The organism is Nonomuraea candida, assembly GCF_000725485.1.
GTDB lineage: Bacteria > Actinomycetota > Actinomycetes > Streptosporangiales > Streptosporangiaceae > Nonomuraea > Nonomuraea candida.
The window spans coordinates 221,569-267,569 of record NZ_JOAG01000019.1 but is presented as its reverse complement, the minus strand read 5'-3'; the positions used below and the strand labels follow the sequence as shown (position 1 = coordinate 267,569).

The window sequence follows — 46,001 nt, the reverse complement described above, 5'->3', positions numbered from 1 at the left end:
ACTCGGCTACCTCAGCCCCATCGACTACGAGCAGCAGACCACCGATAAGGTACTGCTCGCCGCATAACGCCCGGTGTCCACACTCCGGGGTGAGCCCCCATACGCGGGATGGAGCCGGCAGTGTTATACCAGGTCGCAGCTCATGATCTGGAGCATGCGCGGGGTGACGTCGCCCTGTACCGCCGAAAAGCCCCGGGGCAGCCGGTGCCGAATAGCGCTTGTGAGGGTCAAGGCGGCGGGACACCGGGCCGCACGCCCGCACCACCGCACGGACCGGGGGCCCGACCAGAGTTGCCACGCCGCCGTACAGACGCAGCCCTTACGATCAGCCACGGCATGGTCGGCCAGCGAACGTGGCAGGGGCGATCGAAGGTCCAGGGCTTCGTACCTCGGCTCCGGCCCACCGCGCCACGTGGTGATCGCCGCACTTGCCGTCCGAACCGGCGGGTGGCACGGTGGCGAACCATGAGCAGGAGACGCTACGTCGCCAGAGGCGTCCCCGGCCGCTACCGGATCTGGGACGACAAGGCGCGCCGCTGGTCGGGTGACCTCTACGAGTTGTGTCCTGATGGCCTGCTCGGCGAACTGAACGGCGCACGTGACCACCACAGAATCACAGCGCTCCTCAAGCGCTACAGGGCCGAGAAGCGGTAGCTGCAAGATGATGAGCAGTATGGAAGGTGTCGAGTTCGGCACCGATTACATCAATTCGTGGCTGGCGGCATGGCAGCGCAATCTGCTCTACGCGCAGGATCCTGGCAAGGGGGAGGCGCGGCGGATCTGGGCCAGGGTCGCCTTCGCGGCCCTCGACGGCGCGGAGCGGGCCGGCTACCTCACGCGGAAGGCGAACGTGAGCCGTTTCAACCTTCGAGCGCTGTTGATCGCCGATCTCGGCCCCGGCGATGACCCGCTGTGGGATCCGGATCGACTGGCCTCGGACGTCCTCGCGGTTCTGCCGTTGGACCTGGAGCAGGCGGTCGACTGGGCGGTGGGCTGGCGAACGCGTCCTCGCGATGAGATCTTGGCATTGCGTATCTGCAAGAACCTCCTCGCGCCCATGAAATTGACCGCGGATCAGCTGGCGGAGGGACCGGTGAGAGCGCGGATCGATCGGTGGCTGAACCTCTGGCCGCAGCTCCCGTGACGTGCTACGCACGGGGATGATCGTCCTTCGAGCTGCAGATGCGGTTCGATTCCCTTGTGGGGCCTGCTACGGCGGTGTCAGGCATCTTTCGCACGTACGTACGATCGCCTAATGTGTCGCGGGCACAGAAGTCCAGCGATCAAGGCCGGAGGGTCCGATGGGGGTTTCCTACGACTACTACCGGGCGGCGAACAGGCAGGCCGCCGCCGATGAGCCTGATAGTCCCCGTGCTGTCGAGAAGCCCATGCCGGGTGTACCGGCGTTCGATGCGGTGGATGCCAAGGGGATCGATCCCGGCGTGATACTCGGGCAGCTCGTAGCCCTCGTCAGGGACGTTCCGTACAGCTTGGACCTGGTACGGACGGTCACCGTCTACCCGCCGCCCGAGGATGCTCCGGCGACGACGGAGGAGTGGGAGGCCCTGCCGGAGGACTCCCCTTACAAGGAGGGGCCGGGGATCGAAGAGCTTCCCGCGGACGTGCGCGACACGCTCGCCGGAATCCCGGACGGCAGGTTGGACGAACTCGCTGAGCGCTGGGAGCGGATCGAGGAGTTCGCCGACGTGCCACCGGCGGGTGGATACCTCCGGGAGGTCATCACAGGGCTGCGAGGTCTCGCTCAACGGGCACAGCAGGAAGATCAGATGCCTCTATTGCTGGATCTGCGTCTAGGGTCCCTTCCCGTGCCAGGTGCGAGCTCTCGATGCCTGTCTCAGCGGTTGCGGTGCGATATGGGCAAGGAACGTGAGCCCGGTGGTTGTGGTGCAGGTAGAAGACCGTCTGGCCTCGTAGTCGGTTACGCGCTCGTCAACGGTCAGGGGAGATGGCAGGGGCCGATTCCCTCGCCCGTTCACTTGGGTGCTCTGGGGTTACTCGGGGGATGCAGGGGTCAGTAGCCACCGGGCGAAGCAGTTCTCTTCGTCCAGTTGGGTGAACCAGCGCACCTTGAACGCGAACATCGTGTGCGCCGTCGTCATCAGCAGGCCCGGATCGCCGCCGTGCGGCGGTCGGCCGTGCACCGGTGGCAGCGGTCCTGGGCGGGCCGGTACCAAGGGTTGTGAGTGTGGTCCGGTCCCGTCGCAGGCGGCGCTGAACAGGGCGAGTTCGCCGCTGTGCACCACGAGAGGGTCACCGTCGTCATCGTCTGTCGTCGGGTGGCGGAGGGCCTCGGTCAGGACCCGCGGGTAGTCCGGGCCGGACGCCTGTACGACGGCGATGCCGCCGTCCTCTCCCTCGAAGACCTCCAGCCAGCTGTCATCGCGGACGACTCCGTCGGTGCCGACGAGGGCTGCCCGGCCGGCGCCGACCGGGATGCCGGTGGTCTCCGGGCCGAGATCCACGATGTCGTCGTACCGGCTGTCGCTGAATCCACGCCACGCGCCGCGCAGTGCGGCGTCGACGACGAGGAACGGATCGCCGTTCGTCCAGAGCCGGCCTGCATGCACCCATGGTCCTCGCACTGCTCCATTCTGGATGAAACCTCGGCGGAAGCCGCACGGAGCTGACGCCGCGGGGCCGGGGCATGGCCTCACGGGTGGCTGTCGGTGTCCTGGAATGGCTGCGTCCCCGCCTGGGGCGGGGAGGTGCCGGTCATTCGGGGATGCTGTCCTCGGTGTACGAGGTGCCGACCCCGGTGTAGGCCAAGTGCATGATCATGCCCTGCGAGCCGTGTTCGAAGTTGTGGCAGTGGTCCATCCAGACGCCCGGGTTGTCGGCGGTGAAGTCGATCTCGAAGATCTCGCCGGGGGCGACGTTGAGCGTGTCGGTCCACCAGGTGCTGCCGGTGGCCGGCACGCCGTTGCGGGACAGGACGCGGACGCGGTGGCCGTGCAGGTGCATCGGGTGGTCGATGATGCTCCGGTTGACGATGCGCATCTTGACCCGGTCCCCCTCGGTGACCATGAGCGTGGGCACCGCGGGGTAGAGGCGGCCGTTGATGGAGCTGCTCACGTAGGTGAACGAGCCGAGCGCGAACCCGAAGCCGTCGTCCAGCGTGAGGTCGAAGGTGCGGTCGTAGGTCTCGTCGGCGATGGGCGTCGTCGTTCCGTACGTCAGGGGGTCGAAGAGCGGGCCGGTCGCCGAGGGCTCGGGTGGCGCCGTGCCGTCGGGGCTGAGGGCCAGGGCGGCGGTGTTCGGGATCTCGTTGACGTCGATGGACAGGCTGACGGTGCCGGGCGGCATGGTGAAGGCGACGTCGAAGCGCCCGCCCGCGGCCAGCAGCAGGTCGGTGCCCCGGGGCAGCGGCGTCGCCCCCTGGACCTGGTTCCCGTCGATGGCGGTCACGGTGTACGGGGTGCCGTCGATGTGCAGGCGGTGCGGCTCCTCCGAGCTGTTGATCAGGCGGAGCAGCACCGGCTCGCCCGCCGCGACGGCCTGCCTGACCGGCTGGTCGGCGGTGTCGAAGGCGGCGATCGGGTCGTCGGCGCCCGGCCACAGGTGGGTGAAGACGGTCTTCTCCACGCCCCGCTGGCCGTCCTCGACGATCAGCGAGCCGAACAGGCCGCGCTCGACCGTCAGGGAGGAGACGCGATGGGTGTGGTACCAGAACGTGCCGGCCCGGTCGGGCACGAATCGGTAGACATGTCTCCCGCCGGGCATGACGGCATCCTGGGTGACGCCGGGGACGCCGTCTTCGGCGTTGGGCACGTCCACGCCGTGCCAGTGCAGCGTCACGCCCTCTTCGACGTCGGTGTTGAGGAGCGTGACCTCGAGCAGCTGGCCCTTCTTCACCCGGATCTGCGGACCGGGGGCCTGGCCGTTGAAGGTCAGCGCGTCGATCTCGCGGCCCGAGGCCAGCTTGACCTTGCCGTGCGCGGCGGTCAGGGTGACCCGCACATCGGGCGTCCTGTCCCTGGGGCCGGTCAGGTCGGCGACGCTCGTGCCCGTGCCGGGCTGGTGTCCGGTTGTCGTGCTCGTGTGGTGTTGGTGTCCGGCTGCCGTGCCCGTGCCGGGCTGGTGTCCGGCCGTTGTGCCCGTGTGGTGCTGGTGTCCGGCTGCCGTGCCTGTGTGGTGCTGGTGTCCGGTGGTCGTGTCCATGTGGTGGTCGTGGCCGGCCATCGCGCCCGACGCGGCCACGTTGCCCTGGTAGGCAAGGGCGAGGACGACGGTGGGCGCGATCAGGAAGCCGAGCGTCGCCCAGGGGCCGCGCCGGCGGCTCAGCAGGTACGTCAGCCCCATCGCCGCCAGGGAGACGGCCAGCGCGACGTGCGTCTCCTGCTGGGCGTACGGGAGGAACAGCCATAGAGCGGACAGTCCCACGCCCACCGCGGCGGGGCGCTGGGCCTCAGGCCGGAAGAAGGCCAGGGCCAGGGGGACCACCGCGAGGGGCACCTGGAGGAGAAGCCGGGTGTCGGCCAGCGGCAGCCCGCCGGTGAGCAGCAGGCCCGCCACGACGAGCCGGGCCAGGACGAGGGCCGCCGTGCCGTACAGGATCCAGCGGGGCCGCCGGTCCCTGCGGCCCAGGGCCGCGGCGGCGGTCATGACCGCGAAGGCCAGCAGCATGTCCGTGAGGAAGAGAGGCTCGAACATCGCGCGTCAGTCCCACAGAGCGATCGCAGCGAGCATGGCGGCCGTGGGGAGCAGCAGCCACGGCTCGGCCAGCACAAGCGCGGCCGTGAAGAGCAGCGCCGACCACGCCAGCCCCTTCGCCAGGCGCCGCTTGGCCCTCCTCTTCTTCTTCTGCGGTGCGCCGACTTCGGGCGTGGGGTTCTCGGGCATGGAGTTCTCGGGCTCCCCGGCGGGGGCCGTGTACGGGGTTTCGTCGATCGTTGTCACGACGCTCACTCTGAGGGCCGGGCCTGTCTCCTCGCGTCGGTGATGACTGCCTACGCCCGGGACATAGGCAGTCATCGCCGACGCCGTCGCGATCCCCCCGGCGGCACGGTGAGCTCATGGAGAATCTCGAGCAGGCAGAGGAGATCGTGATGCGCGTGCGGCACGCGGACGGAAGGTGGTCGGCCAGGCCGATCTGGGTGGTGGTGATCGACGGCGCCGCGTATGTCCGCTCCGCCTTCGGTCACCGGAGCGGGTGGTACCGCAGGGTGCTGGCGAAGGCGGCGACGGAGATCGAGCTGGGCGGGGCGGTCGTGCCCGTACGGCTCGTGCCGGTGGACGAGCCCGCGCTGGTCGACCGGGTCTCCGAGGGTTACCGGGCGAAGTACGTGCTGAGCTGGCCCGGCCCCGTGCAGACGATCACGGGGCCGGAGGCGGCAGCGACCACCATGCGGCTAGCGAATGTCGGGGAGGTCTCTTAGCTGTTTGCGTGAGGTGAGGCCGAGCTTGCGGAAGATGTTGCGCAGATGCGCGTCGACCGTGCGCGGGCTGAGGAACAGCTTGGCCGCCACCTCCTTGGAGGTGGTGCCGTCGGCGACCAGCCGGGCGATGTGCAGCTCCTGCAGCGTGAGCTGGTCCGACGCCTGCGACGAACGGCTCCTGGCGTGCTCGCCGGTGGCCCGGAGCTCGCCGGCCGCGCGGTCGGCGAATGCCTGCGCGCCGAGGTCGGACAGCAGTTCGTGCGCCGTGCGCAGCCGCTCGCGGGCCTCGCGCCGCCGTCCCCGGCGCCGTAGCGACTCCCCGTACAGCAGGTGGGCGCGGGCGCGGTGGATCGCCATCCGGCTGCCGTCGAGGCGTTCGACGGCTTCGCGGTAGGCGTCCTCGTCCTCGGTCACCAGGGCACGGGAGTAGGCCTCGACCCCCAGTCCCCACGCGTGCTGACCGGCCTGGGTGCGCTCGGACAGCGTACGCAGCGCCGAGGCGGCCAGCTCGGTCTCGCCGCAGCGGACGGCCGCCTCGACCAGCTCGGGCAGCGCCAGCCCGGACAGGCCGAGATCGCCGTGTGCGACGGCCTGCCGGGCGGCCTCCAGCGCGGCCCGGTAGTCGGCCAGGCCGTTGTTGAGCACGGCCGTCGCCCACTGGACGCTGAGGCTCATCCGCTGGCTCGCCGCGAGCACGTTGTCGAACAGCTCGGTGGCCTCCTCCCGGCGCCCGCGCATGGCGGCCAGGTGGATCCGCGGGTAGACCAGCGGCGCGGCGCCGGTGGCCGCGGCGATGGCCTCCTCCTCGGAGATCATTTCCGTCGCGGCGCCGAAGTCGCCCGCGTGGACGGCGGCCGTGGCCAGCATGGCCAGGCCCACCGGCAGCAGGTGGAACGAGCCTGACTCGCGGCCCGCCGCGACGACGCGGGTGGCGATGCCGTGGAGGGCGTCGTGGTCCCACAGCTCCACGGCCAGCATGAAGCCCATGGACGGCCAGCGGGCCCACACCTCGTCGCCGACGTTCCCGACGATCGGCCGCAGGACGGGGGACGCGGCCAGGTGCCCGTCGGTGACCAGCGTGAGCAGGCCGTCCAGCAGGGTGTCGGCGCTGGAGGGCGGCTGCGGAGCGGGCGGCGCCTGGCGTGCCGCCTCCGCCACCGGTCCCAGGCCGCCGATCAGCATGCCCGTCTCCATCGCGTCCAGGTAGCAGGCCCGCGACCAGGCGGGGTCGAGATCGGCCAGGCGGGCGGCCGCTCTCAGCAGATGGGTCGTCGGCCCCTCACCGCCCCGGCGGCGGACGAACGAGAGCTTCCCGCGCAGCAGATCGACCCTGGCCCGTTGCCGCTGGTCGAGCGCGGCGGTCTCGGCGCTGGTGAGGAGCTCGGCCGCCACGTCGTACGCGCCGACCGAGAGCTTGGCCTGAACCGCGGCGAGCACGCGTTCGGTCCGGAGGCCGGGGGAGAGGGTGAGCGCCGCGGACCGTTCGAGGAAGGCCGCGGCCGCGGCCACGCCTCCCCTGGCCTGGGCGCGGGCGGCGGACCGCTCCAGCTCGGCCGCGACCATCTCGTCGGGCCCCGTGCTGGCCTCCGCGAGATGCCAGGCCCGCCGGTCGGGGTCCGCGACGGGGTCGGTCACCGCGGCCAGCGCCTCGTGCGCCCGCTGCCGATCGGCCGAGGAGGCGGCGCGGTAGGCCGCCGACCGGGCGAGGGGGTGGCTGAAGCGGATCCTGGTGCCGAACTCGACCAGCGCGGCGGCCTCGGTGGCCGCCGACGGCTCGATGCCCAGCAGTTCGGCCGCCCGCCACAACAGCCCGGGGTCGCCGACCGGGTCGGCCGCCGCGACGGTGAGCAGCAGCCGGGCCTGCGGCGACAACAGCTCCAGCCGGGTGCGGAAGCTCTGCTCGATCACGCTCGCCGCCGAGGAGGGCAGGGCGAAGCCGCCGGCCATGCCGGCCAGACCCGCGCTCCTGGGCAACTCCAGCAGCGCCAGCGGGTTGCCGCGGGCCTCGGCCAGGATGCGGTCGCGTACGCGCTCGTCCAGCGGGGCGCGGATCGCGGCGGTCAGCAGCGCGCGGGCGTCGGTCTCCCCGAGGCCCTTGAGCGCCAGGCTCGGCAGCTCCTCGAACTCGGGAACCCGGTGCGGCTCGCGGACGGCGAGCACCAGGGCGACCCGCTCCGCGGCGACCCTGCGGGCCAGGAAGGCCAGCGCCCTCGCCGAGGCGTGGTCGAGCCACTGCGCGTCGTCGACCAGGCACAACAGCGGGCGCTCCGCCTCGACCAGCAGGCCCAGGGTCGCGACGCCGACCAGGAAAGGATCGGGCGTGCCGGTGTCCAGGCCGAAGGCGATCTCCAGCGCCTTGCGGTGCGGGGCGGGCAGCGCCGTCACGTCACCCAGGACCGGCGCGCAGAGCTGGTGCAGGACCGCGAACGGCAGCTCCGTCTCGAACTCCGCACCGGAGGCCCGCAGGACCAGGAAGTCGCCCGCCGTCTCCGCCGCATGACTCAGCAGCGAGGTCTTCCCGATGCCCGGCTCACCGCGCAGGACCAGGGCACCGCCCTGCCCCTGCCGGGCCGCGTCGATCAGCCCGCCCAGGCGTCCGATCTCTACGTCTCGTCCCACCAGCGATATGTCCATAGCTGCGACAACCATGTCACTATGCAGCAGATCACACGTAGTCAGGGTGACGCCGGCGGATAGGTAGCGACTACCGACGCGAGCGTTCGTGAGCCGCTGCGACTGTGATGGCCATGAGCAGTTCCTCCGTCCCCCCGGCCACCACGACCTCCCCGGCCACCACGACCTCCCCGGCCACCACGACATGGATGCCGCTGGCGGTTCTGGGCACGGCCCAGTTCCTCGTGGTGCTGAGCACCTCGATCGTGAACGTCGCACTGCCGGAGATCCGCGCCGGACTCGGGCTCGGTCCCGCCGGGCTGTCGTGGGTGGTCAACGCCTACGTGCTGGCCTTCGGCGCGCTGCTGCTGCTGGGCGGCCGCTCCGGGGACGTGTACGGCCTGCGCCGCGTCTTCCTGATCGGCACCGCCCTGTTCGCCGCCTCCTCGCTCGGCGCGGCACTGGCGTACGACGTCGTCACGCTCATCGTGGCCAGAGCCGTGCAGGGCGTCGGCGCGGCGCTGCTGGCGCCCACCGCGCTGGCCCTGGTGCTGAACCTCTTCCCCGACGGGCCGCGACGCGGCACCGCGCTCGGCGTGTGGGGCGCGGTCTCCGGCGTGGGCGGAGCGGCGGGGGTGCTGCTCGGCGGCCTGCTCAGCGAGGTCTACGGCTGGCGGTCGGTGTTCCTGCTCATGGTTCCCTTCGCCGTGGCGGTCCTGGTGGCCACCTGGCGGTTGCTGCCCGCCGACCGGCCGCGCGGCGGCCGGCTCGACCTGCCCGGCGCGCTCGCCGTCACGCTGGGCCTGACCGCCCTCACGTACGGGGTGTCCAGCAGCTTCTGGCCCGCCATGGCCGCGGGGGCGCTGCTCCTCAACCTCTTCCTCTATCTGCAACGCCGATCGGCCGACCCCCTGGTCCCCGCGCGGATCTTCAAGGTCGGCTCGGTCACCGCGGCCAACGTGCTGATGGCGCTGCTCGGCGCGGTCTGGCTCGGCCTGTTCTTCTTCCTGCCGCTCCACCAGCAGCGTGTCCTCGGCTACACGCCGATGGAGGCGGGGCTGACCCAGCTCCCGCTCGCGCTCACGATCACCCTGGCCTCCTGGGCGACTCCCCGGCTGACCCGGCGGCTGTCCGGCCGGGCCGTGCTGACCGGCGGGCTGCTGCTGCTCACCGCCGGGCTCGTCTGGCTGGCGCGGGCTCCTTCCGGCGGAACCTTCCTGAACGACCTGCTCGGCCCCTCGGTGCTGATCGGCGCCGGGCTGGGGGCGGCGTTCGTCCAGCTCACCGCCCTGTCGGCGGCGGGTGTGCCGGCCGCCGACAGCGGTCTCGCCGGTGGGCTGATCAACGCCACCCGGCAGATCGGCGGCGCGATCGGCCTGGCCACCCTGACCATCCTCTCGCTCACCGGCGGCTACCGCGGCACGTTCGTGGCCGCCGCCCTCATCACCCTGTTGACCGCCTTGATCGCCCTGATCACCATCCGAAAGGACGCACTCCGATGACCGAACTGCCCAAGCCGTACGTCACCGGCCACTTCACCCCGGTCGCCGATGAGATCACCGCTCACGAGCTGACCGTCCACGGCACGCTCCCGCCGGAGCTGAACGGCCGCTACTTCCGCAACGGCCACAACCCCAAGCCGGGCATCACGCCCAGCCACTGGTTCAAGGGCGAGGGCATGATCCACGGTGTGCGGCTGTCCGGCGGCCGCGCCGAGTGGTACCGCAACCGCTGGGTACGCACCCCGTTCCTGGACGGCGTGCCGTTCACGGGCACCGAGCTGGAGGTCAGCGCCGCCGCCACCAACATCATCTTCCACGGCGGCCGCTATCTCGCCCTCCAGGAGGCGAACCTGCCCTGGGAGGTCACCGCCGAGCTCGACACCGTCGGCGTGTACGACTTCGGCGGCAAGCTCACCAGCGCGATGACCGCCCACCCGAAGGAGGACCCGGTCACCGGCGAGCTGCACTTCTACAGCTACAGCCCGTTCCCGCCCTACCTGACCTACTACGTCGCCTCCGCCTCAGGGGAGATCATCCGCTCGGAGGTCATCGACGGGTCGGGCCCGTCGCTCATGCACGACTTCGCCATCACCCGCGAGCATGTCGTGTTCCTCAACTCCCCCGTGGTCTTCGACCACTCCGAGCACTCCGGCATCCCGTACCGGTGGCACGATGACGTGCCCTTCCGGATCGGCGTCATGCCGCGCACCGGGCCGTCCCGGGTGACCTGGTTCGAGGTCGAGCAGGGCGCACTGCTGCACGTCACCAACGCGTACGTGGACCAGCACGGGCGCGTCGTCGTCGAAGGTCCCCGCTACGACCGGGCGGCCTGGGAGAACTCCTGGAAGTGGTGGGTCGGCGCCCCCGGGTACGGCACCAGCCCCGACGCGGGATCGATCCTCCACCGCTGGATCCTGGACCCCGCCACGGGCAAGGCCACCGACGAGCCCCTGGACAACCTGGCCACCGAGTTCCCCTCCATCAACGACGCGCTCACCGGCACGGCGAACCGCTACAGCTACGCCATCGCCTTCCCCGGCGCGGGCCTGTCCGGCTACCACACCATCAAGTTCGACACCGTCACCGGCCGCCGGCAGCTGCTGTCCCACGGCGAGCACCGCATGCCGGGCGAGGCCGTGTTCGTCCCCGCCGAAGGCGGGACCAACGAGGACGACGGCTACCTGCTCACCATCGTCAGCGACCTCAAGGCGAACGCCTCCCAGCTGCTCGTGCTCGACGCCACCGACATCGGCAACGACCCCATCGCCACCGTAGAACTGCCCCGCAGGGTGCCCGCCGGCATCCACGGCCACTGGATCGAGGACAACAAGTGATCACCGGGATCGACACCTCCGCCGCCGTCATCGCCCGCCACTCCATCAGCATCGACGCGCCCCTGCAGCGGGTCTGGGACCTGCACCTCGACGTGTCCGGCTGGCCCTCCTGGCAGACCGACATCACCGCCGCCTCGGCCGAGGGTCCGCTGGTCCCCGGCTCGGTCTTCCGCTGGACCACGTTCGGGATGGAGATCGCCTCCACCGTGTACGCGGTCCAGGCGCCGTACCGCATCCTCTGGGGCGGCCCGGCGCACGGCATCGACGGCATCCACCAGTGGACGTTCACCGAGAAGGACGGCACGGTGCACGTGCACACCGAAGAGTCCTGGGACGGCGAGCCCGTCCGCGCGGACGTCCAGGGCATGGGCGCCGCACTCGACGCCTCACTGACGGCCTGGCTCGAGCGCCTGAAGCAGACGGCCGAGAACGCCTGAAGGCGACAACCCCCGCCCCTGCTTCGAGGACCCGGAGGCTCGCGAATCGGCGGGCCTCCGGCCCTGTGTCGGGACGGCGCGGCGGTCGGGGAGCGGGGGTCAGGGGGTGGCGTGGCGGCGCTCGGGCTTGTGGGTGGTACGGCGGTTCGGCGGGGTGGCCGGGGCGGGGCGAGTGTGGTAGTGCAGCCTGAGGAGCGATCCCAGGCCGGTCTGCTCCAGGGTGACCTGATCGCAGAGATGCTGGATGATCCACAGGCCGAATCCGCTCGCACCGGCCGGATCGACGCGGGCGGCCCTCAGGTGTTCGGAGGTCAGCCGGCCACCGATGTCGAGGACCTCCACGCTCACGCCCTGCTCGTGGGCGCGGGCGGTGACCAGGCCTGCCCGGCCGCCGTGGTCGAGCACATTGGTGACCGCCTCGTTGACCGCGGTCACCAGGTCGTCAAGCCGCTCGCCGGACAGTCCGTGGTGCCGCCCGTGGAGGCGTACCAGGCCGCGGATGTAGCCGAGGTCGGGGCTGATGGGGCAGCGTAGTTCGAACTCCGCACTCATGGTGGTCGGGCCCGCGCGGGTCGGGGATGGAAAGGGAGGAACCGCGGGCTTCCCCTGAGCCACTTTCCGGACGGCCGATCGTTAAACGGGACGGGTGCCGGCCCGGCCGGCGTGGCCGTCGCCGCCTGTGAGAAGGCGCAGGTAGGGGGCGGGGAAGCCGGGGGTTGCGGTCGGTTGTCCGCATAATTCCGGCCATGCTGGGCAGCATGGATGACTGACCCTCGTCAGCGAGCTGCGCCGGGCGCAACGGACCGACCTTCGGAGCGGGCCGTCGGCGCCTGACAGGAAGGCGGAACGGCGACCGTACTGCTTCGTCAGTGCTTGTCCCCGCACCGTAGTGCCGCGCGGCGTCGTAGCGGCCCCTGCCGGAGCGTTCCAGCGCAACCCCGGCCATCGCAGCGCTGACGGATCGTTCCCGAGCACGTGGGAGGACCGATGACGTCCGAAACCGGCGCCAGCCATGCCTCCATCAGCCCCGTCGTGGATCCGCACGGCCTGCGCATCAGTGGCGAGCTCGATCGCGACACCGCGCCCGTGCTGGCCCGCGCGCTGGCCTGGGCGGTCCGGTCCGGCACCGCGGACATCCATCTCGACCTCGGCGAGGTGACCTTCATCGACGTGGGCGCCGTCCGGCTGATCACCCGCACCGCCACCGAGCTTCCCGCGCCCCGCAGGCTGATCCTCGATCCGATCCCGCCCATGATGGGCAGGCTGCTGCACCTGCTGGGCTGGCGGCTCGGCCCGGGCAAGAACTTATACGTTCCCGTCAACGGCGAGGGCCCACCCAGCCTCGATCTGTACGGCGGGCAGCCGATCGTCCCCAGCGACCCGGCCCCGTGAGCCGTAAAGTGTCCCGCGTTCCATGAGAGTCCAACCGATGGGCGGCGCACCATGCCGGACATACCCGCACTGATCGCCGGGCGCTATCAGCTGATCGAACTGATCGGCCGGGGCGGCATGGCCGAAGTCTGGCGCGGCTTCGACCAGCGGCTGGACACGCCGGTCGCGGTCAAGCTGCTCAACCCGCTCACCGGCGACGTGGCCGCGGGCGAGCGCTTCGCCCGCGAGGCCCGCGCCGCCGCCCAGATCATCCATCGCAACGTGGTCACCGTGCTGGACGTCGGCAACGACGCCCGGCATCGGTATCTGGTGATGGAGCTGCTGACCGGGCGCAGCCTGGCCGGCGAACTGGCCGCCCGCGGCCCGCTGCCCGTCGGCGAGGCGTGCGCCCTGCTGGCCCAGGCCGCCGCCGGGCTGGCCGCCGCCCACCGGGCGGGCGTGGTGCACCGCGACATCAAACCCGCCAACCTGCACCTGACCGCCGGCGGCGCGCTCAAGGTGGTCGACTTCGGCCTGGCCCACCTGGCGAGCGAGGCCGGCCGGTTGACCACCGTCGGCACCATCGTCGGCACCGCCGCCTACCTGGCTCCCGAGCAGATCGACGGCTCCGGCGGTGAAGCGGCCGGCGACCTGTACGCCCTCGGCTGCGTCGCCTACGAGACGATGTGCGGCCGGCCCCCGTTCACCGGCACCCCACCCGAACTGATCTACCAGCACCTCCACCACGCCCCGGAGCCGCCCCGCCGCCATCGCCCCGACTTGCCGCCGGCCCTCGAACAGCTCATCATGAGCCTGCTCGCCAAGGACCCCGCTCAGCGGCCCGGCGGCGCCGAGCACGTGCAGCGCGTCCTCCTCGGCCTGGCCGGCCCGCCACACCTCCGCGGCCGGCACCCCGCCCCCACTCCGCCACCCGCACCGCACCCTCCGGTAGCCGCACCAGGCCGTCCGGTAGCCGCATCGCACGATCGGGTGGCCGCACCGCATCCTGCGGTAGCCGCACCGCATCCTGCGGTAGCCGCACCGCATCCTGCGGTAGCCGCACCGCATCCTGCGGTAGCCGCAGCGCACTCTCCGGTAGCCGCAGCGCGGGCCGGCGACACCGCCCTGCTGGACGCTCCGCCCCCGGCTCCCGCGGCCTTACCGCTGTGGCGGCGCCTTTCCTTCCAGGTGGCCGCCGGGGTCGCGGCCATCGTCGTCGTCACGGCGATCGCGATCGCGGTGTCCCCGAGTTCCGGGCAGGTCGCGGCTCCACCGCAGAACGGCGCCACCACGGCACCGCCGACCTCACCTCGGCCCAGCGCCTCGACCCCCGCATCCCGTGCCTCCGCCCCGGCCACTCCCAGCCCCAGCCCCAGCTCCAGCGCCAAGCCCACCCGGCGTGCCGTCACCACGCCTTCCCCGACCCGGGCGGCCCGCCAGGACTCGCGTTCGTGGCTGGCAGCTCTCGACAACGCTGTGACCGCGCAGCAGCGGCGCGGCGGCATCAGCCCCGACGTGGCCGCCAAGGCGCACAAGAAGATCCGGGACGCCGCCGGCAAGCTCGCCGAAGGAAAGGTCGGGGAAGCCCGCGGGAAGCTTTGGGAACTCGGCAAGGATCTCGCCAAGGCCCGCCGGAAGGGCAAGCTCGCCGACGGCCCGCTGACCGCGTTCCTGGCCGGCGCGGGCTTCCGGTAGGGATATCTCCGGCCCCACCGACATCACGATGCGGCTCGCCCGGCGACGGACGTGGTTCCCCGGCTGACGGGAGAACGTGGGCGAGCACCCTGACGGAGGTCGGGGCGGCCGAGCCGGCTCCGGCAGCCCTTGCGAGCGCGCTGGGCAGCGACTACGGTCTCCGGATGGTCACGCTGCAGGACATCCTCGCCGCTGCGGCCGACGGACAGGTGCCCCGGCCCGGAGCCGGCCCCACGATCGTTCCGCAGCCGTCTCCGCGTGACGCGGGAGTGATCGCCTTCACCGCCCACAACGTGATCTACGCCGACGTGGGCGAGGCCTGGATCAGAGCCCGGCTTCCCGCCGGAGATCTGTCGGCGCCGCTCAATCCGCCTTTCCTCAGGGAACTGGAGGAACGCATGGGGCGCAGGGTCGGCAACATCGACATGCTCGCTCTGGCCGCCCCCTGCGCCGGTCCTCCGCCGATCGAACTGGTCGAGATCACGGCCGCGGCCCATCCTCGTGTCCGGCGCGCGCACCGCTATCGAGACGACGTACGCGTCTGGACCTGCCCAGGAGGTCTGCTGGTCATCGGACGAGGCGTCGCCGGTCGGCGGGAGGTCGCGATCGAGGTCGACCCGGCCGGCCGGGGGAGCGGTCTGGGCCGCACCCTCGCCCGCGCCGCCAGGCATCTCACCACGCACCCTCTCTGGGCTCAGATCGCGCCTGGGAACGCGGCGAGCGTCCGAACGTTCCTCGCCGCCGGCTACGTCCCGATCGGCGCGGAGGCGCTTCTCGTCCCACCCTCCCCGCCCGACAGCGCGCCGCTGTAGACAGCTGATGAGCGGCCGTCGTTGATCTGGCCCTCAAACGGCAGGTCCTTGCTCTCAGGAGAGAGCGCGTACGTGCGCGAGGCCGTTCTCGGCTGTTCGACGTCAGGACGTCCTGGGCGAGTGCGGGTGCTCCCATCGGCTGTGGACTCGAGGCAAGCCACCACGCGTGACCGGTCGGGAGACAGGAAGAGCTGGAAGCGGCGGGCAGGCTCGGTGCTTTTGACCATGCCGAGGATGAGGTGCTGAAGGTCGCAGGTGCTGAGCTGCGTGACCGCCTCGTCAAAGCCTGGGGATGCGGCGTTCCTTCGGCGGGTGAGACGTGCTCGACGCTGATAAGTCCTGCTCAGGCTGATCGTCTCGACCGGCTCCGGCCAAATCTCGAAGGGCGCGCCGGCCGCGAGCGCATGACGGCAGGCATGGCCGGCTTCCCCGTGGTGGCGAGGAGCTGAACGAGCGTCTCTCTGTCCATGGCGGCAGCGTACGCACGGAGCACCGCCCTGTACGAGGGTCCTTCTGGGAAGCCTTGGGGGTGATCGGAGGGAGTCAGGCGTCGGCGGGGTCGCGTAGGGCGAGTGCTTCGGTGTCGGTCAGGCCCTTGCGGGCTGCGACCCTGCGCCGTGCCCGCACCTGGGCGCTCGTGCGGGGGCGATATTTCGGGTCCTGGCCGCAGCCGCAGGGTTCGAAGCCTTCGTACCGCAGCCCCGCTCCCAGCACGGCCGCGACGGCCGCCCACTCGCGGTCCTTGGTCCTGCGCGGTGCGGCGAAGTCGTGGCCGGCGAGGAGCATCGGCCGCCGGCAGCGCGTGCACCGGTGCTCTGCGCCGTCCCAGGGCAGTTTGCGGCTCTGCCGGCAGGAGACGCATACGTAGTGGACCTTGTAGGTGACCATCGCGTACGTGCACACGGGGACAGAGTACTCGGAAGATCAGGGAAGATCGTTCAGCTGGGGCGAGTGGTGAAGGTCCTCGGGCTCGCCCGGGTCGGTACGGCCTGGGCGAGGCGGGCCGCGAAAGGGGCTTCGATGTACGTACGGTTCCAGAGTCCGACACCGAACGCGAGGGGAACCCATCCCGGTCACGGGCGGCGCCTGTTCTAGGGGGCTTCTGGGGTCCGGGGTGAGTGCGGCTTTGGGGGATGACAGTTGTCATGTCGGGCTCATGACTGTGACGTCTACGCCGCCTGCACGCTCCCGCGCGAAGATCTAACCATGACGAACAGCAAGAACTCCCCCAAGTGGAACAGCAAGAACTCCCCCAACTGGAACGGCATGTGGCCGGGCATCGCGATCGGCATGGGGCTGGGTGTCACCCTGGGTGACCTCCTTCTGGGCGTCTCCCTGGCGATGTGCTTCGGAATCGCCCTCTCGTACGCGCTGGGAGCCAACCGTAAGACCGCGGACGAGCGGGACCCGGCGGCAGGCAAGGCGTGACAAGGCATCGGCCTGGGACAAGCCGAGCAGGCGAGTCGATGGCGGACGCAGTGATGAGGCGGGGCCGAAGCGGGCGCGGCCGTTTGAGCGATCTGGCGAGTGGCGCCCCGCCATCCTGAGAACGATCCGGTATCCCGCCGGCCGCCACTTGACCGGCGGCGACCGCAACGACGTCACCACGTCGATGGCCCGGTGGCCGGCCTCAGGCCGGCTTGCGCCATACGGAGACGTGCTTCGCGGAGTCCTGGGTGAACGGAGACCCGTCCCAGTCCGCAACGCGACGTTCCAGCTCGAGCCCGGCGATCCGAGCCATCAGGTCGAGCTCCGCCGGCCAGGCGTACCGGTGCCGGGAGTTTTCGCGGCGGTAGTGGTCATCGTCGCCGTCGCGGGTGAAGTGGTGCGAGACGAGGATCTGCTCAACCAGGTCGAAGGTGTCGAAGCCGAGATGCTGCGGGGAGACGTCGAACGGCACCGCGACCTGACCGGGCGGCAGGAGCCGCAGCGGCGGCACACCCAGCTCGATGACGAATCGGCCGCCGGGCTCCAGATGCCGTGCGGCGTTGCGGAAGCACTCGACCTGCTCGTCCTGCGTAAGCAGGTTCGTCATGGTGTTGTAGACGAGATAGACCAGGGTGAACCCGCCCGGAACGACAGTTGTGGCCATGTCCCCGATGACTACCGGGAGGGTGTCCTCGTCGACCTTGCGCCGCAGCACCGCCGCCATGTGCTCGGACAGCTCGATGCCTACGACCGGCACGCCGCGTTCGCGGAGCGGAACGCCGACGCGTCCGGTCCCGATGGCGAACTCCAGCGCCCGGCCGTCTCCGGCCAGCTCGGCGAGGAAGTCGAGGGTCGGTCCGAGAACTGCGGGCGAGGACGCTTCGGCCTCCTCTGCGTCATAGCGGTCGGCGGTCGCGCGGGTCCACAGTTCACTGCTCGTCACGGGTGGCCACTTTGCCGGATGCCGAGGGGCGCTGTCGACGCATATAAGCGTGCACCGCGGCGCGGCGTGCACCGCCGGCAACTCGCCGTCGCCTTGAGCACGGTCCTCGCCGATGACCTATGTCGAGATGAACGGCGAGTGGCGGCCCGGCGGTGGCTGGTAGCCGCCGGTGAAATCTCGTCCGTGGCGGTGAAGTCCGGCTCGGGCGGCCTTTGAGATTTATCGCCGCGGGCGAATTCCGGGCGGCGGCCGTACAGGACCTGACAATTCATCGTTAGTATCGTCGGATGCCCGCGATGCGAAAGGCGTCCGCGCCGGCCGGGAAGCGTATGGCCTGGCTGGACGCCCTGCGCGGGGTCGCGGCCATGACGGTGGTGGTCGAGCATTCCTTCACGTTCCTGCTGCCCGAGGTGAAGTCGCCGGTCAAGGCGGTTTTCGAGCCCGGCTGGTACGGGGTGTTCGTTTTCTTCCTGGTCAGCGGATACATTGTGCCCGCGTCACTGGAACGGACCGGCAGCGTACGGGCCTTTTGGCTCTCCCGATTATTTCGGCTCTACCCGTTGCTTGGCGTTTGTGCGGCGGGGGTGCTCCTGCTGATGGCGGCGGGCTGGAAGGCGCACACGTGGTGGGACGAGCGCCCGATCTCCATGCTGGTGGGGCATCTGACGATGCTGCAGAACCTGCTGCAGGTCCCGAACCTGGTCAACGTCCTGTGGACGCTCTCCTACGAGATGGGCTTCTACCTGCTGGTGACCGCGCTGTTCACGCTGGGCCTGCATCGGGGGAGCGCCGGGATCTCGCTCGGGTTCGCCGGGGCGGCGGTCGCGGGCGCGGGCGTGCTTCCGGTGGCGATGCTGTCGGCCGGCGGGCCGGGTCGTATGCTCACCGTCGTCCTGGTGGCCACCGGGCTGGTGGGGGCCGGCCTCGCGGGGGTCCTCGCGGGGTCGAGGCCGGTACGGAGGGCGGGCGCGATCGTCATCGGGGCGACCGTGTCGGGCCTGCTGGCGGTCAACCAGGTCTGGCCGGCGCCCGGCGAGGGGCTGCTGATCCTGGCCACCATGTTCGCCGGCACGGCGTTGTACCGGGCCGAGCGGGGCGAGCTGCCCTGGCGGCGGGCCGGCTGGGTGGCGCTGGTGCCGTTGGCCGGGATCTGGCTGGAACGCGGCGAGCCCGGCGCCCAGGCCGCGGTCGCCGCCGCATGGGTCACCTTCGGCGCCGGGATGGCCCTGCGCCGCCGCACGGTGCCGCCGCCCCTGGCCTGGCTGGGGCTGACCAGTTACTCCATCTACCTGCTGCATCCGCTGCTCCTGGAGGGAGTCGAACGGTTCTGGCCCGACCCGCCGGCCGTGCCGCTGGGCCTGCGGCTGGCGGCGCTGGCCGGGGTCTTCGGGCTGCTGATCGGCCTCAGCTCGCTGACCTGGCGCTTCGTCGAAGGCCCCGCGCAGCGGCTGGCGAAACGGCTCATCGCCAGAACCCGGTCGGAGCGGGTGGAGTAGGGCTTGACCGGGCGGGTCAGGCGGTTCAGGCGGGATCGGGCGTCGGGTCCTGCGATCCGGCCGGCTTCGGCAGGGGCTCGTCTTCGAGCTGTTCGGTGAGGCGCTCCAGGCCGCTCCTGATGAGCTGCCCGTACTCGTCGTCGCCCAGTGCGCCGATCGTGTCCTGGGCCTGCCGGAGGTGCTCGCGGGCGCGGTCGAGATCGCCCAGCTTGCGGTAGCACTCGGTCAGGTTGAGGTGCAACGACGGGTACAGGCCGGCCGGGGAGAGCGTCACCCCGGCTTCCGCCACCCGCTCTTCGGTGATCAGGTCGGCGGCGGCCAGTGCCCGCAGATCCCACATCAGCTCCTGCCGCACGTCGTCCTGTACGTCGGCCATCGCGTGGGCGAGGACGCAGATGTACAGGGGATCGCCCTGCTCGCCGCCGATGTCGTCCCAGATCTGCGTGAACAGGTCGCGAGCGGCCTCCCGCCGGCCCTGGCGGTGGTGCAGCTCCACCCCCTCACCGATCCTGGTGATCACGGGGTCGGTGATCATCGGCGGCTCCTTCCCGGTTCCGGTTCGTTTGCGCAGGGGTGCCAGTATCGCGGCTTTCGCGGGCGGTCGCGGGTGTTCCGGGGCGTCCAGGAGGGTGGATGACCCCGGTGCCGGGCCCGAAGGCCGCGCCGACGAGGCGCTGGGTGGCCTGCCGGAAGGCGGCGCTCATGGGGAGGGCGGCGTCGTCGATGTAGTCGCGCGCAGAGCCGCGGCGGTCCAGGACAGGAACGCCGGGTCCTCCTCGACCGTGCCGTACGGCGTGCCGTTGATCACCGACACCAGGGACAGGTACCTGTCGTGCGCGTCCTCCTCCCGGGAGCCGGCGCGCAGCGTCTCCTCGGCGACCAGGAAGGCCGTGGCCAGCCGCTCGCGGGACCCGGCCGTGGACGGTGCGCGGGCGAAGGCGCCGGCGGCCGCGTCGGCCAGGCGGACGGCCAGCTCCCGCGCCCGGGCAGAGTCCGCCGGCAGCCCGGAGCGGTACGCCTCGGCGATCTCCTTCCCGATCGCCGCGCCCTCCTCGTGGATGAAGTCCCACACGGGCGCGGCGGCCAGGCTCCGGCCCGGGAACGTGCCGTAGACCTTCTGGAGGTGGGCGCGGACCGCGGCGCGGAACTCCTCGCCCCGGAGCAGGTCCGCCAGCTCGATCCAGGCTTCGAGCTGGGCGGCCGTGGGGTCCTCCGGCAGGCGCGGCCGCATCGTCCGCAGCCGCGCCACGAAGCCGGCGGGCACGTCGAGGCCCGCGCCGACCTCGTTCCAGAAGTCGTCCACCAGCCGCTCGCGCTCCTCGTCGGGCATCGAGACGAGCTTGTGCATCAGGGCCACCTGCGCGGCCGTGGCGCCCTGCCTGACCAGCGTCCTCAGCACCGCCCGCCGGGCGCGCAGGGCGCGCTCCTGGCGTTCGACGAGCTCCAGGTGGGCGGTGAGGAGGTCGTGCAGCGTCCGCTCGCCGTCGAGCAGCCGGCGGATGTCGTCCAGGCCGGCGTCCAGGTCGCGGAGGGTGCGTACGAGCTCCAGCCGGGCGACGGCCCGCACGTCGTACAGGCGGTAGCCCGTCTCCGTCACCCGGGTGGGGGTGACGATCCCGGCGTCGGAGTAGAAGCGGATGGCGCTGACGCTCAGGCCCGTGCGGTGGGCCACGTCTCCGATGGGGTACAGCTCGTTGTCGTCCATGCCCGTCACTATGGAGTCTCAAGCCGCTTGAGACTCAAGCCCCGGGCCCGGCCGCCACCGCGACGGGCGCTCAGTCCGTGTTCGCCCGGGCGCGGTCGCGGCGCTGGACGTACAGGCGGTTGCCCTGCGGGCCGGTCCACTCCACCCGCACGATGCCGGCCACGGCCGCGTCGCCGACGCGCGAAGGGTCGGACCAGTAGCCGAAGTTCGGGTTGCGGAAGAACGTGGCCCACACCTGGCCGGCGCGGTCCACGAAGAAGTTGTTGTGCCCGGCCCCGACCCCGGCGGTCCACCGCTGCGAGTACGGCCCCTCGAACGTGTCCGAGACGGCCACGACCGCGTCGTACTGGTACTGCGTCCGGCCGGGGCCCGGCGGGTCGTAGGCGTAGCGGGTGGTGCCGTCGGGGTTGGCGGAGGAGCGGTTTGCTTTTTCCGGATAAAAGCGCAGGTCGCAGGGGTGCGATTTAGCGTGCGCCCCGATCGGGGCCGTCAACGTTCCCGTAACGGGCCGGACGTCCGGGCGGCGGGTTCGGCCACAGCGGCGGCGGGCCGCAGGTGGCCGGTGGCCCGGAGTCGGTGGCCGGGGGTCAGTGGCCGGGGGGATCAGTGGCCGGTGGCGCCGTCGGTGCGCTCGCGCAGCAGGTCGGCGTGGCCGTTGTGGCGGGAGTACTCCTGCACCATGGCCATGTGCACCCAGCGCAGCGACATGACGATCCCGCGTCTCGGGTCGAGGAAGGTCTCGTCGAAGGGCCGGTTCGCCACCGTCTCGCGTACGGCGTCCAGCTCGCGCAGGTAGGTCGCGTAGTCGGCCTCGGCGTCCGCCTCGTCCACGTCGTCGAACTCCGCGTTGAGGCGGTCGTCGGAGCAGTAGAGGTACGCCACCCGCTCGCCGGCGAACCTCGTGCGGAACCAGTCGCGCTCCACCTCGGCCATGTGGCGGAGCAGGCCGAGGAGCGACAGGTTCGACGGCTCCACACAGCGTGACTTGAGCTGCTCGGCGCTCAGGCCCCCGCATTTCCACAGCAGGGTCTCGCGGTGGAGCTCCAGCCAGAGATCCGCCACGGCGCGCTCGTCCGCCGCCACCACGCTCAACGGGTCGATCCGCCTGGTGATCTCCGGCGCGTGCCAGGTCATGCAACCATCATGCCCGGCCCGGCGCGTGTCGGCGGGATGAGATCCCCGTGGCCCGCACCGGTTGGTGTGCCCTCGCGGGCGCTCAGAGGATGAGCACCTTGCGGGGGTTGCCGTCCGACTCGACGATCGCCAGCTCGTGTCCCTGGGAGAGCTGGTCCTCGACGAATTTCCAGATCGTGATGGCTCTGCGGATCGCCTCGGTGAAAGACAGGCCCTTGCGCTCGGCCAGCGTCTTGAAGGTGTCGGCAGTTTCGTGGCTCAGATTCACGGATAGTCGGACAAAATTGGAACTGTTACCCTTTTCTTCCCTCGAAGGGTTGTCGATCCTGTTGTCCTTGGTCATGGACTCACGGGACATGAATTCCTCTCCTGCCCCTTGGTGATGGGCACGCCGAGTGTGGAGGGGACGCTCCGACGTTTCGACTACGACACGGCTTTCATCGTAGGTGGATGGGACCATACACCGAGGTGTTTCCCCAGCCTGTTGGGCTAGTCCATACGCTGGCCGCACAGTTACACCCCGACGTATATCTGTTACACCCGTGCGGAGAGATTCACTCCCGCTGGACATTTCGGACAAGCTGCGCAAATTGCGCAGGAGAATTTTCACCACCAGATGTGCGCCATTGGTGAGTGGAAATCACACGAGCCTCATAGGATGTGCGTTGTTCGAGGGCTGCGGTGGTTAGCGGCCTTCTTGTGCATGCCAATCCGGATTTATGGGATATGTCGCGCTTTGGCGCTCCGCGGGGTGACCGGGCGGGGCCCGCTACGCCCTTTCCGCGGGCCCCGCGGGCGGGGCCCGGTACGCCCTTTCCCGCAGGACCAGGCCGACCAGGAGGAGAACATGAAGAGAATCACTCAACCGCCGGGGCCGGACGGCCGCCAGGAGGAGGGGGCGGGGGAGGAGGACGGCGGCGCCGAACCGGACGGCGAGCTGGTCGACGACTCGCCGCCGCCGCCCGACACGCCGATCGTGCGGCTGGAGGACAGGAGCGCGGGCCGGCAGCGCGGCTGGTTCATCGGCGTCTATCTGGCGGTGCTCGTCACGCTCATTCTGGCGAGCCTGCTGGGGCCGGCGTCCCTGCCCGAGCCCGTCTGGCTGCGGGTGCGGCCGGAGGTGGCCGAAGCCCGGTTCTGGACCTTCCAGGTGGGCGTGCTGATCGCCGGCTACCTCTTCTTCGACAGGCGCCGCCGGTGAACCCGCCCCACCTGCCCGGAACGAGACGTCCGAAGGCCGCCAGCGCCCGCGTGGACCAGCCGCGACAGTGGATGGTCATGAGCACCGTCACGCGGACTTCGCACACCTCCATCGAGCCGAACATCCTCTACTTCGGCACCCCCGTGGTCCTGATCTCCACCTCGAACGAGGACGGCACACCGAATCTGGCCCCCATGTCGTCGGCGTTCTGGCTGGGCTGGCGGGGCATGCTGGGGCTGGGCCGCCGCTCCAAGACGGCCCAGAACCTGCTCAGGACCGGCGAATGCGTGCTCAACCTGCCCTCCGACGCGCTCGCCGACGCGGTGGACCGGCTCGCGCTCACCACCGGGGCCGACCCCGTGCCGCCGGGCAAGGAGGAGCGGGGCTACCGGTTCGTACGTGACAAGTTCGGGCGCGCGGGCTTCACCGCCGTGCCGTCCGAGACGGTGGCGCCGCCGCGCGTGGCCGAGTGCCCGGTCGCCATGGAGGCGGTCCTCGAACGCCACCACCCGGTCGGGGACGGCGGGGTCCTGGCCTTCGAGGTGCGGGTGCGGCGCGTCTGGGTCCATGACGAGATCAGGAAGCCGGGCACCGACGACCACATCGACCCCGACGCCTGGCGTCCGTTGATCATGAGCTTCCAGCACCTGTACGGCCTCGGCCCCCGCCTGCGCCCGTCCACGCTGGCCACCATCCCCGAGCACGCCTACCGCACCACGGACCTGGAACGCGCCAGAGAGGAGTGATCCGCCCCCGGCACCCGATCCGCCCCCGGCACCCGATCCGGGCCCGGCACCCGATCCGGGCCCGGGAGCCGGACCCGAGACCGGGAGCCCGACCGGGGAGCCCGACCGGGAGCGAGGCTCGGGCTGCGTCCGACGGGGGCGGGGGCTGGAGGTCTACGCCGGGGCCGGGCCGTCCAGGAGGTCCAGCCAGGTGTTCCCCGCGCACAGGCGCTCGATCTCCGCCCGCGCGAGCCACGCCGCCCGGGTGCTCTCCGACCCGGCCGGCGGCGTCGTGGGCGCGCCGGGGCCCGGCACCACGGCGCGGAACATCGCCAGGTACGTCAGCGCCGGGTACCGGTAGCCGGCGGGCGGCGGCTCCAGCAGCTCGATGCGCTGCCAGGCGAAGATCGACAGGGCCGAGGGCGGCAGGCGCAGGCCGGTCTCCTCGTACAGCTCGCGGGCGGCCGCCTCGGCGGGCCCCTCGCCCGGCTCCAGGTGGCCGCCCGGGATGTCCCAGCCGCGCCCCTCCCGGTCGACGCACGTCATGAGCGTCCGGCCGAGGCCGTCCGACACGAACGCGAACGCCGAGGTGATCCCCTCGGCCGGCGGAAGGTCCTCGGAGAGGATCACGTCCAGCCGGTGCGCCACCGGAATCCAGGGCACCGTCATGGTCGCGACCACCCGAGCAGCCTCACGGGCCGCCGCCTGAGCCTCCATCCGAGCCGCCGCCCGAGCCTCCATCCGAGCCGCCCCCGGAGCCGCCGTCGCATCAGTCATCGCCTCACCGTCGCGGGGCCGGGGGCCGGTGTCAAACGGCCGGTCACAGGCCCCGGCGCAGGCAGCGGTTGCCCCAGAGGAGGCCGATCGCGGCGACGGCGCAGGCGGCGAGGGTGCCGTACAGCACGGAGGGGGCGGTCAGGTCGCCGGCGAACAGCGCCCGCTGGGCGTCCACGATGTACGTGACCGGGTTGACCTGCCCGAGCATCCGCAACCACGCCGGCGCCGTCTCCAGCGGCAGCAGCACCCCCGACAGCAGCAGGAGCGGGAAGAGCACGGACTGGCTGACGACGTAGAACAGGGTGCCGCCGGGGGCCGACTTGATGGCCAGGACGAACGACAGCGCCCCCAGCCCCACGCCGAAGACCACGAGCTGGACCAGGCCCGCCAGCACGCCCACCGCGTGCAGCTCGAAGCCCAGGGGCAGCGCCAGCACGATGATCAGCACCGCCTGCACGAGCAGGGTGAGCATCGCCTTGGCGGTCTTGCCGACCAGCATCGCCGTACGGTTGAGCGGCGTGACCATCAGGCGCTCCAGCGCGCCCCCGATCAGCTCGACCAGCAGGGTGTAGCCGGCGCTCATGGGCCCGGTCAGGCACATCATGACCAGGATGCCGGGCACGAACCACTGCCAGGACGAGCCGACCGCCCCGTCCAGCAGCGACCCGAACAGGAACAGGAACAACAGCGGCTGTCCCATGTCGAACAGCAGCCCGACGGGGTTGCGCAGGCTGGGCCTGAACTCGCGGTTGAAGATCGTGGCGGTGTCATGCAGGAACGTCGTCATGGGCGAGGCTTCTCCCGGTGAGAGTGAGGAACACGTCGTCGAGGGTGGGGCGGACGGTCTCGGCGGTGCGGACCTTGATGCCGGCGGCGTCCAGGGTGCGCAGGTGGCCGGGCAGCGCGGCGGTCGCCTGGGCGACGCGCACCCGCACGGTGGCGCCCTCGGCGGTGCCGCCGCCGAGGCGGGCGGCGGCCTCCGCCTCCTGCGCGGTGCCGGTGGTGATCACGATGTGGTCGCCGGCCAGGTCGTTCTTGAGCTGTTCCGCGGTGCCGTCCGCGATGATCCGGCCGCCGTCGATGATCACCACCCGCTCGGCCATGTTGTCGGCCTCCTCCAGGTAGTGGGTGGTCAGGAAGAGCGTCGTGCCGTACGTCGTGCGCAGGCGCAGGATGTGCTCCCAGATCTCCGCGCGGCTCTTGGGGTCGAGCCCGGTGGAGGGCTCGTCGAGGAAGAGCAGGTCGGGGCGGTGGATGAGGCCGAGCGCGATGTCCAGGCGGCGGCGCTGGCCGCCCGACAGCGTGCCGGGCAGCCGCTTGGCCAGCGGCGCCAGGTCCAGCAGGTCGAGTAGCTCGTCGGCGCGGGCGGCGGCCTCCCGGGTGCGCAGGCCGTAGCAGCGGCCCTGGGTGACGAGCTCGTCCCGGACGAGGAAGTCCTCGCCCGCGCTGTTGCGCTGCCCCACGTAGCCGATGCGGGCGCGGACGGCCGCCGGCTCCCTGGCCACGTCGTGGCCGGCCACCGTGGCGGTGCCGGAGGTGGGCGGCAGGAGCGTGGTGAGCATGCGCAGGGTGGTGGACTTGCCGGCGCCGTTCGGGCCCAGGAACGCGACGAGCTGGCCGGCCTCCACGTCGAGGTCGATACCGCGGACGGCCTGGACGCTCTCCTTCTTCACTTTGAACTCTCGGGTCAGTCCCCGGGCATGGATCATGGTCGGTCGCCTCCGGGCATGGCAAAGGAACCCCTGGTCAGGAGCGGTTTTGGGAATCTCGCCCAGTTTGCGCAGGCCGGAAGCGGTTTGGCAAACGCGAACATCACCTTCATATACGGCTCTGACCTGCGGAAACGCCGTCACGAGAGGTTGTCGATACGTGCCGGATTTCCGCCCCCTGAAGTGCGGTTTCCGCCCCGGCCGCAAGATTGTCGGAAGGATTCCCCGCACGCGGGCGGAACCAGGGGGACGGACGCCGCCGCGTCGGGCAGGGGCCCGCTCTTGCCGGCGGGGCGGAAGGCGCGGGGCCGGAGGGCCGAAATCTCTGTCGCGGCGAAAAGCGATATTCCCGGGCTTGCGGTATTGTGTGCGGCTCCGCAATGATCTGCCGCGTGAAACGTCTCTTGTTAATGGTGGCAATTGCTACGGTCGGCATGACCGGGGTCGCCCACGCGGCCGACGGAGTGCCCGGTGTGGATGTCAGCAACTGGACGGGCGACATCGACTGGGCAAGCGTTGCCGCCGGAGGCGGGAAGTTCGCGTTCGTGCAGGCCACCGAGGGCACCGCCTACACCAACCCGCGTTTCGGCGCCCAGTACGACGGCGCGGCGGCGGCCGGGCTCATTCGCGGCGCATATCACTTTGCGCAACCGCACGAATCCGATGGGACAGCGCAGGCCGACTATTTCCTGCAGAACGGCGGCACCTGGATCAGCGACGGCCGGACTCTTCCCGGGGTGCTCGATATCGAGGACAACCCGTACAAGGACAGGAACGGCAAGAACAACTGTTACGACCTGTCCGTGGAGGACATGGTGAAGTGGCTGAAGGACTTCACCAAGAAGTACCACGAGGCCACCGGCCGGCACGCGATCATCTACACCACCACGAGCTGGTGGCAGACGTGCACGGGCGACTCGACGAAGTTCAGGTCCAACCCCCTGTGGCTGGCCCGCTGGGGCACCGAGCCCGGCGACCTGCCGAAGAGCTGGAAGAAGCACACGTTCTGGCAGTCGGCCGACAAGGGGCCGCTGGTCGGCGGCGGGAACTCCTACAACGGCTCGGAGTCGCAGCTCGCCGAGCTGGCCAACCCGCCTGCCGAGGTGAAGGTGTCGGGGCAGGCCAGGAACCGGAAGACGTACACGGTCACGCTGTCCAACACCGGCCCGCACCCGCTGAAGGACATCCAGATCTCGGGGCGGGCGTTCGGCGGGCAGCGCGTGGTGCGGGCGCCGGGGTGCAAGTTCAGCGGCACGGCGGTGTCGTGCCGGGTCGCGGAGCTGCCGCGCGGCCAGAAGAAGACGTTCACGTTCACCACCAAGCCCAGGAAGACGAAGGGCACGGTGGGGATGAACGTGACGGTCGGCTCGGTAAAGCTCACCCTCAAAGCGCGATAAGGCAGGATAAAAACCAAGGCGTGGGCTTTGGGGGTGCGCATGAGACGGCGGTCGGCCCTGGTGGCGATGGTGCTGCTCCTGCTGACCGCCACGGCCTCCGTGCCGCTGGGGCTGTCGATGCCGCCGCTGATCGTGCGGCTGGCGTACCAGATCGAGCAGCGCGGCATCGTGTACTCGTGGGGCGGCGGCCACGCCGCCGCCCCCGGCCCGTCCAAGGGGACCTGCAGGGGGTACAAGGGCCGGATCAAGCCCTGCCCGGCGGCCCGGACGCGCGGTCTCGACTGCTCGGGGTTCGCCCGGTGGGTGTACGCGCTGGCGCACGGCGAGGACGTGCTGGGGCCGGGGAACACCGACGACCACGTACGGAAGATGCGCCGGGTCTCCTCGGCGCGGCCCGGGGACCTGGTGTTCTTCGGCAAGGTCGGCAAGAGGTCCGTCAGGACCCACCACGTCGGCATCTACCTGGGCGACGGGAAGATGATGAACGCGCCCGAGACCGGGGCCGTGGTGCGCGTGGACCGGATCCGCGGCAAGAAGGACTTCGCGGGGTTCTACCGCCTCTGAGGGGCTCCTGTGCCGGTTCGGTATGCCCGTAACGCCTGTGGCGCGGCAAAAATGAGAGACCGCGTGGCTAGTGTGTGCCGCTATGGACAGGCGTTGGGTCGGGCTCGACGGTTACGAGGTCGTATGCGCGGTGCGCGCGGGGCGGCAGGTGCTGCGGGTGCGCAGGAACGGCTGGCTGGTCGCCGACTGCACCTCGGTCGCCGAGGTGGCCAGGCACGTCGACCTGGCCGATCTGTGCGAGGTGATCGAGCTGCCGGCGCGGCGCGGGGCGGAAACTCCGGCGGGAAGTGTCCCGGGGGCCTGAACGAGTTCGCATCATCGCTGAGTGCCGTGTATGGTTACACCTGTCCGCAGCGCCGGACAGGCCCCTATAGCTCAGTCGGCAGAGCGTCTCCATGGTAAGGAGAAGGTCAACGGTTCGATTCCGTTTGGGGGCTCGCAATCTGAGGTGAGACGCCCGGTCCAAGATTTCTTGGAGCCGGGCGTTCCTGCGTTTCCAGGGGTCCCTATGGTGAGGGCCGCTCCGTCCCGGGCTTTCCGCGCCTCCCCGGCGATCGGAGCCGCCGCCCGGCCACGGCGTTCCCGGAGCGGGAAGGGGTCTTCCGGGAGGTTCGCGGGTGTTGGCGGGCGCTGCTACGCTGGCACCCTCGCGCCCGGGATCTCCCTCGCGCAGGGGCGGCAGACGGGGCTGTCGTTAATGGATTTCGATTGTCGGGGGTTCCTGAGGCATACTGGGAGCACCCCACCTGATCGGGTGAGTTACGAATGTGCTCCCCTCGTCAGGTATCCTCTACGGGCCGGGTCGTTCCGGCTCAAAGGCGGAGTAGCTCAGTCAGGCAGAGCAAACGGCTCATAATCGTTGTGTCGCCGGTTCAAGTCCGGCCTCCGCTACTGCCCTATCCCAGGTCGTCCGGCCTGGGTACGGGCGTGTCCATGTCCCGAACGTAGAAAGGCACTCCCAAGTGGCTGCCACCGACGTTAGGCCGAAGATCACGCTGGCCTGCCAGGAGTGCAAGCACCGCAACTACATCACGCGGAAGAACCGGCGCAACGACCCGGACAGGCTTGAGCTGAAGAAATACTGCCCCAACTGCCGCTGCCACCGCGCGCACCGCGAGACCCGCTAGGTTCTCCGGGCAGGGCTTCGCCCCTCCTTTTGGCATATCGCACAACCGGCGTCCCCTCATAGGGCGCCGGTTTGTCGTGTTACGGGGCGTTCCGCGCGCCGTTTCGCTCTCCCTCGTACGCCTGGCAAAAAGCAGGCCATGACCAGCGACAGCCGAACCTTGTTCTGTTAGCGTCGGCCCCATCAGCGCTGGGACGGAGACATGCGAGGGAGCAGCGATGGCCTTGAACCGTGACTTCGTGGGCAGAACCTATCCGCCGAGTGCCCCGTACGAGGTCAGCCGGGTGAAGATCAGGGAGTTCGCGGCCGCGATCGGCGACAACAACCCGCTCTACCGCGACCAGGAGGCCGCCAGGGCCGCCGGATACCCTGACGTGATCGCGCCGCCCACGTTCCCCATCGTGTTCAGCCTGCAGAGTGGCGGCGAGGCGCTGGTGGACCCCGACCTGGGGCTCAACTTCGCCATGGTGGTCCACGGCGAGCAGCGCTTCGAGTACGTGCGCCCCGTCTGCGCCGGCGACGAGCTGGTCATGACGGCCACGATCACCGACATCCGCAGCGCCGGCCGCAACGAGCTGCTGACGCTCAGGAGCGACGTGCGCACGGTCCAGGGCGAGCCGGTCTGCGTGACGTACAACACGATCGTCGAGCGCGGAGGGGCCGCCTGAGATGAGCGCCGTGGTGAAGTACGACGAGATCGAGGTCGGGCAGGAGATCCCGGCCGTGGACTACACCGTGCGCCGGGTCGACCTGGTGATGTACGCCGGGGCCTCCGGCGACTTCAACCAGATCCACTGGAACGAGCGCTTCGCCAAGATGGTCGGGCTGCCGGACGTGATCGCGCACGGCATGTACACGATGGCGCAGGCCGGGCGGTTCGTCACCGACTGGGCGGGCGATCCCGGCGCGGTGGTCGACTTCGGGGTGCGCTTCTCGTCGATGGTGGTCGTGCCGGACGACGACCGGGGGGCCACGATCTCGGTCAGCGGGGTGGTGGAGGAGAAGCTCGAGGACAAGCGGGTGGTCGTCGGGCTCACCGCGAAGTCGGGCGACACCCGGGTGCTGTCCAAGGCCAGAGCGGTGGTCCAGCTCGCCTGACCGGCCGGCGCCGCCCGAGCTGACAGGCGCTGCTCTCCGGCCCGTGCGGCCTGCGCCGACAGGCAGGGGTGCGGCTCGCCTGACCGGCCCGCCGCCCGCGCTGACAGGCGGTGCTCTCCGGTCCGTGCGGCCTGCGCCCACAGGCAGGGGTGCGGCTCGCCTTTCCGGCCCGCGCGGCCCGCGCTGATAGGGCGGGCGGGTCTCGGGTAGCGCGTGTGCCTATGAGTGATGTGGTGCGAGAGGTTTGGCCGACGGTTCGATCGATTCCCGTCTCGGCGGTGACCGACGCCGGGCAACCCGGCGGTCTGGGCCCGGCGCGGGCCGAGCCCGCGCGGGCCGAGCAGGTGGCGGGCGGCACGGGTACCGGCCGCGACACGGCGGGCGGCGCGTCGAAGGGCCTTTCGGGCGGCGGGCGGGCGCCCGGGGTCGGCACGGCGGGCAGCCGGGACGGCGGCGCGCACGCGAGGCTCAACCCCGCCGCCGAGCTGGGCTTCTCCGGCGACCCCGGCCAGCACGGCGACCCGGGTGACGACATGCTGCACGCCCAGCGGACCTGGGACGGCACGCTGGCCACCAACCGCCTCGACGACCTGGGCGTCAACACCGAGCGGCAGCGCGTGGAGACCCAGGACGTGACGGTGGGCGTGGGCCTGCTCGTGGACGGCTGGCCGCAGGACGTCCGCCGGTGCGTGCAGTCCCTGATCGACCACACGCGGGCGCGGGTGCTCGCGCTCGACCTGGGCGACGTGGACGGCGCCGGCGACGTGCTGGACGAGCTGGCCGCACGCCATCCGGAGCGGATCGCCGTCTGGCACGTCGCCGAGCGGCCCCACTGGCTGGGCGGCACGGCGACCTGGGGCGAGGGCCGGGCCAAGCTGCTGCGGCTGGACGAGTCCGAGGTGCACGTGCTGATGGAGACCCACCTCGTGCTGCGCGGCGACGCGCTGACCCCGCTGCTCGCGGCGATCGCGGAGGGCGCGGTGGCCGCCGGCTGGAAGGGGCTGAACCTGGTGGACGGCGACCCGGCCGCCGAACGGCGTACGGGCGGGCCGGACTGGCGGGACACGGGCGGGCCGGACTGGCAGGACGCGGAGGTCGGCGGGATGCCGGGCGGGGCGGAGTGGAAGGAGGCGGAGCCCGGGGAGGTGCGGGCGCTGACCGGGGAGCTGATCGCCGTGCGCAGGGCGCAGGCGCTCGGGGCGCTGCCCGAGGACGCCCGTTACGGCAGGTACGCCGATCTGGAGCTGTCGCTGGCCCTGCCCGGCGGCCTGGTCGTCCCCGGCGGGCACGTGCCCGTGGAGTCGATGGGACGGCACGAGGCGCCCGCCGGATACCTGGAGCGGGAGTCCCGGCGCAACTACGACGGGGTGCTGCGGAGGCTGCGCGCCTCATAAGCTTGTTGCCCATGGAGATGCTCGCGCCGTACACCACGCTGCGCCTGGGCGGGCCCGCCCGCGACTTCGCCGAGGCGACCTCGGCGGAGCAACTGGTCTCGCTGGTCGCCGAGGCCGACCGGAACGCGGTCCCCACGCTGGTGCTCGGCGGGGGCAGCAACCTGGTGGTGGGCGACGAGGGGTTCGACGGGCTGGTCATCAGGGTCGCCACCGAGGGCGTGAAGTTCTCGCGCGACGGCGAGCAGGCCATGGTGACGGCCCAGGCGGGTGAAGACTGGGACCGGCTGGTGGTCCGGGCGGTGGCCGAGGGCTGGTCGGGCATCGAGTGCCTGTCCGGCGTGCCGGGGCTGGTGGGCTCGACGCCGATCCAGAACGTGGGGGCGTACGGGCAGGAGGTCTCCCAGACGGTCAGGTGCGTGCGGGCCTACGACCGGCGCACCCGGCAGGTGGTCGACCTGGAGGCGCGGCAGTGCGGGTTCGCCTATCGCGACAGCGTCTTCAAGCGCGACCTGTCGCGCTACGTGGTACTGGCGGTGACGTACGCGCTGGAGATGTCCCCGTTGTCCGGGCCTGTGGCATACGAGGAGCTGGCCAGGAGGCTGGGCACGGAGGTCGGTGGCCGGGTGCCGCTCGAACGCGCCCGAGAGGCCGTGCTGGGGCTGCGGCGGGGCAAGGGCATGGTGCTCGACCCGGCCGATCCCGACACGCGCAGCGCCGGCTCGTTCTTCACCAACCCGGTGCTCACGCCGGAGCAGGCGGAGGCGCTGGCCGTGCGCGCCCCGGGGCATCCGCGCTGGGAGCTGCCCGGCGGGATGGTCAAGGTGCCGGCGGCGTGGCTGATCGAGCACGCGGGCTACCCGAAGGGCTACGCGCGCGGTCCCGTGCGCATCTCCACCAAGCACACGCTCGCGCTCACCAACCCCGACGGCGCCGCCACCACCGCCGACCTGCTGGCCCTGGCCAGGGAGGTGCGTGACGGCGTGCGGGAGAAGTTCGGGGTCACGCTGGTCAACGAGCCGGTGATGGTGGGCTGCTCCCTGGGGGAATAGCGGCCGGTCCCGGGCTGTTATAGTGCGTTGGAATTACCGAAGGGGAGTAGTCCCAATCGCGTGATCGACACACTGGCGCCTTCGCGGCGCCCGGTCACGCGGGCCTCATCACGGGCGGACGAGACCTTCGGCCTGGCAGTCATGTTCGATACGAAGACGCTGCCGGGCCGAAGTCGTGCCCGAAAACTCCCTGGGTTCCTGCTTCTGGCTCGGTCGCGCGGAAGAGGACCGTTGGAAGCGTTCTGGATCAGTCTCGTCGCCATCTTCGTGGCGGAGCTGGGCGACAAGAGCCAGCTCATGGCGATGACGTTCGCGACCCGTTTCAAGGCCTGGATCGTGATCCTGGGCATCACGGTCGCCACCACCGTCGTGCACCTGCTCAGCGTCGCCGTGGGCGGGCTGGTCGGCGACGTGCTGCCGACGACGGCGATCTCCGTCGTGGCGGGCCTGGCCTTTCTCGGCTTCGCGCTCTGGACGCTGCGCGGCGACGAGCTGACCGAGGAGGAGTCGAAGAAGGCCCAGCGGACGACCAGGAACGCCCTGATCGCGGTGACGGTGGCGTTCTTCCTGAGCGAGCTGGGCGACAAGACGATGCTGGCCACCATCACGCTGGCCACGCGCTACGACTGGGTGGGCACCTGGATCGGCTCGACGGTCGGCATGGTCGCGGCCGACGCGCTGGCCATCCTGGTCGGCCGGCTGCTCGGCAAGCACCTCCCCGAGAAGGTCATCCGGTACGGCGCCGCCGCCGCGTTCGCGGTCTTCGGCGTGGTGCTCCTGGTGGAGGCGCTCCTGTAGGCGAATCCCCGGACGCCCCGGCTCGGGAAGCGAGGCGGGGCGGCGGCCAGGGGTGGGTTAGGGTGGCTCGGCATGACCGGACCTTCCTCCCATCTCCGCGTGACCGCGGAAGCCTATGACGCCGTTGTCGCCCTCTACGCCGACCTCGCCAAGGACGCGCTCGACGACCAGCCGCTGGACCGCGCGGCGCTGGACGTGTTCGCCGAGGTGGTGCGGACCGCCGGGGGCGGGCCCGTGGCCGAGCTGGGGTGCGGCCCCGGCTACACGACGGCGTACCTGCGGGGGCTGGGGCTGGACGTCTTCGGTCTCGACCTGGCGCCGGCGATGATCGAGCGGGCCCGGGAGACCTTTCCCGACCTGCGCTTCGAGGTCGGCTCGATGGACGCGCTGGACCTGGCCGACGGGGCGTTGCGGGGCATCGTGTCCTGGTACTCGCTGATCCACGTGCCGCCGGAGGAGGTGCCGGCCTACCTCGGCGAGTTCGGCCGGGTCCTGGCCCCGGGCGGCCATCTCCTGCTGGGCTTCTTCGAGTCGGAGGACGAGCCGGTGACGCCGTTCGACCACAAGGTGACGACGGCGTACCGGTGGCCGATCGACGAGCTGGCCGCGCTGGCCCGCGCGGCCGGCTTCGCCGAGGTCGGCCGGGTGCTCCGCAAGCCGCACGAGGGCGAGCGGCAGCACCGCCGGGGCAGCCTGCTGATGCGCCGCCGCTGAGCCGGAAAGCCCGCCCCCGCACCCGGCCCGCACACCGCGGGCCCCGGGCGGCGGGTCGTGGGTAGCGGATGGCGGGGTTACGACAGGAGTGACAGGCGGTGGGCGGCGGCGGCCGCCTCGCCGCGCGTGGTGACGCCGAGCTTGCCCAGGATGTTGGAGACGTGCACGCTCACCGTCTTCGCCGAGATGAACAGCTCCGCCGCGATGTCCCGGTTGGTACGCCCCTGAGTCACCAGGCGCAGCACCTCCAGCTCCCGCGGCGTCAGCAGCTCCGACGGCTCCTGGGCCTGCTGGAGCCCGCCCACCCGGCGCGACAGCGCCTCGATCTCCTCGACCAGCGGGGTCGCGCGCAGCGCCCTGGCCAGCGGCAGCGCCGCCTTGAGCCGGACGGCCGCGCCCTCCCGGTCGCCGTCCCTGGCGGCCTGGCGGGCGGACCGGGTCAGGGCCTTGGACTGGTTGTGCGGGCGCCCGAGCCGTTCCCAGGCCGCCGCCGCGCCGTCGAAGTCGCCGGCGTACGACATCCGGTACGCCTCCACGACCGGCCCGCTGACCCGCAGCTCGGCGGCCACCTCGGCGGCCTGGCGGCGTACCGCGGCGGCGCGGTCGCGTTCGGTGTCCTGGGCGGCGTCGCAGACCGCGCGCACCGAGGAGAGCATCCGCCAGCCGAGCATGGCCTTGCTCGGCTGCCAGTGCGTGAGCACCTGCTCCGCCTCGGCCAGCGCGCCGTCGGGCCGGCCGGTGACCAGGTGGTAGGTCATGCGCAGGCGGGCGTTGTTGATGATGTCCTGGACGAACTCCTCCGAGCGGTCCTTGAACGCGCCCACCTCCGACATCAGGGCCTCGACGAGCTGCAGCTCGCCCCTGGCCATGGCGATGTCGGCGCGCACGCGCAGCAGCGCGAACCGGGTGCGCAGGACGGGGCCGTGGCTGAGCGCGTTCTCGACCACCTCGATGGCCTCGTCCCAGCGGCCCAGCACCTCCAGCGCCTCGGCCCAGTTGTTGGCGATGAACGTGCCGCTGCCGCGCAGCCGGCCGTACTTCTTGGCGATGCGCCAGCCGTCCTCCGACAGGCGCAGCGCCTCGTCCTCGCGGCCCAGGTCGAGCAGGGCGTCGATGCTGTTGCCGAGCGCCCGGGTGATCAGCTCGCCGGCGTTCTCCTCGCGGCCGATCCGCAGCGCCTGGCCGTTGATGGCGATCGAGGTCTCGGCGTCGCCGTTCAGCGAGTGGCCGAGGGCCTGGTTGATCAGCAGGCTGGCTTCGAGGCCGCGGTCGCCGTAGTGCCTGGTCAGGCGGAGGCCCTCGGCGATGAGCCGGCCGGCCTCCTCGATCTTGCCGCGCAGCATCAGGTGGCGGCTCAGCGACGTGACGACCTCGGCCCGGTCGTGGCTCTCCTCGGGGACGAGCCGCAGCGCGTGCCGCAGGTCGTCGATGACGCCGGGCTGGTTCTTGTTGTTCTTGAGCCCCGCCCGGCGCACGAGGAGCTGGGCCACCCGGACGGGCTCGCCGGTCTCGTCCAGCTCCGACAGCGCGCCCTTGACGAACCGCAGCCCTTTGTCGGCGTCACCGCCGGCGCCGGCGGCCGAGGCGGCGCGCTCCAGCACGGCGGTGTGGTCGGCGCCGATCAGCTCGGCCGCGTCCGGCACCCGGTCCCAGAGCATCAGCACCCGCTCCAGCAGCGGGACGGCCTCGGTGTAGGCGTAGGCCTTGAACGACTTGCGCGCCGCCTCCCAGGCCGAGATCAGGGCCCAGCGGTCGTCGCGGGCGCCGTACCAGTGGTGGGCCAGCTCGACGGCGGCGCGGCCGGGCGGGACGAGCGAGCGGTCCTTGGAGATCTCCTCGGCGAACCTGACGTGCAGGCGCTGGCGCTCGCCGGGCAGCAGCTCGTCGTGCACGGCCTCGCGGATGAGGGAGTGGCGGAAGACGTAGGCGCGGTTGTCGGCGATCTGCAGCACGTTGCGGGCGATGGCCGGGCGCAGCGCGGTCTCCAGCTCGATGTCGGACAGGCCGCTGACGGCCGCCAGCAGCGCGTGGCCGACCCGGTTGCCGCCGGCGGCGGCCACCCGCAGCACGCGCTGGGTCTCCTCGGGCAGGCGCTCGACGGAGCTGAGGATGAGGTCCTGCATGGATTCGGGGAACGTGCACTCCTCGCCGCTCTCCAGCATGGCCTCGACGAACAGCGGGATGCCCTCGCTGCGCTCGTAGACCTTCTCGACCTTCGTGTACTCGGGGGTCTTGCCGAGGATCGCGGTCATCTGCTGGGCGACCTCGTCGCGCGACAGGCGGGGCAGGTCGAGCCGGTGCACGCCGTGCACCCGGCCCAGCTCGGCCAGGACCGGCCGCAGCGGATGCTGGCGGTGCAGGTCGTCGGAGCGGTAGGTCATCAGGATCAGCGCCTGCGGGGTGTGCAGGTTGCGGCTGAGGAAGGCGATGAGGTCGCGGCTGGAGCGGTCGGCCCAGTGGATGTCCTCGATGACGAGGATCGTGGGACGGCTGTCGGCGAGGCGTTCCAGCAGGGTGAGGAACTGCTCGAAGAGCCGGGCGCGGCCGGTGTCGGTCTCGCCGTCGCCGTTGGGCTCGCCGAACTCGGGCAGCAGCCGGGCCAGGTCGCGCTCGGCCCCGTCGGGCAGCAGCCCGGCCACGGCGGCCGGGCCCTGCTCGCGGACGAGCTGCCGGAGCGCGGCGGTGAAGGGCGCGTAGGCCAGGCCCTCGGTGGACAGCTCCACGCAGCCCCCGAAGAGCACGTGGGCGCCGCCGGCGGCACTCTGCTCGGCGAACCGCTGGACGAGCCGGGTCTTGCCGACGCCGGCCTCGCCTCCCAGCAGGACCGCCGTCACCGTGCCTTTCCTGGCCTCGTCGAAGCTTTCGGACAGAGCCGCCAGCTCCTCTTCCCGCCCGACGAAGACGGGACTTACAGAACGTCCCCGCATGTCATCCAGCATTTCATGCAACATCCGATGCTCTCGACGGATTTATGGCTGTTTGAGCACGTTCGTCCTACGGATGTCCTTCATGCGACATCCGTCTTTCGCGAGGCGCCGAGCCCGCCGGCCGCCGCCGGCGTTACGGGGGGATCGAGACCCGGCCGCGAGCGAGGATGCGGCCGGGCTCTCGTGGGGCGGTCATGAGGAGCGGCGCTTGCCGAAGAACGAGCGGCGCTCGCTCTTGTTGCCACGCTCGGCCTCGCGTACGCGGCGGTGCTCGGCGGCGGCCCTGCGCAGCTCGCTGGCCTGACTCTTCATGAGCTCGAACTCGATCTCGGGGTTCATCTTCTCTCCTGTTGTCTCGTGTCGTTTCCCGACACCTTCAAGACTCGGGCTAAGGCCCGCCCCGGCACATCGGGTGGATGCCTTATCTCCGGCGCGCGAAAGGCCCCGGCATACCTAGGACCTGCGCCTCAGGTGCCCTAAGGTGGTCCGGTTTGGAGGTAGAGGCCCTGGTCGGCGATGCTGTCTAGGTGTCAACTCTGACTACCTCGCTCGCGGACGTCGCTTCGTCCGACGCGGCGCTGCGAGCATTTCTGCACGGCCTGCCCGGGGTCGACCGGGTCGGCGCGGACCAGCGGGCGGCGATGCTGGGCACCCGTTCGATCAAGACCTCGGCCAAGGCGCAGGCGATCGACCTGGCCATCTCCATGGTCGACCTGACCACTCTCGAAGGCGCCGACACGGCGGGCAAGGTGCGGGCCATGTGCGCCAAGGCCGTGCGGCCGGGCGGTGACGCGCCCTCGGTGGCGGCCGTCTGCGTCTATCCCGACCTCGTCTCCGTCGCGGCCGACGCGCTCAAGGGCACCGGCATCAAGATCGCCTCCGTGGCCACCGCGTTCCCCAGCGGGCGCACCTCGCTGGAGGTCAAGGTCAGCGACACCTCGCTGGCGGTCGCGGCGGGCGCCGACGAGATCGACATGGTGATCGACCGGGGCGCGTTCCTGTCCGGGCACTACATGAAAGTCTACGAGGAGATCGTCGCGGTGAAGGCGGCCTGCGGGGCCGCCCACCTGAAGGTGATCCTGGAGACCGGCGAGCTGTCCACCTACGACAACGTGCGGCGGGCGTCCTGGCTGGCCATGCTGGCCGGCGCCGACTTCATCAAGACCTCCACGGGCAAGGTGTCGCCGGCCGCCACGCCGCCGGTGACGCTGATCATGCTGGAGGCGGTGCGCGACTTCCGCGACGCGACGGGCCGGCAGGTCGGCGTGAAGCCGGCGGGCGGCATCCGCACCACGAAAGACGCGATCAAGAACCTGGTGCTGGTCAACGAGACCGCGGGCGACGACTGGCTGACCCCCGAGTGGTTCCGGCTGGGCGCCTCCTCGCTCCTCAACGACCTGCTGATGCAGCGCCAGAAGCTGGCCACCGGCCGGTACGCGGGCCCCGACTACTTCACCCAGGACTAGCCGATGTTCGAATACGCACCCGCGCCCGAGTCGCGCGACGTCGTGGACCTGAGGTCGTCCTACGGGCTGTTCATCAACGGCGAGTTCGTCGAGGGCTCGGGCCCCTCCTTCAAGACCGTCAACCCGGCCACCGAGGAGACGCTGGCGGAGGTGGCCACCGCCTCCTCCGACGACGTCGACCGCGCCGTGCAGGCGGCGCGCAAGGCGTTCGGCGCCTGGAGCGCGCTGCCCGGCAGCGAGCGGGCCAAATACCTCTTCCGCATCGCGCGGCTGATCCAGGAGCGCGCCAGGGAGCTGGCCGTGCTGGAGTCGCTCGACAACGGCAAGCCCATCCGCGAGTCGCGCGACGTGGACCTGCCGCTGGTCGCCGCGCACTTCTTCTACTACGCGGGCTGGGCCGACAAGCTGGCGTACGCCGGGTTCGGCACGAAGCCGCTCGGCGTGGCCGGGCAGGTCATCCCGTGGAACTTCCCGCTGCTCATGCTGGCCTGGAAGATCGCTCCCGCGCTGGCCTGCGGCAACACGGTGGTGCTCAAGCCGGCCGAGACGACCCCGCTGACCGCGCTGCTGTTCGCCGACATCTGCCGCCAGGCCGACCTGCCGCCCGGCGTGGTCAACATCGTCACCGGCGCGGGCGAGACCGGCGCCGCCGTGGTGGCCCACCCCGACGTCAACAAGGTGGCCTTCACCGGCTCCACCGAAGTCGGCCGGATCATCGCCAGGGCGGTGGCCGGCACGAACAAGAAGCTCACCCTGGAGCTGGGCGGCAAGGCCGCGAACATCGTCTTCGACGACGCGGCCGTCGACCAGGCCGTGGAGGGGATCGTCAACGGGATCTTCTTCAACCAGGGCCACGTGTGCTGCGCCGGGTCGCGGCTGCTGGTGCAGGAGTCCATCCAGGAGGAGCTGCTGGCCGCGCTCAAGCGCCGGCTCGGCACGCTGCGGCTGGGCGACCCGCTGGACAAGAACACCGACATCGGCGCGATCAACTCGGCCGAGCAGCTCGCCAAGATCCGCCGGCTGAGCGACCTCGGCGAGTCGGAGGGGGCCGAGCGCTGGTCGCCCGCGTGCGAGCTGCCCGGCAGGGGCTTCTGGTTCCCGCCGACGCTGTTCACCGGGGTGGCGCAGTCGCACAGCATCGCCAGGGAGGAGATCTTCGGCCCCGTCCTGTCGGTGCTGACCTTCCGCACCCCGGCCGAGGCCGTGGAGAAGGCCAACAACACGCCGTACGGGCTGTCGGCGGGCGTGTGGACCGAGAAGGGCTCGCGCATCCTGTGGATGGCCGACCGGCTGCGGGCCGGCGTGGTGTGGGCCAACACGTTCAACAAGTTCGACCCGACGTCCCCCTTCGGGGGCTACAAGGAGTCCGGGTACGGCCGCGAGGGCGGGCTGCACGGTCTGGAGGCCTACCTTGATGTGTGAGCACCGCCGGTCCCGCCGCGGGCAGCGGCGGGCCCAGGCCACCAGGGGGCACGCCTTCGCCAGGGCCGGCCGCCCCGTCCGCACCGGCTGGTACGCCCACCGCTGCGGCGTGAGCCGCTGCCACCAGGTCTTCGTGCCGGTGCAGATGTCGCAGGAGTCCACGTGGAGGGGTCGGGGCGATGAGTAGGTTGTCCGTCAAGAAGACCTACAAGCTGTACATCGGAGGGGCGTTCCCGCGCTCGGAGAGTGGAAGGTCCTACCCCGTGACCTCGGCCAAGGGCGAGTTCGTCGCCAACGCCTCACGGGCCTCGCGCAAGGACGCCCGTGACGCCGTGGTGGCCGCGCGCAAGGCGTTCCCCGGCTGGTCGGGCGCGACGCCGTACAACAGGGGGCAGATCCTCTACCGCGTCGCCGAGATGCTGGAGGGGCGGCGCGCGCAGTTCGCCGACGAGCTGGGCGGCGGCAAGCGCGCCGCGCTGGAGCAGGTGGACGCGACGGTGGACCGGCTGGTCTGGTACGCCGGCTGGTCCGACAAGATCACCGCCGTGCGCGGCGCGGCCAACCCGGTGGCCGGGCCCTACTTCAACCTGTCCACCCCCGAGCCGACCGGCGTGGTGGCCGTGGTGGCGCCCGCCGACCCGCTGCTCGGGCTGGTCTCGGTGGTCGCGCCGGTGATCGTGACCGGCAACACCTGCGTCGTGGTGGCCTCCGAGCCGGCGCCGCTGGCCGCGATCACCCTGGCCGAGGTGCTGGCCACGTCCGACCTGCCCGGCGGGGTCGTCAACATCCTCACCGGTCAGCAGGCCGAGCTGGCCCCCTGGCTGGCGGCGCACATGGACGTCAACGGCCTCGACCTGACCGGCGTCACCGACGCCGACCTGGCGCTGCGCTGCGAGCAGGAGGCGGCCGAGAACCTCAAGCGGGTCCTGCGGCCCGCCAAGGAGGACTGGGCGGCCGATCCGGGGACCGGCCGCATGACGCGCTTCCTGGAGACCAAGACCGTCTGGCACCCGGTCGGCCACTGAGCGCGGGGCCCGGAGCCTCACCACTGGGTGAACAGGCTCCGGGCCTTCAGGTCCGCGACGAGGTCGCGCGGCAGGGCGGGGCAGGCGTTCACGCAGACCTCCTTGAGCGAGGGGAACGTGAGCGCCGCGCCCAGGTCGCTCAGTTCGCGGCAGTCGTAGAACTCCAGCTTGCGCAGGGCGGGCAGCCGGTCGAGGTCGCCGAAGGCGCGCAGATCGGTGCAGGCGATGTGGAGCTCCTCCAGGTGGAGCAGCCCCGAGAACGGGGTGAGGTCGGCGAGCCGGTCCATTCCCTGGAGGGTCAGCACGCGCAGGGCGGGCATGCGGGCGAGCGCGGAGAAGTCACGCAGGTCCTCCGCGTAGACCAGCTCGACCTCCCGCAGCGACGGGTGCCCTTCGAGCCCGTCGAGCGAGGTGAGCCGCTGGTCCCTGTCGATGGTCAGCCGTTCCAGCGCGGGCAGCCGCGACAGCGGGCGCAGGTCGGGGAGCCCGGCGGGCGGCAGGCCGAGAGACGTGAGGCGGGGGTGGTGGCCCAGGCCGTCGAGGCTCTTCACCTTCGTGCTGCCGCCGAGCCAGAGCGTCTCCAGCGCCGTCATGACGCCGATGCCGTCGAGACCGGTCAGGCGGGTGCTGTGCAGGCTCAGCTTGGTGACCGCGCCGAGGTCGTGCAGCCCCTCCAGGCTGGTGATCTTGGTACGGCTCAGGTCCAGCTCTCTCAGCCGGCGCAGCCCGGACAGGCCGCGTACGTCCTCGACGAACCGGCAGCCGCTCAGGTCGAGCTCTTCGAGGGCGGGGAACGCGTCGCCGAACCCCGCGACGCTCGCCACCGCCGAGCCGCGCAGGTCGAGCCGGCGCAGGCGGTGCAGGGCGAGGAGCGGGGAGACGTCGCTCACCTGGCGGCAGTTGGGCAGGAGCAGCGCCGTGAGCCCGGTGAGCGCGGCCAGCGGCGTCAGGTCGGTGAGGGCCGCGCAGCCGTCCAGGTTCAGCACGCGCAGCCCGGTCAGCGCGGACAGCTCCGACAGGTCCGTCAGGCTCCTGCAGCGGTCGAGGGTCAGGCTTTCGAGCATCGTCAGGTGCCGCAGCCCCGTGAGCGAGCCCTGCTTGCGCAGCTCCAGCTCGGTACGCCCCTCCGCGGCGAACGCCGGCGCCAGCACGCGCTCCGCGAAGCCGTCGCGGTCGAGCGCCTCGGACCAGAGCTTGACCAGCTTGTCCGTGCCGGGCCGGGCGATCTCGGCGTAGTCGGCGGCCAGGGTGAGCACGTCGTCGCCCCGGCCGCCCAGCGCGAGCCGCCGGACGGCCTTCCAGGCGTTGGCCGGGGACGCGGCCGGCAGCTTGGCGCGCAGGGCGGTCAGGTCTGAGGGTTGGATCATGGCACGAGACCTTAGGGGGCCCGGCCGACAAACCCCAGGGCCAGTGCTCCCGATCACTGCTCCGAATCGGTGCTCGGGGTCGGTGGCCTAGAAGGAGAAGCCGGGTGGCCGGAGCGGCGGGTGGGCGGCCTGGAGCTGCGCCGCCAGGCCCAGCAGGTGGGGCTCGCCGCCGGGCGGGGCGATGAGCTGCACGCCGATCGGCAGCGCGGTGGAGTGGGTGGCCATGGGGACGGTCATCGCGGGCCAGCCGCACATGTTCCAGGCGCCGGTGGCGGGGGCGTAGCCGACGTTCGTCCAGGCGTTGCGCAGGAAGCCGCGCTCGCCCCAGCGGTCGGCGCGCGGCGGGATCGCGGCCAGCGCGGGCATGACGAGCGCGTCGGCCCGGCCGAACCACTGGTCGGCGCCGTAGCCGCGCCAGCGCTCCCGGCCGCGCGCGCCGTCCAGGCTGAGCGCGCGCAGCACCCGGCCGGCGCGCGCCAGCGCCCTGGTGCGCCGCTCCAGCCCGCCACCCACGCCCGCGCCACGCCCGCGCCCGGGCGGGTTCGTGCCGGGTCCGGGCGGTGGGATCGGGCCGTCCGCAGGGGTTCCCGGGCCGGGGCGGGGCCGGCCGAGGGTGTCGGCGGAGGTGGCGGCGCGGGTCAGCCAGGTCGCGATCGTGGACAGGCCGAGCCAGGCGGGCAGCCGGCGCTCGTGCTCCACCACCGTGTGCCCGGCCACGCGCAGCGTCTCGGCCGCGGCGCGTACCGCGGCCCTGAACTCCCTGTCCATCCGCAGCCCCGCCGGCAGCGGTTGTGGTGCGAAGGCCACCCGCAGGTCGAACGGCTCCGGGCTGACGGTCGGCGGCTGCGGCTCCCACACCTGGTCGTCGTCCGCCCACACCGAGCGCAGCATGCGCGGCGGCGGCTCGACGCGCCGCCCGCCGCGCCACGACTCGGCCAGCGTCGGGTCGGCGGCCAGCACGGACAGCGCGAGCGCGAGGTCGGCGACGGTCGTGGCCAGCGGGCCGTTCTCGGTGAGCCCGTCCCAGTCGTCCGCCGGCGGGGGCACCAGGCCGAGGCCCGGCTTGATGGCGAGCACGCCGCAGCACGCCCCCGGGATGCGCAGGGAGCCCATGCCGTCGTTGCCGAGCGCCAGCGGCACCATGCCCGCCGCCACGGCCGCCGCGCTGCCCGCCGACGAGCCGCCGGAGGTGCGCGAGAGGTCCCAGGGGTTGCGTACGGTGCCGTACGGGCTGTCGCCGAAGGCCACCAGCCCCAGCTCCGGCAGGTTCGTCAGCCCGACGACCACCGCCCCCGCCGCCCGCAGCCGCGCCACCGTCACGTGGTCCTCGGCCGCCGGCGCGCCGGAGGTGGCCGCCGAGCCGCCGCGCGTGGCCTCGCCGGCCACCTCGAGGTTGTCCTTGACCGCCACCGGCACGCCGGCCAGGGGCAGCTCGGCCAGGTCGCGCCGCCGCTGCAGCAGCCGCGCCTCGTCCACGGCCTGCTCCCTGACCCGCCTGAAGGCCCCGATCCCGGGATCCCGCGCCGAGATGACGTGGAGGTGCTCCTCGACGACGGTCGTGGCCTTGACCTCGCCGTTCCGCACGGCCGTCGCGATCTCGATGGCGGACCTGCCTGCCCACACCATGACTAGAGTGTGCAGGTTTTCACTCATCGTTGCGAGGTCGCTAGGGTCGATTCACGTGAACGGACCTTCGCTTGCCCTCCGCCAGCGCTCCCTGGGCGACCCCTCGGCCGAGTTCCCCTTGTTCCCGCCGCTGACGCGGGGCTGCCCCAAGACCAGCACCGACGAGATCGCCTACCCCTTGGAGGTGGTCTACGACTACGCGAAGGTGGACCGGGAGCTGTTCGCCCAGGAGCCCGGGCCGGACCTGGCGCGGTGGTCGCCGCTGCTGCCGCCGCTCGACGCGCCCACGCTGGGCGAGGGCGGCACCCCGCTGGTGCGGGTCGGCGACGTCTACGTCAAGGACGAGTCGCGCAACCCGACCTGGTCGCACAAGGACCGGCTCAACCGCGTCGCCGTGAGCGCCGCCGTCGCCGCCGGCGCGCCCGGCGTGGTCGTGGCCTCCTCGGGCAACCACGGCGCCTCGGCCGCCGCCTACGCCGCCCGCGCCGGGCTGCGGGCGATCGTGCTGACCTCGGCGCAGTCGCCGCCCGCGGTGCAGGCGTTCGTGCGGGCGTACGGCGCCAAGGTCGTCTCCATGCCCGGCGAGAAGCGCTGGCCGCTGCTGCGGGAGGTGGTGGAGCGGCTCGGCTACCACCCGGTCAGCAACCAGACCGTCACGCACACCGGGCACCCGTTCGGGCCCGAGGGGTACAAGACGATCGCGTACGAGGTGTTCCTGCAGCTCGGCGAGGTGCCCGCGGCCGTCTTCGTGCCCACCGGCTACGCCGAGCTGCTCTACGGGGTGTGGAAGGGGTTCGCGGAGCTGCGGCTGCTCGGGCTGACGGAGAAGGCTCCGCGGATGTTCTCCTGCGAGACGGCCGCCGGCGGGCCGCACGCCAAGGCGCTGGCCGCCGGCGCGCCCGCCGCGATCGTCGAGCTGGGGCCCACGGACGCGTACTCGCTGGCCGGGACGGTCGGCGGGCACCGGGGGGTCGCCGCCGTGCGCGACAGCGGCGGCGAGGCGGTGCTCGTGACCGACGAGGAGATGCGGCGGGCGCAGCGGGAGCTGGGCAGGGCGGGGCTGTGGCAGGAGCTGTCGGGGGCGGCCGGGCTGGCCGGGCACCGCAGGCTGCGGCGCGACTTCGACGGGCCCGTCGTCTGCATCGCCACCTCCAGCGGGTTCAAGGACGCGGGGGTGGGGGGCGAGCGCCATCCCGTCATCGAGAACCCGACCCTGGACGACCTCACGTCCTGAGCCCGAGCCCGAGCCCCGGTGCGCTGAACGGGGGGTGGCACTGGCCGACCTCAGCGCTTGAGCCGGGACGCCAGCTCTTGAGCCGGGCGACGTCAGCGCTTGAGCCGGGACGTCAGCGCTTGAGCCGGGCGACGTCAGCTCTTGAGCCGGGACCTCAGCTCTTGAGCCAGACGCGCAGCGGGCCCGTGGTCGTGAAGCCGTGGCGGAGCGCGGGCTCGGGGTCGCTCTCGTAGCCGACCAGGGGGCGGCCGGGGAACAACTCGGCCGCCATCGCCAGCACCCCCGGCCAGGCGACGTCGGGGTCGCCGAACACGTTGGACACGCCCACCGCCGGGCCCGTCGCCGTCAGGACCGCGCCGCAGCCCTCGGCCGGCGCGTGCACGACCGTGACCTCCTCGAGGAGCGCCGGGCGGAACAGGTCGGCCACGCCGCACGCCGCCTCCCAGCGGGCGAGCGCGGCCTCGTCCCTGACCACCTCCCACGTGGCCTCCGCCCGCTCCGGGGCGTCGCGGTGCA

At 71.6% G+C, this 46,001-nt stretch carries 49 protein-coding genes and 2 tRNA genes (1 of these 51 running past the window's edge); 31 read left to right on the top strand and 20 right to left on the bottom strand.

The genetic code is table 11. From position 1 onward, the window contains the following. The first annotated feature begins 465 nt into the window (after positions 1-465). The 3 genes from IO39_RS52765 to IO39_RS50800 all read left to right on the top strand — a co-directional run bounded on the left by IO39_RS52765 (position 466) and on the right by IO39_RS50800 (position 2,039). Complete coding sequence (locus tag IO39_RS52765) at positions 466-654, top strand: hypothetical protein (protein ID WP_084773148.1); 189 nt, start codon at positions 466-468, stop codon at positions 652-654. A gap of 19 nt (positions 655-673) precedes the next feature. After that, a complete protein-coding gene (locus IO39_RS20395; protein ID WP_043625285.1) occupies positions 674-1,144 on the top strand; it encodes a hypothetical protein in 471 nt (156 codons plus the stop codon). A 157-nt stretch (positions 1,145-1,301) separates the two neighbouring features. Continuing rightward, a complete protein-coding gene (locus IO39_RS50800; protein ID WP_052423114.1) occupies positions 1,302-2,039 on the top strand; it encodes a hypothetical protein in 738 nt (245 codons plus the stop codon). On the opposite strand, the gene IO39_RS20385 is transcribed toward IO39_RS50800, so the two are convergent. From IO39_RS20385 to IO39_RS20375, 3 genes are all read right to left on the bottom strand, one after another. Next, the gene (locus IO39_RS20385) at positions 2,013-2,588 is read right to left on the bottom strand and encodes a hypothetical protein (RefSeq protein WP_211267076.1); all 576 of its coding nucleotides are present in this window, start codon (positions 2,586-2,588) and stop codon (positions 2,013-2,015) included. The genes IO39_RS50800 and IO39_RS20385 overlap by 27 nt on opposite strands. A gap of 145 nt (positions 2,589-2,733) precedes the next feature. Further along, a complete protein-coding gene (locus IO39_RS20380) occupies positions 2,734-4,671 on the bottom strand; it encodes a multicopper oxidase family protein (protein WP_052423113.1) in 1,938 nt (645 codons plus the stop codon). 6 nt (positions 4,672-4,677) lie between these two features. Beyond that, positions 4,678-4,917, bottom strand: coding sequence for a hypothetical protein (locus IO39_RS20375; RefSeq protein ID WP_157548653.1), 240 nt, complete (start codon positions 4,915-4,917; stop codon positions 4,678-4,680). 116 nt (positions 4,918-5,033) lie between these two features. On the opposite strand from IO39_RS20375, the gene IO39_RS20370 reads away from it, so the two are divergent. Next, complete coding sequence (locus tag IO39_RS20370; RefSeq protein WP_043625276.1) at positions 5,034-5,396, top strand: DUF2255 family protein; 363 nt, start codon at positions 5,034-5,036, stop codon at positions 5,394-5,396. Here the strand turns inward: IO39_RS20370 and IO39_RS20365 are convergent. After that, positions 5,370-8,015 carry an AAA family ATPase gene (locus IO39_RS20365; RefSeq protein ID WP_245642081.1) on the bottom strand — a complete coding sequence of 882 codons (2,646 nt, stop codon included), beginning with the start codon at positions 8,013-8,015 and terminating at the stop codon, positions 5,370-5,372. The genes IO39_RS20370 and IO39_RS20365 overlap by 27 nt on opposite strands. Positions 8,016-8,143: 128 nt before the next feature. Between IO39_RS20365 and IO39_RS20360 the strand changes: the two genes are divergently transcribed. From IO39_RS20360 to IO39_RS20350, 3 genes are read left to right on the top strand one after another with little or no spacing between them, the layout of a single operon-like run. Further along, the gene (locus tag IO39_RS20360) at positions 8,144-9,511 is read left to right on the top strand and encodes an MFS transporter (RefSeq protein ID WP_043625449.1); all 1,368 of its coding nucleotides are present in this window, start codon (positions 8,144-8,146) and stop codon (positions 9,509-9,511) included. Beyond that, entirely contained in the window at positions 9,508-10,845 is a 1,338-nt protein-coding gene (locus tag IO39_RS20355) for a carotenoid oxygenase family protein (protein WP_043625269.1), read from the top strand. Before IO39_RS20360 ends, IO39_RS20355 begins: the two co-directional genes overlap by 4 nt. Next, positions 10,842-11,282 carry an SRPBCC family protein gene (locus IO39_RS20350; RefSeq protein WP_043625266.1) on the top strand — a complete coding sequence of 147 codons (441 nt, stop codon included), beginning with the start codon at positions 10,842-10,844 and terminating at the stop codon, positions 11,280-11,282. The genes IO39_RS20355 and IO39_RS20350 overlap by 4 nt, the downstream gene beginning before the upstream one ends. Positions 11,283-11,381: 99 nt before the next feature. On the opposite strand, the gene IO39_RS50795 is transcribed toward IO39_RS20350, so the two are convergent. Next, entirely contained in the window at positions 11,382-11,834 is a 453-nt protein-coding gene (locus tag IO39_RS50795; RefSeq protein WP_052423111.1) for an ATP-binding protein, read from the bottom strand. A 435-nt stretch (positions 11,835-12,269) separates the two neighbouring features. On the opposite strand from IO39_RS50795, the gene IO39_RS50790 reads away from it, so the two are divergent. From IO39_RS50790 to IO39_RS20330, 3 genes are all read left to right on the top strand, one after another. Further along, positions 12,270-12,674 (top strand): STAS domain-containing protein, encoded by a 405-nt coding sequence (locus IO39_RS50790; RefSeq protein ID WP_052423110.1) that lies wholly within the window; start codon positions 12,270-12,272, stop codon positions 12,672-12,674. A 51-nt stretch (positions 12,675-12,725) separates the two neighbouring features. Then, entirely contained in the window at positions 12,726-14,348 is a 1,623-nt protein-coding gene (locus IO39_RS20335; RefSeq protein ID WP_052423109.1) for a serine/threonine-protein kinase, read from the top strand. Positions 14,349-14,512: 164 nt separating this feature from the next. Beyond that, complete coding sequence (locus IO39_RS20330; protein WP_043625263.1) at positions 14,513-15,160, top strand: GNAT family N-acetyltransferase; 648 nt, start codon at positions 14,513-14,515, stop codon at positions 15,158-15,160. 543 nt (positions 15,161-15,703) lie between these two features. Here IO39_RS20330 and IO39_RS20325 read toward each other — a convergent pair. After that, on the bottom strand, positions 15,704-16,063 hold the full coding sequence (locus IO39_RS20325; RefSeq protein WP_211267075.1) for a hypothetical protein: 360 nt from the start codon (positions 16,061-16,063) through the stop codon (positions 15,704-15,706). Between the two features lie 303 nt (positions 16,064-16,366). Between IO39_RS20325 and IO39_RS20320 the strand changes: the two genes are divergently transcribed. Next, entirely contained in the window at positions 16,367-16,588 is a 222-nt protein-coding gene (locus IO39_RS20320; protein ID WP_043625260.1) for a hypothetical protein, read from the top strand. Between the two features lie 202 nt (positions 16,589-16,790). Here IO39_RS20320 and IO39_RS20315 read toward each other — a convergent pair whose 3' ends face one another. Next, positions 16,791-17,531, bottom strand: coding sequence for a class I SAM-dependent DNA methyltransferase (locus tag IO39_RS20315; protein ID WP_043625257.1), 741 nt, complete (start codon positions 17,529-17,531; stop codon positions 16,791-16,793). Between the two features lie 287 nt (positions 17,532-17,818). Here IO39_RS20315 and IO39_RS20310 point away from each other — a divergent pair, with 287 nt between their 5' ends. After that, the gene (locus tag IO39_RS20310) at positions 17,819-19,027 is read left to right on the top strand and encodes an acyltransferase family protein (RefSeq protein ID WP_084773146.1); all 1,209 of its coding nucleotides are present in this window, start codon (positions 17,819-17,821) and stop codon (positions 19,025-19,027) included. Positions 19,028-19,052: 25 nt separating this feature from the next. Here the strand turns inward: IO39_RS20310 and IO39_RS20305 are convergent, their stop codons facing one another. From IO39_RS20305 to IO39_RS20285, 5 genes are all read right to left on the bottom strand, one after another. Continuing rightward, entirely contained in the window at positions 19,053-19,562 is a 510-nt protein-coding gene (locus tag IO39_RS20305; RefSeq protein ID WP_052423108.1) for a hypothetical protein, read from the bottom strand. 165 nt (positions 19,563-19,727) lie between these two features. Next, positions 19,728-20,732: a MerR family transcriptional regulator gene (locus IO39_RS20300; protein WP_043625251.1), complete on the bottom strand. Its 1,005-nt coding sequence runs from the start codon at positions 20,730-20,732 to the stop codon at positions 19,728-19,730. A 70-nt stretch (positions 20,733-20,802) separates the two neighbouring features. Continuing rightward, positions 20,803-21,225, bottom strand: coding sequence for a glycoside hydrolase family protein (locus IO39_RS20295; RefSeq protein ID WP_043625248.1), 423 nt, complete (start codon positions 21,223-21,225; stop codon positions 20,803-20,805). A 110-nt stretch (positions 21,226-21,335) separates the two neighbouring features. Further along, a complete protein-coding gene (locus tag IO39_RS20290) occupies positions 21,336-21,866 on the bottom strand; it encodes a DinB family protein (RefSeq protein WP_043625245.1) in 531 nt (176 codons plus the stop codon). A gap of 82 nt (positions 21,867-21,948) precedes the next feature. Continuing rightward, positions 21,949-22,209, bottom strand: a complete 261-nt coding sequence (locus tag IO39_RS20285; RefSeq protein ID WP_157548650.1) for a ribbon-helix-helix protein, CopG family — start codon at positions 22,207-22,209, stop codon at positions 21,949-21,951. A gap of 504 nt (positions 22,210-22,713) precedes the next feature. Between IO39_RS20285 and IO39_RS20280 the strand changes: the two genes are divergently transcribed. After that, on the top strand, positions 22,714-23,067 hold the full coding sequence (locus IO39_RS20280; protein WP_043625240.1) for a hypothetical protein: 354 nt from the start codon (positions 22,714-22,716) through the stop codon (positions 23,065-23,067). Between the two features lie 77 nt (positions 23,068-23,144). Beyond that, positions 23,145-23,813, top strand: coding sequence for a flavin reductase family protein (locus IO39_RS20275; RefSeq protein WP_043625431.1), 669 nt, complete (start codon positions 23,145-23,147; stop codon positions 23,811-23,813). Between the two features lie 153 nt (positions 23,814-23,966). Here IO39_RS20275 and IO39_RS20270 read toward each other — a convergent pair whose 3' ends face one another. From IO39_RS20270 to IO39_RS20260, 3 genes are all read right to left on the bottom strand, one after another. Next, positions 23,967-24,473, bottom strand: a complete 507-nt coding sequence (locus IO39_RS20270; RefSeq protein WP_052423107.1) for an NUDIX domain-containing protein — start codon at positions 24,471-24,473, stop codon at positions 23,967-23,969. Between the two features lie 139 nt (positions 24,474-24,612). Continuing rightward, a complete protein-coding gene (locus IO39_RS20265; RefSeq protein ID WP_043625238.1) occupies positions 24,613-25,356 on the bottom strand; it encodes an ABC transporter permease in 744 nt (247 codons plus the stop codon). Further along, positions 25,337-26,278 (bottom strand): ATP-binding cassette domain-containing protein, encoded by a 942-nt coding sequence (locus IO39_RS20260; RefSeq protein ID WP_043625236.1) that lies wholly within the window; start codon positions 26,276-26,278, stop codon positions 25,337-25,339. Before IO39_RS20260 ends, IO39_RS20265 begins: the two co-directional genes overlap by 20 nt. A 473-nt stretch (positions 26,279-26,751) precedes the next feature. Between IO39_RS20260 and IO39_RS20255 the strand changes: the two genes are divergently transcribed. From IO39_RS20255 to IO39_RS20200, 12 genes are all read left to right on the top strand, one after another. After that, on the top strand, positions 26,752-27,675 hold the full coding sequence (locus tag IO39_RS20255; protein ID WP_052423106.1) for a lysozyme: 924 nt from the start codon (positions 26,752-26,754) through the stop codon (positions 27,673-27,675). A gap of 39 nt (positions 27,676-27,714) precedes the next feature. After that, the gene (locus tag IO39_RS20250; protein ID WP_043625234.1) at positions 27,715-28,239 is read left to right on the top strand and encodes a C40 family peptidase; all 525 of its coding nucleotides are present in this window, start codon (positions 27,715-27,717) and stop codon (positions 28,237-28,239) included. A gap of 82 nt (positions 28,240-28,321) precedes the next feature. Continuing rightward, positions 28,322-28,543, top strand: coding sequence for a hypothetical protein (locus IO39_RS20245; RefSeq protein WP_052423105.1), 222 nt, complete (start codon positions 28,322-28,324; stop codon positions 28,541-28,543). Positions 28,544-28,603: 60 nt separating this feature from the next. Continuing rightward, positions 28,604-28,676, top strand: a tRNA-Thr gene (locus IO39_RS20240). Between the two features lie 380 nt (positions 28,677-29,056). Then, positions 29,057-29,130, top strand: a tRNA-Met gene (locus IO39_RS20235). Between the two features lie 71 nt (positions 29,131-29,201). Continuing rightward, positions 29,202-29,366: a 50S ribosomal protein L33 gene (gene rpmG / locus IO39_RS20230; RefSeq protein ID WP_019632658.1), complete on the top strand. Its 165-nt coding sequence runs from the start codon at positions 29,202-29,204 to the stop codon at positions 29,364-29,366. Between the two features lie 217 nt (positions 29,367-29,583). Then, on the top strand, positions 29,584-30,033 hold the full coding sequence (locus IO39_RS20225; RefSeq protein WP_043625228.1) for a MaoC family dehydratase N-terminal domain-containing protein: 450 nt from the start codon (positions 29,584-29,586) through the stop codon (positions 30,031-30,033). A 1-nt stretch (position 30,034) separates the two neighbouring features. Next, positions 30,035-30,463 carry a MaoC family dehydratase gene (locus tag IO39_RS20220; RefSeq protein ID WP_043625226.1) on the top strand — a complete coding sequence of 143 codons (429 nt, stop codon included), beginning with the start codon at positions 30,035-30,037 and terminating at the stop codon, positions 30,461-30,463. A 278-nt stretch (positions 30,464-30,741) separates the two neighbouring features. After that, entirely contained in the window at positions 30,742-31,857 is a 1,116-nt protein-coding gene (locus IO39_RS20215; RefSeq protein WP_043625224.1) for a hypothetical protein, read from the top strand. Between the two features lie 11 nt (positions 31,858-31,868). Further along, on the top strand, positions 31,869-32,906 hold the full coding sequence (locus tag IO39_RS20210; RefSeq protein ID WP_043625223.1) for a UDP-N-acetylmuramate dehydrogenase: 1,038 nt from the start codon (positions 31,869-31,871) through the stop codon (positions 32,904-32,906). A gap of 231 nt (positions 32,907-33,137) precedes the next feature. Further along, positions 33,138-33,704 (top strand): TMEM165/GDT1 family protein, encoded by a 567-nt coding sequence (locus IO39_RS20205; RefSeq protein ID WP_043625221.1) that lies wholly within the window; start codon positions 33,138-33,140, stop codon positions 33,702-33,704. 72 nt (positions 33,705-33,776) lie between these two features. Continuing rightward, positions 33,777-34,418: a class I SAM-dependent methyltransferase gene (locus IO39_RS20200; RefSeq protein ID WP_043625218.1), complete on the top strand. Its 642-nt coding sequence runs from the start codon at positions 33,777-33,779 to the stop codon at positions 34,416-34,418. A gap of 77 nt (positions 34,419-34,495) precedes the next feature. Here IO39_RS20200 and IO39_RS20195 read toward each other — a convergent pair whose 3' ends face one another. Beyond that, on the bottom strand, positions 34,496-37,345 hold the full coding sequence (locus IO39_RS20195) for an ATP-binding protein (protein WP_245642079.1): 2,850 nt from the start codon (positions 37,343-37,345) through the stop codon (positions 34,496-34,498). A gap of 192 nt (positions 37,346-37,537) precedes the next feature. Beyond that, a complete protein-coding gene (locus IO39_RS56065) occupies positions 37,538-37,684 on the bottom strand; it encodes a hypothetical protein (protein ID WP_169789084.1) in 147 nt (48 codons plus the stop codon). A gap of 197 nt (positions 37,685-37,881) precedes the next feature. On the opposite strand from IO39_RS56065, the gene deoC reads away from it, so the two are divergent. Genes deoC through IO39_RS20175 form a run of 4 tightly spaced genes read left to right on the top strand, consistent with a single transcriptional unit; the run spans position 37,882 to position 41,258 of the window. Beyond that, on the top strand, positions 37,882-38,811 hold the full coding sequence (gene deoC, locus IO39_RS20190; protein ID WP_043625419.1) for a deoxyribose-phosphate aldolase: 930 nt from the start codon (positions 37,882-37,884) through the stop codon (positions 38,809-38,811). A gap of 3 nt (positions 38,812-38,814) precedes the next feature. Continuing rightward, a complete protein-coding gene (locus IO39_RS20185; RefSeq protein ID WP_043625201.1) occupies positions 38,815-40,233 on the top strand; it encodes an aldehyde dehydrogenase family protein in 1,419 nt (472 codons plus the stop codon). After that, positions 40,226-40,420: a hypothetical protein gene (locus tag IO39_RS20180; RefSeq protein WP_043625198.1), complete on the top strand. Its 195-nt coding sequence runs from the start codon at positions 40,226-40,228 to the stop codon at positions 40,418-40,420. Before IO39_RS20185 ends, IO39_RS20180 begins: the two co-directional genes overlap by 8 nt. Then, a complete protein-coding gene (locus IO39_RS20175) occupies positions 40,413-41,258 on the top strand; it encodes an aldehyde dehydrogenase family protein (protein ID WP_043625195.1) in 846 nt (281 codons plus the stop codon). The genes IO39_RS20180 and IO39_RS20175 overlap by 8 nt, the downstream gene beginning before the upstream one ends. 17 nt (positions 41,259-41,275) lie before the next feature. Here IO39_RS20175 and IO39_RS20170 read toward each other — a convergent pair whose 3' ends face one another. Continuing rightward, positions 41,276-42,625 carry a leucine-rich repeat domain-containing protein gene (locus IO39_RS20170; protein WP_052423104.1) on the bottom strand — a complete coding sequence of 450 codons (1,350 nt, stop codon included), beginning with the start codon at positions 42,623-42,625 and terminating at the stop codon, positions 41,276-41,278. 87 nt (positions 42,626-42,712) lie between these two features. After that, positions 42,713-44,251, bottom strand: a complete 1,539-nt coding sequence (locus IO39_RS20165; protein ID WP_043625192.1) for an amidase — start codon at positions 44,249-44,251, stop codon at positions 42,713-42,715. A gap of 55 nt (positions 44,252-44,306) precedes the next feature. Between IO39_RS20165 and IO39_RS20160 the strand changes: the two genes are divergently transcribed. Next, the gene (locus IO39_RS20160; RefSeq protein WP_211267074.1) at positions 44,307-45,485 is read left to right on the top strand and encodes a threonine synthase; all 1,179 of its coding nucleotides are present in this window, start codon (positions 44,307-44,309) and stop codon (positions 45,483-45,485) included. A gap of 154 nt (positions 45,486-45,639) precedes the next feature. Here the strand turns inward: IO39_RS20160 and IO39_RS20155 are convergent, their stop codons facing one another. Next, positions 45,640-46,001: the 3' portion of a hypothetical protein gene (locus tag IO39_RS20155; protein WP_043625190.1), read on the bottom strand. It continues 274 nt past the right edge of the window; only the last 362 of its 636 coding nucleotides appear in the window; the start codon falls outside the window, past its right edge; it ends in the stop codon at positions 45,640-45,642.

Excerpts from the sequence above, each read along its gene's own strand:
- IO39_RS20250 (WP_043625234.1), top strand. The coding sequence starts at position 27,715 with ATGAGACGGCGGTCGGCCCTGGTGGCGATGGTGCTGCTCCTGCTGACC.
- IO39_RS20175 (WP_043625195.1), top strand. The coding sequence starts at position 40,413 with ATGAGTAGGTTGTCCGTCAAGAAGACCTACAAGCTGTACATCGGAGGG.
- IO39_RS20280 (WP_043625240.1), top strand. The coding sequence starts at position 22,714 with ATGAAGAGAATCACTCAACCGCCGGGGCCGGACGGCCGCCAGGAGGAG.
- IO39_RS20380 (WP_052423113.1), bottom strand. The coding sequence starts at position 4,671 with ATGTTCGAGCCTCTCTTCCTCACGGACATGCTGCTGGCCTTCGCGGTC.
- IO39_RS20330 (WP_043625263.1), top strand. The coding sequence starts at position 14,513 with ATGGTCACGCTGCAGGACATCCTCGCCGCTGCGGCCGACGGACAGGTG.
- IO39_RS20265 (WP_043625238.1), bottom strand. The coding sequence starts at position 25,356 with ATGACGACGTTCCTGCATGACACCGCCACGATCTTCAACCGCGAGTTC.
- IO39_RS20200 (WP_043625218.1), top strand. The coding sequence starts at position 33,777 with ATGACCGGACCTTCCTCCCATCTCCGCGTGACCGCGGAAGCCTATGAC.
- IO39_RS20170 (WP_052423104.1), bottom strand. The coding sequence starts at position 42,625 with ATGATCCAACCCTCAGACCTGACCGCCCTGCGCGCCAAGCTGCCGGCC.
- IO39_RS50795 (WP_052423111.1), bottom strand. The coding sequence starts at position 11,834 with ATGAGTGCGGAGTTCGAACTACGCTGCCCCATCAGCCCCGACCTCGGC.
- IO39_RS20185 (WP_043625201.1), top strand. The coding sequence starts at position 38,815 with ATGTTCGAATACGCACCCGCGCCCGAGTCGCGCGACGTCGTGGACCTG.
- IO39_RS20310 (WP_084773146.1), top strand. The coding sequence starts at position 17,819 with ATGCCCGCGATGCGAAAGGCGTCCGCGCCGGCCGGGAAGCGTATGGCC.
- IO39_RS20210 (WP_043625223.1), top strand. The coding sequence starts at position 31,869 with ATGGAGATGCTCGCGCCGTACACCACGCTGCGCCTGGGCGGGCCCGCC.
- IO39_RS20180 (WP_043625198.1), top strand. The coding sequence starts at position 40,226 with ATGTGTGAGCACCGCCGGTCCCGCCGCGGGCAGCGGCGGGCCCAGGCC.
- IO39_RS20360 (WP_043625449.1), top strand. The coding sequence starts at position 8,144 with ATGAGCAGTTCCTCCGTCCCCCCGGCCACCACGACCTCCCCGGCCACC.
- IO39_RS20290 (WP_043625245.1), bottom strand. The coding sequence starts at position 21,866 with ATGACCTGGCACGCGCCGGAGATCACCAGGCGGATCGACCCGTTGAGC.
- IO39_RS20320 (WP_043625260.1), top strand. The coding sequence starts at position 16,367 with ATGACGAACAGCAAGAACTCCCCCAAGTGGAACAGCAAGAACTCCCCC.
- IO39_RS20305 (WP_052423108.1), bottom strand. The coding sequence starts at position 19,562 with ATGATCACCGACCCCGTGATCACCAGGATCGGTGAGGGGGTGGAGCTG.
- IO39_RS20220 (WP_043625226.1), top strand. The coding sequence starts at position 30,035 with ATGAGCGCCGTGGTGAAGTACGACGAGATCGAGGTCGGGCAGGAGATC.
- IO39_RS52765 (WP_084773148.1), top strand. The coding sequence starts at position 466 with ATGAGCAGGAGACGCTACGTCGCCAGAGGCGTCCCCGGCCGCTACCGG.
- IO39_RS20370 (WP_043625276.1), top strand. The coding sequence starts at position 5,034 with ATGGAGAATCTCGAGCAGGCAGAGGAGATCGTGATGCGCGTGCGGCAC.
- IO39_RS20225 (WP_043625228.1), top strand. The coding sequence starts at position 29,584 with ATGGCCTTGAACCGTGACTTCGTGGGCAGAACCTATCCGCCGAGTGCC.
- IO39_RS50790 (WP_052423110.1), top strand. The coding sequence starts at position 12,270 with ATGACGTCCGAAACCGGCGCCAGCCATGCCTCCATCAGCCCCGTCGTG.
- IO39_RS20260 (WP_043625236.1), bottom strand. The coding sequence starts at position 26,278 with ATGATCCATGCCCGGGGACTGACCCGAGAGTTCAAAGTGAAGAAGGAG.
- IO39_RS20195 (WP_245642079.1), bottom strand. The coding sequence starts at position 37,345 with ATGCGGGGACGTTCTGTAAGTCCCGTCTTCGTCGGGCGGGAAGAGGAG.
- IO39_RS20285 (WP_157548650.1), bottom strand. The coding sequence starts at position 22,209 with ATGACCAAGGACAACAGGATCGACAACCCTTCGAGGGAAGAAAAGGGT.
- IO39_RS20335 (WP_052423109.1), top strand. The coding sequence starts at position 12,726 with ATGCCGGACATACCCGCACTGATCGCCGGGCGCTATCAGCTGATCGAA.
- IO39_RS20355 (WP_043625269.1), top strand. The coding sequence starts at position 9,508 with ATGACCGAACTGCCCAAGCCGTACGTCACCGGCCACTTCACCCCGGTC.
- IO39_RS56065 (WP_169789084.1), bottom strand. The coding sequence starts at position 37,684 with ATGAACCCCGAGATCGAGTTCGAGCTCATGAAGAGTCAGGCCAGCGAG.
- IO39_RS20395 (WP_043625285.1), top strand. The coding sequence starts at position 674 with ATGGAAGGTGTCGAGTTCGGCACCGATTACATCAATTCGTGGCTGGCG.
- IO39_RS20300 (WP_043625251.1), bottom strand. The coding sequence starts at position 20,732 with ATGGACGACAACGAGCTGTACCCCATCGGAGACGTGGCCCACCGCACG.
- IO39_RS20275 (WP_043625431.1), top strand. The coding sequence starts at position 23,145 with ATGAGCACCGTCACGCGGACTTCGCACACCTCCATCGAGCCGAACATC.
- IO39_RS20245 (WP_052423105.1), top strand. The coding sequence starts at position 28,322 with ATGGACAGGCGTTGGGTCGGGCTCGACGGTTACGAGGTCGTATGCGCG.
- IO39_RS50800 (WP_052423114.1), top strand. The coding sequence starts at position 1,302 with ATGGGGGTTTCCTACGACTACTACCGGGCGGCGAACAGGCAGGCCGCC.
- IO39_RS20165 (WP_043625192.1), bottom strand. The coding sequence starts at position 44,251 with ATGGTGTGGGCAGGCAGGTCCGCCATCGAGATCGCGACGGCCGTGCGG.